This window comes from Streptomyces capparidis (assembly GCF_054782095.1).
Genome location: NZ_BAAGTD010000051.1, coordinates 1 through 57377, shown reverse-complemented (window position 1 = coordinate 57377; position 57377 = coordinate 1). Strand labels below are relative to the sequence as shown.

Below are 57377 nucleotides of genomic sequence, written 5' to 3'. Positions count from 1 at the left end.
CAGCGGGTGCGGCCCGCCGACTCCGAGGTGATGCGCCTGGTCTGCGACGCCTCCCGGCTGCGCGCCACCACCGGCTGGGCCCCGGCGCACACCCTGGAGGACGGGCTGGCGCACACCGTGGCGTTCTTCCGCGACCCCGCCAACCTGGCCCGCTACAAGACCGGCACCTACAACATCTGACCCGCCGGCACCGGGCCGGACCCGCCCGCCGGCCCGCCCACCGACCCCGCGGAGCCCCGCGCCACCCACCCCGCGCACCACCGCGGACCCACCGACGACTCACCCACGACCCGGGCGGGGCGCACCGCCCCGCCACCCACCGAGGGGGCCCCGAGCCATGCACGCCGTCATACTCGCCGGAGGCAAGGGCGTCCGGCTGCGCCCGTACACCACCACCCTGCCCAAGCCGCTGGTGCCCATCGGGGACCAGCACGCCATCCTCGACATCGTCCTGCGGCAGCTCGCCGCGTCCGGCTTCACCGGCTGCACCCTGGCCATCGGCCACCTCGGCCACATCATCCGCGCCTACGTCGGCGACGGCGCCCAGTGGGGGCTGCGGGTCGGCTACGTGTCCGAGGACAGCCCGCTGGGCACCATGGGCCCGCTGCTGACCATGCTCGACCGGCTGCCCGAGCACTTCCTGGTCATGAACGGCGACGTCCTCACCGACCTCGACTTCGGCGCCGTGCTGCGCCACCACCGCGGCGGCGGCGCCCCGCTGACCATCGCCACCTACCGCCGCCGGGTGCGCATCGACTTCGGGGTGCTGACCACCGACTCCGGGCAGGTCACCGGCTTCACCGAGAAGCCGGACCTGGACTACCGGGTCTCCATGGGCGTGTACGGGGTCTCCCGCGCCGCCCTGACCGGCTACCCGGCCGGGCTGCCGCTCGGGTTCGACGAGGTGGTGCTCGACCTGCTGGCCGCGGGGACGCCGCCGCGGGCCTACGAGTTCGACGGGTACTGGCTCGACATCGGCCGCCCCGACGACTACGACCGGGCCAACGCGGAGTTCACCACCCACCGCGGGCTGCTGCTGAGGGGGGCGTGAGGCGCCGATGCGCGTCCTGGTGCTGGGCGCGGGCGGCTTCCTCGGCTCCCACGCCGCCGCCCGCCTGCGCGAACTGCCGGGCACCGAGGTGCTGACGGGGGGCCGGGCCGCGGGCCGCGCCGACCTCGTCGCCGACCTGGGCACGGCCACCGCGGACGGGCTCGCCGCCGCCCTGCGGGCCCTGGCCCCCGACGCCGTGGTCAACTGCGCGGGCGCCGTCGGCGGCGGGCCGGTGGCCATGGCGGAGGCCAACGCCCGCGGACCCGCCGTGCTGTGCGAGGCCGTGCGCGCGGCGGTGCCCCGCGCCCGGGTGGTCCACCTCGGCTCGGCCGCCGAGTACGGGCCCCCCGACGGCGCGGAGCCGCTCGCCGAGACCGCGCCCGCCCGCCCCGTGACCGTCTACGGCGCGACCAAACTCGCCGGGACGGCCGCCGTCACCGCCTGCGGGCTCGACGCGGTGGTGCTGCGGGTGTTCAACCCCGTCGGGCCCGGCGCGCCCCCCGGCGGGCTGCCGGGGCGGCTGGCCGCCGGGCTGCTCGCCGCGGGCCGGGACGGCGCGGTGCGGGTCGGCGACCTGTCCGCGTACCGCGACTTCGTGGACGTGCGCGACGTGGCCCGGGCGGTGGCCCTCGCCGTCACCGCGACCGCGCCGCCCGCCGTGCTCAACGTGGCGGGCGGGCGGGCCGTCCTGGTGCGGGAGCTGGCCCGGGGGCTGGCCGCGGCGGCCGGGTTCCGCGGGCGGATCGAGGAGGACGGCGGCTGCGCCCTGCCCGCCCGCTCCGCCCCCGTCACCCGCGGCCACGCCGACATCACCGCGGCGGACCGCGCCCTGGGCTGGCGGCCGCGGATCGGGCTGCACCGCTCGCTCGCCGACCTGTGGCACGCGGCGTCCGGCACGGGGCCCGCCGGGCACCCTTCCGCGGGCGGCCGCCGATGAGCCTGCTGGTGCCGCTGTACGTCCACCCGGCCGCGGACCCGGCCGCGTGGCGGGCCGCGGCCGGGGCGGCGCGGCTGCTGCACGGGGTGGTGCTCAACGCCGCCGACGGGCCCGGCGCCGCCCCCGAGCCCGGGTACGCCGCCGCCGCGAAGCTGCTGCGCTCGGCCGGGGTGCGGGTGTACGGGTACGTGGACACCGCCTACGGGCGGCGCCCGGACCGCGAGGTGCTGGCCGACGTGCGGCGGCACCGCGACTGGTACGGCGCCCGGGCCGTCTTCTACGACCAGGCCGCCGCGGACCCGGGCCTGCTGCGCCGCTACCGCCGCCTGGTCCGCGCGGCCCGCGGCTGCGGCATGCGGGCGGTGGCGCTCAACCCGGGCACCCACCCCGACCCCGGGTACGCCGTGCTCGCCGACCTGGTGGTGACCTTCGAGGGGCCCTTCGCCGCCTACCGGACCGCGTCCGTCCCGCGGTGGACCGCCGAGCACCCGCCGGAGCGGTTCTGCCACCTGGTGCACCAGGTGCCCGCCGGGCTCGCCCACCTGGTGGGCCGGCTGGCCGCGGCGCGCGGGGCGCGGGTGCACTGCGCCGTCGGGCTGTCGGGCGCCAACCCCTGGCGGGGGGTGCCCGCCGCGCTGCGCGAGGGACAGCCCCCGCGTGACGGGTGGCCGCCGCGCGGCCCGGCGCCGGGGAGCTGACCCGGTGCCGGGCCGCCGGGCCTCACACCGCGATCCGGCCGCCCACGATCGTGCGGCGCACCGTGCCGTCCGGGCCGAGGGCCACCAGGTCGCCCCTGCGGCCCTGGGCGAGGGCGCCGCGGTCGGTGAGCCGGGCCGCTCGGGCCGGGGCCCCCGTCACCAGGTCCACCGCCTCGGGCAGCGGCAGGTCGGTGCCGAGCACCGCGGGCCACAGCGCCTCCGGGTAGTAGTCGCTGACCAGCAGGTCGAGCGCGGAGGCGGCCAGCGCCTGCGTGGCGCTCAGGCCCCCGTCGGCGGAGCCGCGCAGCAGCAGCCCGGGCGCGCCCATCGCCACCACCATCCCCGCGGGCCCGGCGGCGCGGGCGGCGTGGACCGTCGCCGGGAACGCGGCGATGGCCGCGCCCAGCGTGCCCGCGCGCACCACGGCCTCCGGGGAGTCCGGGTCGTGGCAGGCCAGCGGCACATGGGCGCGCCGCGCCGCCGCGGCCAGCCGCTCCAGCCGCTGCACGACCAGCACGGACTCCTCGTCCTCGGCCGCCAGGCACGGCCCGCCGTCCACACCCGGCCACACCACCCGGGACGGCCTCTTGCGCCGCTCGGCGGTCACCGGGCACTGGGCTGCCACCGACAGCACCGCCACCATCCCGCGCCGCAGCAGGTGCTCCGCCGCCGCCACCACCTCCTCGTCACCCGCCCCGACCCGCAGGTGCACCCGGTGCTGCACGCACGAGTCCGGCAGCGAGCGCAGCTCCTGGCCCAGCGCCTCCACGCTCGCCCGGTCGCGCAGCCCGCACCGCTCTCCCGTCAGGCTCAGCGCGGCGAACGCGGTCGTCACCCCCGCCGCGGCCAGCCGCTGGTCCAGGGCGCGGACGGCCAGCGGCAGCGGCATGCGGACCTCGGGTCGCGGCTCGGCGAGGTGCTCCACCGCGTCCCCGAGCAGGTCCACCGCGCCCGGCACCAGCAGGGAGCGGCTGCCGAGGTCGTGCGCCCCCGACAGCCGGCGCGGCAGCACCGCCTCGATCACTCCCTCGCCGTCCACCACCACCGTGCCGGGGCTCAGCACCCGGCCGGGCACCACCGCCGCGTCCGCCGTCCACATGGTGGTCACATCCTCACCGCCGTCTCCGTCGTCGCAGCTCGCCCGCCCCGTCCTTCGGTGACGCGCCGCCAGCGACCCGTCACACCGGCGACAGCCTAGGGACGCTCCAAGGGGCTCACGCCAGGTTCACCGTCACCACTTCATGCGCCCGGGCGTGCGCCCCCGCGCTCGACTTCCGCCCCGACACGCCCTGTTCACCTCCCCGTGCCTCGCCGTCCCGGGCGGCGGACCACGGTGGCGCGTACCGTGGCCGGCGCTCCTTCGCGCACCACCCGCACACCCGACCGACCCCGGAGGCAAGGCGTGGCCCTTCGCGAAACGACCCCAGCACCAGCGCCCGGAACCACCCCCGGGCCGGCTCCCGCGACGGCGGGCGCCGCCGCCCGCCGCGGACCCGCCCGCGCCGCCGCGGCCGGCCTGGCCGCCGTGCTCGTCACCGCCGCCGCGGTGCTCACCGCCCCCGCCGCCGCGGGCGCGGACACCCCGCGCCGCGCCGACGGCGCCGAGCCCGTCCGGGGCGCGCACCGTTCCGTCACCGTCGAGCGCGGCGGCAAGGACCGGGTGGTGCCGTTGTTCGCCACCCGCACCGGCGAGGCCGTGCTGACGGTCACCTCCCGGGCGCCCGGGGTGTCCTGGCAGACCGCGGGCAGCGAGTCCGCCGTGGTCTCCGCGTTCGTCGACGGCCGGCACGCCACCGACATCGTCATCCCTTCCGACCGCCCGGTGGAGCGCTCCTTCACCCTCGGCCGGCTGACGGCGGGCCCGCACCAACTGCGGCTGCGCTTCGCCGCCGACCGCTCCCCGGCCGGCGCCACCGAGGCGCTGCTGACCGGCCTGCGCGTGCGGGTCCACCCCGGGCGCACCGCACAGGGCCTGGTCCAGCGGCACGCCCCGATCATGTACGGGCGGGACCTGCCCGAGCTCGGCGGCCGGTTCCAGAGCGCCACCACCGACACGCCGCTGCTCGCCTACCACGAGGTGCTGCCCGCCGCCGCGCCCGGCCACAAGGTCCTCCAGTACACGGTGATCTGGAGCAACGAGGACGGCGGCACCAACTCGCCCGCGCTGATGGCCCGCTGGGGCCGCACCACCGACATCGAGTGGGCCTACCGGGTCGAGGTGGACGCCGAGGGCGACCGGGTGCCGGGGACCGCCGTGTACCAGGCGTCGGACCACCGGACGCTGCCGTTCACCGGCACCTACGAGGGCGACCGCCCGCGCCTGGAGACCTGCACCTCCAACAACAACATGTGCGACACCGTGGACAACCCGATGCGGTTCTCCCTCTCCCCGGACCAGACCCTGCCCGCCGGGCAGCCGCGCGAGCACCTGATGGACACCAACCCCTGGACATATCCCGTCATGGCGCAGGAGATGCTGCGCGAGGGCAGGGTCGAGTCCCCGCCGGACCCGGCCACGTTCGAGGTCGGCGACCAGCGCACCTACCTGTACATAGCGATCGCGCACACGGCCTCCCCCGCGGATCAGACGGGCAACATCGGCCTCGCCGTCGGTGTGCGGCTCAAGGGCCGCGACACGCTTTACACCTCCCACCACGGCGTGCCCGCCGGGTCGGTCACCCGGGACGGGACGGCCGCCACCACGGTCGAACTCCCCGTCGGCACCGGCCCGTCCGACATCGCCGAGATCGTCGCGCTGCGCTCGCCGGTCACCGAGACCGGGGCGAGCCTGAGCGTCACCCGCGTCACCCGGGCCTTCTTCCTCGGCGAGGACTACCTGCCGCAGGCGTCGTTCGCCGAGTGGACCGGCGAGCTGGTGCTCACTCCGGCGGTGCCCTCCGCCGTGGTGTGGGCCCCGCGGGCCGCCGCGCCCTGACCCCGCAGCCCGCACCCCGCTCCCGCGCCCCCGCCGGGCCCGCGCCCGGCGGGGGCGCCGCTCAGCCGCCGCGCACCGGCAGCGGCACGGCCACCGCGGTGTACCGGGTGGTGGGCTCCGGCGTGGTGGTGAACCGGGCGTTGGGCAGGTACAGCCGGTCGCCGAAGACGGCCACGGTCGTCGGTATGTCGAAGCGGGGGTCGGTGATGCGGGCCACGGCCTCGCCCCGGGTGCCGGCCCGGTCCAGCCGCAGCACGTCCACCGCGTTCTGCCGCTGCTGGACCACGTACAGGGTGCGGCCGAGCAGCAGCAGGCCGTCCCCGTTCGGCAGGGTCACCGGCCCCAGGTCCACCTGGCGGGCGTGGCCGGTGCGCGGGTCCACGCGGAACAGGCCGCCCGGCTGCACGACCAGCAGCGCGGTGCCGTCGGGGGTGCGCTCGACTCCGTTGGCGTTGTACTCGGCCTGCCGCTGCACCCACTGCCCGCCCAGCGGCAGCCGCACCACCTCGGCGGGCAGTTGCCCGCGGGGGCCGAGCGGCAGGCAGTACAGCACCGGGTTGAACGAGTCGGTGAACCAGGCCGCGTCCGGCGTCAGCACCACGTCGTTGACGAACGACTCCCCGGTGGCGCACCGGTAGGAGGCGAGCACCCGGCCGTCCCGGCCGTCCACCACCCGGGCGTCGCCGCCGCTGCCGCCCGCCACGAACAGCCGCCCCCGGCGGTCGGCCTTCAGCCCGACGGAAGGGGTGCCCGGCCCCTCGCTGATGATCCGCCCCTCGCCCGTGGCCAGGCAGGCGCGGTAGATGGCGCCGCTGCCCAGCGATCCGAACCAGGCGAACGGCGCGCTCCCCGTGGCGATGCCCTCCGGCCGGAAGCCGTCTGGCAGCGCGATGGTGTCCGGAAACCGCTGCCCGGGCCGCCCGGCCGCCGCGGCCGCCGCCGGCGCGGCGACCGGCGCGGTCAGCGCCGCGGTCAGGGCCGTTCCCGCGGCCAGCAGCCGACGCCGTGTGATGTGCCTCGTCATCCCAGTCGCCCCCGATGGTGAGTTCTCGTCACAACGGCACCAAGCACAGCAGAGCCCAGGGGAGAGGGCAACGGTCTGTGGATAACTCGGCGGCGCACGGTGACCGATTCGCCCGCTCGGACGGACGGCGGCGCACGGCGGCGGGGCGGCGGTGGACGGCGCGGTCCCGCGGCGTCCCCGGCGGAGGAGCGGGGGAGGAGCGGATTCGGCCGGGCGCACCCGCCCGGGTGGGAAATCCACGGGGAATGGGGAGCGCGCCCGGGGAAGGCGCCGCGCGCCGCGGACCGCGCCCGGCGGGCGGGCGGCGGAATCGATCTCCGAGGGGCGCGCGGCCGGTCGAGCCGCGTCCGCCAGGAGTGGGCGCGGCCGACGCGGGTGAATGCGGCCCGGGGTGTGCCGGTGGGGCGGCGGACGAGGAAGAGGGCGCGCCGCGGCCGGGCGGTGAAAACCACGGCCGCGCCGCCGGTCGCGGAAAAGCGGCGGCGATCCCGGTGCGTCCGAGCCCCCGGGGGGAATTGCGCCGGAAGCCATCCCGGCTGTACACCCGGAGCCGCGACGGCAATTGACGGCAAATCAGTGCGGTGGCATGCCCGGAGGACCCGCGGGCGAGCCGTCCACCTGCCCGGATCCCGGGCCCGGGGGACGGCGCGAGGGCGCGGGAACCGCGCGGACGACGGCGGATCGGCGCCGCCGCGGGAAGCCTGTCTCCGCGAATCCGCGCCGCGGCGGAAAGGTCGCCCCCGGGCGCCGGGGCCGGGCCGCGGGAAACCCGGCCGGGACCGCGGACACACCGCTCCCCGCATTCCGCCCCGGCCACCTAAGGCATGAATCCCCGTCAAAAAGTTGACGAACACCCGTCCATGAGCTGTCTCCGCACCCCACCCCACGTCGCGTTTCCCGACGACTTCCCCGTGACGGACGCCCGGTGCGGACCGTTTGGCTGGGCCAAGGGATAGCAGCAATTGTGCACAATAAGGCGAGATAAGGACCTAGAACCCCACGGTGGGGCGAACGCGGAAGGTTTCCCTCAACTCCCATGGCACCCAACAGCGTGGCCAACGGCCACGACCTCGGCATGGACCTCGGCACCGCGAACACCGTGGTCCACCTCAGCGGCCGGGGCATCGTCCTCAACGAGCCGTCCGTCGTCGCCGTGCACCACGGCACGGGCGGCGTGCTCGCGGTCGGTGCCGAGGCCAAACGGATGGTCGGCCGCACCCCCGGCCACATCGTCGCCTCGCGCCCCCTGCGGGACGGGGTGATCGCGGACTACGAGGTGGCCGAGCGCATGATGCGGTACTTCGTCGGAAAGGCCCGTGCCAGCCGCCTGTTCCGGCCGCGGGTCGTCGTCTGCGTGCCCATGGGCGCGACCGGGGTCGAGCGGCGCGCCGTCATCGAGGCCACCCGCGAGGCCGGGGCCCGCTCCGTGCACCTGATCGAGGAGCCGCTCGCCGCGGCCATCGGCGCGGGGCTGCCCGTGCACGAGGCAGCGGGCAGCATGGTCGTGGACATCGGCGGCGGCACCACGGACGTGGCGGTGATCTCCCTCGGCGGCATCGTCGTCGCCGAGTCGGTGCGGGTGGCGGGCGACAAGCTCGACGAGGCCATCGCGCAGGCGGTGCGCAGGGACCACGGGCTGCTGGTGGGGGAGCGCTCCGCCGAGGGGGTGAAGCTGGCGGTCGGCTCGGTGCGCGCCTACGAGACCGATGACTGGGACGGGCCGCTCGTGGACGTCCCCAGGAGCGTGCCGGTGCGCGGCCGCGATCAGGCCAGCGGACTGCCCAGGACGGTGGAGGTCAAGGCACTGGAGATCCAGGAGGCCATCGAGGACCTGATCGGCTCGATCATCCAGACGGTGAAGAAGGCCCTGGACCGGTGCCCGCCCGAGCTCGCCGGCGACCTGATGGAGCGCGGCATCGTCCTCACCGGCGGCGGCGCGCTGCTGCGCGGCCTGGATCGCAGGCTGAGCCAGGAGACCGGAATGCCGGTGCTGATCGCGGCGCAGCCGCTGCTGTGCGTGGCGCTCGGCTCGGGGATGTGCCTGAACGACATCGCGTCGATGGACCGGGCGGACACACGGGCGCGGACGTACTGAAGCCCCGCGCCACCCGCGCCCCCGCACGGCCCGGCGCCACCCGCACCGGCGCACCGGCGCCCGCCACCGGGCGCCCGCACACCCCCGCGCCCACACGTCCCACCCCGCACGCCCCCGTCACCGCCCGCCCGTCACCGCGCCACCGCCCGCTCCGGGTCCAGCAGGCCCGCCAGCAGGTCGCCGTGCCGCTCCGCCCTGGCCACCACCTGCTCCGGGGTGAACACCAGTTGCTCCGGGCGCGTGCACGAGGCGACCTCGTCCCAGCCGACCGGCGCGGACACGGCGGGCTCGGGGCGGGCCCGCAGCGTGTACGGGGCGGCGGTGGTCTTCGCCGAGGCGTTCTGGCTCCAGTCCACGAACACCTTGCCGGGCCGCAGCGCCTTCGCCATCCGGTGCACCACCAGATCCGGGTGCGCGGCCTCCAGGCGCCGGGCCAGATCCCTGGCGCGGTCCACCGCCGGAGCCGCGGGCCAGGCGTCCAGCGGGGCGTACAGGTGCAGCCCCTTGGCGCCGCTGGTCTTCGCCCACACCTCGATGCCCTCCTCGGCCAGCTCCTCCCGCAGCAGCAGGGCGACGCGGCAGCACTCCACCATCCCCACGCCGGGCCCCGGGTCGAGGTCCACCACCAGGCGGTCGTGCGTGTCCGGGTCGCCGTCGCACCACTGCGGCACGTGGATCTCCAGCGCCGCGAGGTTCGCCATCGCCATCAGCGACGGCAGGTCGTCCACCGAGACGTGCCGCCGCGGCCCCTCGCTCGCGGGCACCTCCACCGTGGGCACCCACGACGGCACCCCCTGCGGCGGCTGCTTGGTGTAGAACCGCTCGCCGTCCACCCCGTCGGGGAACCGCAGGAAGGACGCGGCCCGGTGCCGCACGTGCGGCAGCATCACCGGCGCGATCCGCGCGTAGTAGTGCAGCGCCTCCGCCTTGGTCGTGCCGGTGGCGGGCCACAGCACCTTGTCCAGGTTCGTCAGGACCAGGCGGCGGCCGTCCACGGTCGTCACGGTGCGTTGCGGCATGGGCCGTGGGTCCCCGGAAAGGTGCTGAATTATGCGGAATGCGGTGAAAACGGTTGATCGTGGGAGGCGGCCGGGGGAACGGCTCCGCCGACGAGGCGCCCCACCCCGGCGCCGGACCGCACGCGCTCCCCGCCGCCGCACCCGGCCGACGCCCGGCCGCACCCACCCGCCACCGGACTGCCCCCGCCCCCGCCCTCTCCCTCCCACCCTCTGGCCGAAAGGGTGACCGGCGCACGCCGACGTACGCCGGGCGTACGCTGAACGGGTGACGCGAGGTGGGGGCGCGGGACGGCGCGGGAACACGTCCCAGGGGCCCCACGGGCCCTCGGGGGCGCACACCGCGCCTCGATGAGCGAACGGGGCCTGCCAGAGCCGTCCGGGCCTCCCACCGCACCACCGGGTGCGCGGGGAGCGCGGCCCCCACCCGCGCGCGCCGCGGGGCGGGAGCGTGGACGACACCTTCGAGTGGGGCGCGGGACGGTCCCGGAGGACCGGCCCCGGCCCCGGAGGGCGGTCCGCCGATGCGCAGCATATGGAAGGGAACGATCTCCTTCGGCCTGGTCAGCGTCCCGGTCCAGCTCTTCTCCGCGACCCAGGAGCACCGGGTTCCCCTGCACCAGGTGCACGCCAGGGACGGGGCGCGGGTGCGGATGCGGCGGTTCTGCGAGGAGGAGGGCGAGGAGGTCCCCTACGAGGAGGTCGCCAAGGGCTACCAGTCCCCGGACGGGCGGACCGTGGTGCTCTCCGACGAGGACCTGGCCGAGCTGCCGCTGCCCAGCAAGCGGATGATCGACGTGCTGGCGTTCGTCGACGCCGACGCCATCGACCCCGTCATGCTGTCCACCAGCTACTACGTCGGCACCGCCGACCGCGCGGGCCTCAAGCCGTACGTGCTGCTGCGCGAGGCGCTGCGGGAGGCCGGGCAGCTCGCCGTCACCAAGGTCACCCTGCGCACCCGCGAGTCCCTCGCCGTGCTGCGGGCCCGCGACGACGTGCTGGTGCTCCAGACCATGCTGTGGCCCGACGAGGTGCGGCCCGCCACCGACGCCCTCCCGGACGAGGACGCCGGGGTGCGGCCGCAGGAGCTGAGGATGGCCCGCTCGCTGATGGACACCCTCAGCGAGGGCTTCGACATCGGCGAGCTGCGGGACGAGTACGAGAACGCGCTGCGCCGGGTGGTGGAGGCCCGCCTCCAGGGCGCGGAGCCGCCGCGCGAGGAGGAGGCGCGGCGCGGCGAGGAGAACGTCATCGACCTGATGTCCGCGCTGCGGGGCAGCGTCAAGGCCGCCCGGGAGGGCCGGGCCGGAAGGGCAGCGGCCGGCGGGGAGCCCGCGCCGGAGGAGGAGTCCGCCGCCGGGGGCGGAGGCGGCGGGGCCCGCGCGGGAGCCGGGCGCAGGACGGCGGGGAAGACCGCGGAGAAGGCCCCCGCCAAGGGCCGGAAGACGGCAGCCGCCAAGACCACCTCCGCCAAGACCACCTCCGCCAAGGGCGGCGCGTCGAAGTCCGCGGCGGGCCGCGGCGGCACCGCGGAGAAGCCCGCGAAGAAGACCGCCTCGCGCCGCAAGGCGTCCTGACGGGGTCCGCCGTGCCCGCCCGCGCCGCCCCCGTGGAGCCGCCCGTCCTGGCCCCGATGCTGGCCAGCACCGGCACGGCCCTGCCCAGGGACCAGGCCGCATGGGCGTTCGAGGTCAAGTGGGACGGCATGCGGGTGCTGGCGTACCTGCCGGGCGACGGGCGGCTGCGCCTGGTGTCCCGGCGCGGCACCGACGTCACCGCCCGCTACCCGGAGCTGGCCGGCCTGCCCCGCCTGCTGCCCGGCACCGGCGCCGTCCTGGACGGGGAGATCGTCGCCTTCGACGAGCGGGGCCGCCCCAGCTTCGCCCGCCTCCAGGAGCGCATGCCGCTGGAGAGCCCGGCGGCGATCCGGGCGGGCGCGCGCACCACCCCGGTGGCGCTGATGCTCTTCGACGTGCTGTGGGCCGGCGGTGAGCTCCTGACCGGCCTGCCGTACACCGCCCGGCAACTGCGGCTCGCCGCCCTGGAGCTGGAGGCGGAGCGGGTGAGCGTGCCACCCGCGTGGGAGGGCGAGGGGGAGACCGCGGCCCGGTGGACGGCCGAGATGGGGCTGGAGGGCGTCATGGCCAAGCGCCTGGCGTCCCCCTACCGCCCCGGCGCGCGCTCCCGCGACTGGGTGAAGATCAAGCACGGGCTCACCGCGGACGTGCGCGTCGGCGGCTGGGTCCCGGCCGGGCCGCGCGGCGCCGGGCTGAAGTCGGTGCTGGTCGGCGTGGACGAGCCGGGCGGCCTGCGGTACTGCGGCGCGGTGGGCTCCGGCTTCACCGTGGAGGGGCGCCGCCTGCTGGCCGAGACGCTGCGGGGCCTGGCCGCGCCCGGGCCGCCGTTCACCAACGCCCGGCAGGCCGGGGACCGGCCCGGGCCGCTGCGCTGGGCGCGTCCGGTGCTGGCCGCCGAGGTGGCGTTCACCGGCTGGACGGCGCAGGGACTGCTGCGGCAGCCGGTGTGGCGGGGGCTGCGGGAGGACTGAGGCACGGGCACGGCACGACGGGGCACACCGACGGGGGCACGACGCAGGCGAATGAGGAGCCGCGATGGACGACACCGACCCGGTGCGGGCGCTGGAGCGGATCGCGTTCCTGCTGGAGCGGGAGCAGGCCCCCACCTACCGGGTGCGGGCGTTCCGCGGGGCGGCGGCCGCCGTGGCCCGCCTGGACCGCGGCGAGCTGCTGCGCCGGCACCGCGCCCGCACCCTGACCGAGCTCGCCGGAGTGGGCCCGAAGACGGCGCAGGTCGTCCAGGAGTGCCTGGACGGCGAGGTCCCCGGTTACCTGACCGCCCTGGAGGAGCGGGCCCCGCGCGAGGACGCGGACCGGCCCGGCGCCGCCCTGCGCGCGGCGCTGCGCGGCGACTGCCACACCCACTCCGACTGGTCCGACGGCGGCGCCCCCATCGAGGTGATGGCGCACGCCGCCCGGGAGCTCGGGCACGAGTGGGCGGTGCTCACCGACCACTCGCCGCGGCTGACCGTCGCCCGCGGCCTGTCCCCGCAGCGGCTGCGCGCCCAACTGGAGCGGGTCGCCGAGGTCAACGCGGTCCTGGCGCCGTTCCGGCTGCTCACCGGCATCGAGTGCGACATCCTCGAGGACGGCGGCCTGGACCAGGAGCGGGAACTGCTGGACCGGCTCGACATCGTGGTCGCCTCGGTGCACTCCAAGCTGCGGATGGAGCCGCGGGCCATGACCCGGCGGATGGTCGCCGCCGTCCGCGACCCCCGAGTGGACGTGCTCGGCCACTGCACCGGGCGGCTGCTGACGGGGCGGGGCCGGCCCCAGTCGCAGTTCGACGCCGCCGAGGTCTTCGCGGCCTGCGCAGAGACGGGCACCGCCGTGGAGATCAACTGCCGCCCCGAGCGCTCCGACCCCCCGCGCCGCCTGATCCGCCTGGCCCTGGCCGCGGGCGCGGACTTCGCCGTCGACACCGACGCGCACGCCCCCGGGCAACTGGACTGGCAGTCCTCGGCTGCGCCCGCGCCGAGGAGTGCGGGGTGCCGCCGGAGCGGGTGGTCAACACCCGGCCCGCGGCGGAGCTGCTGGCGTGGAGCGCCGGGCGGCGCGAACGCGGGTGAACGGCGCCCACCCGGCCGCCCACCCGGCCGCCCTCCCCGCCGCCGCGCGGCCCTCCCGGGCGGAGCAGCCCGGCGGGCCGTGCCGGGTCCGCCCGCCGATACTGAACGTGTTGGACGGGGGCGGGCCGGGCAGAAGACGCCGCAGACGAGGCGGTCGGCCCGCGGCCGGCCCGCAGTCCACAGCACAGTGAGGGATGGCTCATGCAACGGTCCCGAATCCTCGTGGTAGGCGGCGGCTTCGCCGGCGTGGCGTGCGCCCGCCGCCTGGAGCGCAGGCTGAACCCGGAACAGGCCGAGATCAGCCTCGTCACGCCGTACAACTATCAGTTGTATCTGCCGCTGCTGCCGCACGTGTCGTCCGGGCTGGTCACCCCGCAGTCCGTGGCCGTTTCGCTGCGCCGGGTGCTGCGCTGGACGCAGATCGTCCCCGGCGGCGCGATCGGCGTGGACACCAAGGCGAAGATCTGCGTGGTCCGCAAGACCACGGGCGAGACCGCCGACCTGCCCTACGACCGGATCGTGCTGGCGCCGGGCAGCGTGACCCGCACCTTCGACATCCCCGGCCTCGAGGAGTACGCGCGGGGCATGAAGACGCTGGCGGAGGCCGCGTACGTGCGCGACCACGTCATCTCCCAGCTCGACCTGGCGTCGGCCACCCTCGACGAGGAGGAGCGCGCCTCCAGGCTCCAGTTCATCGTGGTGGGCGGCGGCTACGCGGGCACGGAGACGGCGGCCTGCCTGCAACGGCTGACCACCAACGCCTGCTGCAAGCGCTACCCGAGGCTCGACCCGAAGCTGATCAAGTGGCACATCGTGGACATCGCCCCCCGGCTGATGCCCGAGCTGGGGGAGCGGCTGGGCGAGAAGGCCCTGGAGATCATGAAACGCCGCGGGGTCGAGGTCTCCCTGGGCGTGTCGGTGTCCGAGGTCGGCCGCGACTTCGTGCGCCTCACCGACGACCGGGTCCTGCCGTGCCGCACCCTGATCTGGACGGCGGGCGTCGCCGCCAGCCCGCTGGTGGGCACCCTCGGCGCCGAGACCGTCAAGGGCCGGCTGGTCGTCACCCCCGAGCTGACCGTCCCGAACACCGACGGCGTGTTCGCGCTCGGGGACGCCGCGGCCGTCCCCGACCTGGTCAAGGGCGGCGGCGCGGTCTGCCCGCCCACCGCGCAGCACGCCCACCGGCAGGGGAAGGTCGCCGCCGACAACGTCGTCGCCTCGCTGCACGGCGAGACGCTGACCCCGTACCGGCACAAGGACCTCGGCCTGGTGGTGGACCTCGGCGGGGCCGACGCCGTCTCCAAGCCGCTCGGCGTGGAGCTCACCGGCGTCCCGGCGCAGGCCGTCGCCCGCGGCTACCACTGGATGGCGCTGCGCACCGGCGCCGCCAAGTTCCGCACCGCCGCGAACTGGCTGCTCAACTCGGTGGCCGGCGACGACTTCGTCCGGATGGGCTTCCTGGCCCGCACCCCGGCGCGGCTGCGCGACTTCGAGTACACGGACGCCTACATGACCCCGGAGCAGGTGCGCAAGCACACCGAGTCCCTGGTGGTCCGCGCCTGACCGCCCGCCCCCCGGTCACGCTCCCCCTTCCCCCCGCCCGGCCGGCCCCGGGGAAGGGGGAGTTCGCCGTCCGGCCGGAATCCGACCCCCGTCCCCACGGCCGCCCGGGGCTCGACCACGCCGCGAGAGGCCGGACGCTCCAATCGGTCCATCACACCGGCGAGACCGACGGGAGACCGAGGGTGGCACAGACGGACGACGGCACCGGGGAGCGGACACGGGACACGGGACCCGCGCGGATCAAGGACATGGGGCTGGCCTTCCGCACGGCCCGCGTGCTGCTCAGCGCGGTCGAACTCGGCGTGTTCACGGCGCTCTCCCAGGGCCCGCTGCACCTGGACGAGCTGCGCGGCCGGCTCGGGCTGCACGAGCGCGGCGCCCGGGACTTCCTGGACACCCTCGTCGCCCTCGGCCTGCTGGAGCGCGACGCGTCCGGGTACGCCAACACCCCCGAGACCGCCCGCTACCTCGATCGCGGCCGGCCCGACTACCAGGGCGGCCTGCTGGAGCTCGCCGGGACCCAGGCGTACCCGGTGTGGGGCCACCTCACCGAGGCCCTGCGCAGCGGCAGACCGCAGGCCGACCAGGGCCTGTACGAGGAGCTGCTCGCCGACCCCGGCCGGCTGCGCACCTTCCTGCGCGGCATGACCGGCCTGTCCACCCCGTCCGCCCGGGCGCTGGCCGAGCGCCTGCCCTGGTCGCGGTACCGCACGGTCGCCGACATCGGCCCGGCCCAGGGCGCCCTGCTGACCGAGCTCGCGCTGCGGCACGGCCACCTGACCGGCTACGGGTTCGACCTGCCCGGGGTGCGGCCGGTCTTCGAGGAGTACGTCGCCGAGCACGGCGTCGCCGACCGGGTGACCTTCGTGCCCGGGGACTTCTTCGAGGACCCGCTGCCCGGCGCCGACGTGATCGTGCTCGGGCACGTGCTGCACAACTGGGACCTGCCCGCCAAGCGGATGCTGCTGGAGAAGGCGTACCGGGCGCTGCCCGAGTCCGGCCTGCTCGTGGTGTACGAGACCCTGATCGACGACGACCGCAGGGCCAACGCCTTCGGGCTGCTCGGCAGCCTCAACATGCTCCTGCGCACCGAGGGCGGCTTCGACTTCACCGGCGCCGACTGCCGGGGCTGGATGGCCGAGGCGGGCTTCCGCGACAGCCGGGTGGAGCACCTGGCGGGGCCGGACCACATGGTGCTCGCCCACAAGTAGCCGACCCGCGCCCCGAGCCCCCGCCGCCCCGCCCGTCCCCCGTCCCCCGCCCCCGGACCCCCGCCTGCCCGCCGCCCCCGCCCGGGTGTGCCCGCACCGCTCGCGGGTACCCGCCCCACAGTCCCGCGGGGGTGCGGGCGACGGGTCCGTGGCCCCTGGCCGCGAGCGGAAGCGGAAGGCGAGGAGCGAACGTGGTCACCGACCACCACCCGACCGGCAGCACGCCCACCGACCTCAACGACGACGAGCTCGCCGCCCTCGACGCGTACTGGAGGGCGGCGAACTACCTGGCGGTGGGCCAGATCCACCTGATGGACAACCCCCTGCTCACCGAGCCCCTGCGCCCTGAGCACATCAAGCCCAGACTGCTCGGCCACTGGGGCACCACGCCCGGCCTGAACTTCGTCTACGCCCACCTCAACCGGGCCGTCAGGAACCGCGGCCTGGACATGATCCACGTCACCGGGCCCGGCCACGGCGGCCCCGCCGCGCTCGCCTGCTGCTGGCTGGACGGCGCGTACTCCGAGGTGTACCCGGACGTGCCCCGGGACGGCGAGGGCATGCGACGGCTGTTCCGGCAGTTCTCCTTCCCCGGCGGCGTGCCCAGCCATGTGGCGCCGGAGATCCCCGGCTCCATCCACGAGGGCGGTGAGCTCGGCTACGCGCTCGCCCACGCCTACGGGGCGGCGTTCGACAACCCCGGCCTCACCGTCGCCGCGATCGTCGGCGACGGCGAGGCCGAGACCGGGCCGCTGGCCACCGGCTGGCACTCGAACAAGTTCCTCGACCCGGTCCACGACGGCGCGGTGCTGCCGATCCTGCACCTGAACGGCTACAAGATCGCCAACCCGACGGTGCTCGCCCGCATCCCCGAGGAGGAGCTGGACCAGCTCCTGCGCGGCTACGGCTACGACCCGGTCCACGTCCGCGCCGAGTCCCCCGGCACGGGCGGCACCGCGGCCGTCCACCGCGCCTTCGCCTCCGCCCTGGACGACTGCCTGGACCGCATCGCCGGGCACCAGCGGGCCGCCCGCGAGCACGGCCTGCGCGAGCGCCCCCGCTGGCCGGTGATCGTGCTGCGCACCCCCAAGGGCTGGACCGGCCCCCGCGAGGTCGGCGGGGTGCCCGTGGAGGGCACCTGGCGCAGCCACCAGATCCCGCTGTCCGGGGTGCGCGACGACCCCGAGCAACTGCGGCGCCTGGAGGAGTGGATGCGCTCCTACCGGCCCGAGGAGCTGTTCGACGAGGCGGGCCGCCCCCGCCCCGCGCCGCTGCGCAACGTCCCCGAGGGCGAGCGCAGGCTCGGCGCCAACCCGCACGCCAACGGCGGGCGCCTCACCCGCGGCCTGCCGCTGCCCGACATCCGCGACCACGCCGTGGAGGTCGCCAAGCCCGGCGCGGGCAGCCACGCGCCCACCGCGGTCCTCGGCGAGTGGCTGCGCGAGCTGATGCACCGCACCGCGGACCGCCGCGACTTCCGCCTGTTCGGCCCGGACGAGACCGCCTCCAACCGCCTGGAGGCCGTCTACGAGGCCACCGGCAAGAACTGGCAGGAGCGCTTCGAGGACACCGACGAGAACCTCGCCCGCGACGGCCGGGTGGTGGAGATGCTCTCGGAGCACAACTGCCAGGGCTGGCTCGAGGGCTACCTGCTCACCGGGCGGCACGGCCTGTTCTCCAGCTACGAGGCGTTCGTCCACATCGTGACGTCCATGACCAACCAGCACGCCAAGTGGCTGAAGGTCGCCCGCGAGCTGCCGTGGCGGATGCCCCTGCCGTCCCTGAACTACCTGCTGACCTCCCACGTGTGGCGGCAGGACCACAACGGCTTCTCCCACCAGGACCCCGGCTTCATCGACCACGTGGTCAACAAGAGCCCGCACACCATCCGGGTGTGGCTGCCGCCGGACGCCAACAGCCTGCTCGCCGTCGCCGCCAGGGCCCTGGCCACCCGGGACCGGATCAACGTCATGATCGCGGGCAAGCACCCCTCGTTCGACTGGCTGGGCATCGACGACGCGGTCGCCCACGTGGAGCGCGGGGTCGGCGTGTGGGACTGGGCGGGCACCGACGACGGGCGCGACCCCGACGTGGTGCTCGCCGCCGCGGGGGACGTGCCCACCCAGGAGGTGCTGGCCGCCGCCTCGCTGCTGCGCGAGCACCTGCCGGACCTCGCGGTGCGGGTCGTCAACGTCGTGGACCTGATGCGCCTGACCCCGCCCGAGCTGCACCCCCACGGCCTGCCCGACCCGGCCTACGACGCGATCTTCACCGCGGACCGGCCGGTGGTGTTCGCCTACCACGGCTACCCGTGGCTCATCCACCGCCTGGCCTACCGCCGCCACGGCCACGCCGACCTGCACGTGCGCGGCTACACCGAGCAGGGCACCACCACGACCCCGTTCGACATGGTGGTGCGCAACGGCATGGACCGGTACCAACTGGTCATCGACGTGATCGACCGGGTGCCGGGGCTCGCGCGGCGGGCGATCGGGGTGCGCCAGCGCATGGCCGACACGCGCACCCGGCACCGCGCGTACATCCGCGAGCACGGCGAGGACCTGCCCGAGGTGCGGGACTGGACCTGGACCTGAGGACCGGACCCGGGGAGCGGTGCCGAAGGCTCTTGTCCCCGGGTCGCGGCGCCCTCCACACTGCGGTGGTGGGCGCCGCCCGCCGTCGGCCGGGCGGCGGGGGCGCGCGCCCCGCGTGGCGAGGGCGGTGGCTGTCGTGGAGAAGTCCGGTCTCGAACTGGCCAGGACGCTGGCGGCGATCGCCAAGGACCTCCAGGCGTCCGCGTCCCGGGGCTGGGAGGCCACCTTGCAGGGCATCGTGGACGCCGCGCTGGTCGCGGTGGAGGGCAGCGACGGCGCCGGGATCATGCTGCTGGGCCGCAGGGGGGTGCTGCGCAGCCCCGCGCACACCGGGGACCCGTCGCTCGCCTGCGACCGGATCCAGGTCGATCTCGGCGAGGGGCCGTGCGTCGAGGCGATGTGGGAGTCCCCGGTCGTCCGGATCGACGACATGGCCCGCGAGGAGCGCTGGCCGCGGTTCGCCCGGCGGGCCGCCGCGGCCGGGGTGCAGTCCATGCTGGCCTGCCGGCTGTCCACGCAGGCCGACCTGCTCGGCTCGCTCAACCTGCACGCCCGCCGCGCCAAGGCGTTCGACGACGACTCGGCGGGGATGGCGGAGGTGTTCGCGGCGCACGCCTCCATCGCGCTGGCCGACGCCCACCTGGCGGGCACCCTCCAGGCGGCGGTCGGCTCCCGGCAGGTGATCGGCGAGGCCACCGGCATCCTCATGGAGCGCTACCGGCTCACCTCACGGCAGGCGTTCACCATGCTGGTCGCGGCCTCGCAGCGGATGAACGTCAAGCTCCGCCTGGTCGCCGAGGACGTGGTGCGAACCGGCCGCGACCCCGGTGAGGGGCCGCGGCCGGGAAGGGACTAGCCGGTGCGGTCACTGGTCGAGCAACCCGCTGCGCAGTCTGCTCAGCGTCCTGGCGAGCAGGCGCGAGACATGCATCTGCGAGATGCCGAGCCGCTCCCCGATCTGCGCCTGGGTGAGCTCCTCGCCGAAGCGCATCTGGAGGATCACCCGGTCCCGCTCGTCCAGGTCGGCCAGCAGCGGGGCCAGGGACTGGAAGTCCTCCACCAGCTCCAGCGCCGGATCGGTCTCGCCGAGCCGCTCGGCCAGCGGGCTGGTGGACTCGTCCTCCTCGATCTGCGCGTCCAGGGAGGAGGCGTTGTAGGAGTTCGCCGCGATCAGGCCCTCCACCACCTCGTCCTCGGTGATGCCCAGCCGCTCGGCCAGCTCGCCGGCCGTGGGGGAGCGGTCCAGCTCCTGGGACAGCTCGTCGCGGGCCTTGGCCAGGTCGAGGCGCAGCTCCTGGAGCCGCCGCGGCACCCGCACGGCCCAGCTCGTGTCCCGGAAGAACCGCTTGATCTCGCCCACGATGTAGGGGACGGCGAAGGTCGGGAACTCCACCTCCCGGCTCAGCTCGAATCGGTCGATCGCCTTGATCAGGCCGATCGTGCCCACCTGGACGATGTCCTCCATCGACTCCGAGCGGGTACGGAACCGGGAGGCGGCGAACTTGACCAGGGAGAGGTTCAGCTCGATGAGCGTGTTGCGGACGTACTGGTATTCGTGGGTGCCCTCCTCCGACTCGGCGAGCCGGACGAAGAACACCTTCGACAGTGCCCGCGCGTCGGCCGGGGACACCTGCGACGGCTCCTCGATCAGCGGCAGGGCAGCGGTCGCCGCTCCGTCGGCGGGACGCGGCCCCTCCTGCGTGCGGTCCGAGTCCGTCCTCAGGTCCTGTGCACCCAGCAGATCGGCGTTCATCTCGCTCCCCTCTGTGCTTGACGCGTGGATGGTCCACGGTGGTTCGCGCGTGCCCCCCGGGTACCCGGTAATCACCGGACCATTCCTGTGGGATTTCGGCCACCTTGATCTGCGGGCGATACGGGCAGGTCACCGGTGCCGGAGCGATGACACCCGGCTCGCGCTGCGCTCGCGGATGTCCCGTTCCGGGGGCCCGCGCCCCGGCCGGTGTTGCCATTTCCGCGCCTCTCAACCTACGGTTTCGTAACCTACGTGTCCGTAGGTACCCCCCGTCGGGTCCCGTCCCCCGGCGGGCCTTCCCCCAGCACTGTGAGGAGCCGTTTGTGACCATCACCCCCTCCCTCCGCCCAGGTTCCACCGTGTGGACGGACGCCCGGTTGCTGCACGCGCTGGAGGAGGTGGTCGAGTCGGAGCTCAACCGCCATCTGAAGGTCGCCAAGGAGTGGATGCCCCACGAGTACGTGCCGTGGAGCGACGGGCGGAACTTCGACGGACTCATGGGCGGCGAGGCCTGGGCGCCCGAGCAGTCCAAGCTGACCGACGTCGGCCGGATCGCCCTGGTGGTCAACCTGCTCACCGAGGACAACCTGCCCAGCTACCACCACGAGATCGCCACCCTCTTCGGGCGCGACGGCGCCTGGGGCACCTGGGTGCACCGCTGGACGGCCGAAGAGGGCCGCCATGCCATCGTCATGCGGGACTACCTGCTCACCAGCCGCGCCGCCGACCCGGTGGCCCTGGAGCGGTTCCGGATGGAGCACATGTCCGCCGGGTTCGAGTCCGACAACCGGCACAGCATGCTGCACTCGGTGGCCTACGTGGCCTTCCAGGAGCTGGCCACCCGGGTCTCGCACCGCAACACCGGCCGCCACTCCGGCGACCCCGTCTGCGAGCAGATGCTGGCCCGCATCGCCACCGACGAGAACCTGCACATGGTCTTCTACCGCAACCTGCTGGCCGCGGCCCTGGAGCTCGCCCCCGACCAGGCCATGCGCGCCATCAGCGACGTGGTGACCGGCTTCCGCATGCCCGGGCACGGCATGCCCGGCTTCGAGCGGGCCGCCGCCCGCATGGCCATCGGCGACATCTACAACCTGCGCATCCACCACGACGACGTGCTCCAGCCGGTGCTGCGGCACCTGAAGGTGATGGAGACGGAAGGCCTGGGCCCCGAGGGCGCGCGCGCCCAGGAGGAGCTCGGCGTCTTCCTCGACGCCCTCGCCGAGCAGGCGGCCAGGTTCGACGAGCGCCGCGAGGCGCTGCTCGCCCGGCGCAGGGATCGTTCCCGGCCATAGTTCCGGACACCTTCCGGCCCAGGTTCCGGACGCGGCTCGGGACTCGGCTCCGGCCGCGGTTCCGCCCGCGGGCGGGCCCCCGTCCGGCGGTCCACGAGCGGCCCCCGATACCCTGAGGCGGTGTCGGACGCGAAGCTGTGGGCCATCAGCGACCTCCACGTGGCCTTTCCCGAGAACCGGCGGATCGTCGAGGACCTGCGGCCGCGGGCCGACGGCGACTGGCTGATCGTCGCCGGCGACGTCGGCGAGCTGATGGAGGACGTCGAGTGGGCGCTCGGCGTCCTCGCCCGCCGGTTCTCGCGCGTGGTGTGGGCGCCCGGGAACCACGAGCTGTGGACCCCGCGCAAGGACCCCGTGCAGTTGCGCGGGGAGGCGCGCTACCGGCACCTGGTGGAGATCTGCCGCCGCCTGGGCGTGGCGACGCCCGAGGACCCCTACCCGGTGTGGCGCGGCGCGGGCGGACCCGTCGTCGTGGCGCCGCTGTTCGTGCTCTACGACTACACCTTCCGCACCCCCACCGCCGCCACCAAGGAGGAGTCGCTCGCCCAGGCGCACGAGGCCGGGGTGGTGTGCAGCGACGAGTTCCTGCTGCACCCCGACCCCCACCCGTCGCGGGACGCCTGGTGCGCGGCGCGACTGCGGTACACCGAGCAGCGGCTGACCGAGGCCTGCGGCGACGGCACGCCCTCGGTGCTGGTCAACCACTTCCCGCTGGTCCGCGAGCCCACCAGGGTGCTGCGGTACCCGGAGTTCGCCCAGTGGTGCGGCACCGTGCACACCGCGGACTGGCACGTGCGCTTCCACGCCAGGGCGGTCGTCTACGGGCACCTGCACATCCCCCGGACCACCTGGTACGACGGGGTGCGCTTCGAGGAGGTGTCCGTCGGCTACCCGCGCGAGTGGCGCCGCCCGGTCCACCCCGAGGTCGGCCTGCGCCGCATCCTGCCCGCGCCCTGACCCCCCGGCGGCCGGGCCCTCCGTCAGCAGGCCGCCCCGCGGCCGGTCGCGGGACGGCCTGACGGGGCGTGCGGGGCCCGTGTGCGCCCGCAACGCCGCCTCCCGGCCACCCGGGGCCGTGACCGGTGGGACGCGGGCGCGGGCAAGTGGTCCGACCCCTCGGAGCGTGCGCAGGCGCGCTCGAGGATCGCACGAGTGCGCCGGTGCGTCGTGACGTAGCTCTCGTCCTGCTTGGGGTGAGGGGGTATCACCGGTAAAATCCGTCTAAAGCCCTGTTCTGTGGGGCGGCGTCAGCCGGGAGGTCGTGGCGGCCAGTATGAGCGGTTCCGTTTTGTCGGGCAGTGGAGATCTGGGCGAAGGTAGCCTTCGCTCGTAGTCTGTCGCCGATATGCCATTGGCACGGGCGGCTGGAATTCGCCCATACGAATCGGGAGACTCGATGGAACGGCCTAGCTGGGCCCCGAGCGGCATCGACCTGACACGCCCCAGTGTCGCGCGCATGTACGACTACTACCTCGGCGGCTCCCACAACTTCGAGGTGGACCGCGAGGCCGCGCGCAAGGCCCTCGAGGTGTGGCCGGAACTCCCGATGATCATGCGGGCCAACCGCGCGTTCATGCGCCGCGCCGTCCGCCACGCGGTCTCCCTCGGCGTCACCCAGTTCCTCGACCTGGGCTCCGGCATACCGACCTTCGGCAACGTCCACGAGGTCGCCAGGGCCGCCGACCCCGGCGCCCGGGTGGTCTACGTCGACCACGACCCGGTGGCGGTCGCCCACAGCGAGGCCATCGTCGCGGACGACCCGCTCACCGCCGTCGTCCAGGCCGACGTCCGCGAGCCCAAGGAGATCCTCGACGCCCCCCAGGTGCGCGGCCTGCTCGACCTCGACCGGCCGGTCGCCGTGCTGATGGTCGCCCTGCTGCACTTCGTGCAGGACGAGGACCGCCCGCGCGAGATCGTGGCCACGCTGCGCGACGCGCTCGCCCCCGGAAGCTGCCTGATTGTCACCCACGCCACCGACGAGGGCCAGTACCACCTGCCGGACGAGGACAAGGACGTCTACAAGCGCATGGGCAGCCCGCTGGTGATGCGCTCCAGGAAGGACGTCGAGGGGTTCTTCGACGGCTTCCGGATCGAGGAGCCCGGCGTGGTCTTCATGAGCCAGTGGCGGCCCGACACCGCCGACGAGCAGGACGACCCCCGCCGGGTCAGCGCGTACGCGGGGTTCGGGATCACATGGTGAGCCTCAGAGCGCCGCGGGCGGCGGCCGAGGCCGTCGCCGCCCCCGAGGAGCCGCCGGACGACGGGCTCCGGCGGTTCGCCGCCATCTGGTCCCGGGTCATCGACCCGTTCACCGCCACCTCGATGACGAGGGAGGAGCTCGAGGAGCACCTGCTGCCGCTGGCCGGCAGGCTCGCCGAGATCCTCGGGGTCGTCCCCTTCGACCCCCGCCCGGCCCGCGACGTGGGCCGCGCCATGGTGGCCGCGCACTGCACCGACCCCCAAGTGCTCGCGCAGAGCCTCACCGTCATCGACGCCTACCTGCTGCTGTACTCGCCGCCTTCCCCGGATCTGCCGCCCGACACCGCCCGCGCCCATCTCGCCCGCCTCCAGCACGCCTTCGCCGCCGGCTTCGCCGAGGCCCTGCGCGACCGCACCCTCGCCGAGCAGGAGGCCATAGCCCGCGCCTCGCTCGCCGCCCAGGCCCGGGCCGAGCGCGCCCTGGCCGCGAGCGAGGCCCGCTTCCGGGCCCTGTTCGAGGGCGCCGCCATGGGCATCGGCATCGGCGACCTCGAGGGCCGCATCCTCGACGTCAACGACGCCCTCGCGCGGATGTTCGGCACCACGCGGGAGGAGATGCGCACCCGGAACGTCAACGAGTTCGTGCACCCCGACGACGCGCCGCGGGTGTGGGAGCTCTACGAGCAGCTCGTCCGCGGCGAGCGCGACCACTACCAGTTCGAGAAGCCGTACTTCGTCCGGGACGGCTCCGCCATCTGGACCAATCTGACGGTGTCCCTGATCCGCGACGAGCGGGGCACCCCCCAGTACCAGGTGGCCGTCCTGGAGGACGTCACCGAGCGCAAGCTGCTGCACGACCGGCTGCGCCACCAGGCCACCCACGACCCGCTGACCGGGCTCGGCAACCGGGCGCTGTTCTTCGAGCGGCTCGCCGAGGCGTTCGAGAACGGGGCGCAGGACACCCGCATCGGCCTGTGCTACCTGGACCTGGACGGCTTCAAGGCGGTCAACGACAGCCTCGGCCACGACGTGGGCGACCGGCTGCTCGTCGCCGTCGCCGAGCGCTTCGCCGCCTGCGTCACCGGCCCCAACCAACTGGTGGCCCGGATGGGCGGCGACGAGTTCGTGGCCCTGGTCACCGACCCGGCCTGCGCCGAGGAGGTGGCCGACCTCGCCCGGCGGCTGCTCGCCTGCCTGGAGCGGCCCGTCGCCATCGACGGCAGGGAGCTGTCCGTCACCGTCAGCATCGGCCTGCTGGAGTGCGGCGTCACCGCGATGAAGGCCGCCCAGATGGTGCAGGCCGCCGACATCACCCTGTACCGGGCCAAGGCGCAGGGAGGCAACCGGCTCGCCGTGTTCGACGCGGAGACCAACGCCCGGGAGATGACCCGCTACAGCCTCACCACCCGGCTGCCCCTCGCCCTGGAGGAGGGCGAGTTCTTCCTGGAGTACCAGCCGCTGGTCGACCTGGAGGACGGGCGGGTGCACAGCGCCGAGGCCCTGGTGCGCTGGCGCCACCCGCAGCAGGGCGTCCTCGGCCCCGACCGGTTCGTGGAGCTCGCCGAGCAGACCGGGCTGATCGTGCCGCTCGGCTACTGGGTGCTGGAGCAGGCGTGCCGCCAGGCCCGCGCCTGGCAGCTCGAGTTCGCCGGCGAGGCGCCGCGGATCAACGTCAACCTGTCGGTGCGCCAGGCCCGCACCCCCGGCCTGGTGGGCGACGTGGCGCGGATCCTGAAGGAGACGGAGCTGGACGCCTCCAGGCTCCATCTGGAGATCACCGAGAGCGCCCTGATCGGCGCCGAGGACCAGGCGCTCGACGCCCTGCGGGAGCTGACCGACATGGGCATCGGGCTGGCCCTGGACGACTTCGGCACCGGCTACTCCAACCTCTCCTATCTGCGCCGCATCCCCGTGCACACCCTCAAGATCGACCGCTCGTTCATCAGCGGCCTGCGCCACCCCGACTCCCCGGAGCACCCCAGGGACGAGAAGATCGTGGCCGGGCTGGTCTCGCTCGCCCACACCCTGGACCTGGCGGTCACCGTGGAGGGCGTGGAGACCAAGCTCCAGGCCGACCGGGTGCGGGCGCTGGAGTGCGAGACCGCCCAGGGCTGGTTCTTCGCCCGCCCCGGGCCGCCGGAGAGCATCAGCGCCCTGTGCGCGCGGGGCGCGGAGGCGTGGGCGGGGTAGCGCTCAGGCCCGCGCGCCCCGCGGCGGCAGCAGGCCCGCCCAGGGGCGGGCCTGCTCCAACTGCGCCGAGACCCGCAGCACCGTCACCTCGTCGTGCAGGCGGCCCACCAACTGCACCGCCAGCGGCAGCCCTTCCCGGGACAGGCCGGCGGGCAGGGACGCGGCCGGGTTGCCGGCCAGGTTCCACAGCGCGGTGTACGCGATCGACGGCAGGCTGCGCAGCGACGCCCGGCGGGCGCTGGCGCCGTCCAGCGCGCCCAGGCGGCGCGGCAGCTCGGCGATGGTGGGGGTGAGCAGCAGGTCCATGGCGGCGAACATGCGGTTGACCTCGGCGGCCAGCCGCTCCAGCCGGCGCATCGCCCAGCCCGCCGTGCCCGGCGGCAGCCGCCGCGCCAGCGACAGGTTCTCCCGGGTGCGCCGCTCCAGCAGCGCCAGCGCGTCCGCCGGGCCGCCCGCCGCGGACGCGCACAGCTCGGTGGCGTCCGTGAGCATCGACGGCAGCGCCAGCCCCGTCCACAGCGTCAGGAACTCCGGGTAGCGGGGCCGCACCTCCCGCACGTCGTGCCCGAGGTCGGCGAGGGTGTCCGCGGTGGCCCGCAGCGCCGACTCCTGCTCGCGGTCCAGCCGGACGCCGGGGATGGTCGGCCGGGCCGCCACCCCGATCCGCAGCCGCCCGGGAGCGGTGCGCGCCGCCTCGGTGAACGGCACCTCGGGCGGCCGCGCCACCCACCGGTCGCCGGGGAGGTTGCCGCGCACGGCCTCGGCGAGCACGGCCGCGTCCGCGACGCTCCGGGTGAGCCCGCCGAACACGGCCATCGTGCCCCAGGTGCCCTGCCGCGGCGCGGTGCTGGTCCTGCCGCGCTGCGTCTTGAGGGTGTACAGCCCGCAGCAGGCCGCGGGGATGCGCAGCGACCCGCCGCCGTCGGTGCCGGTGGCCAGCGGCACCAGGCCCGCCGCGACCGCGGCCGCGCTGCCGCCGCTGGAGCCGCCCGCGGTGCGGCCGGGGTGCCAGGGGTTGCGGGTGTGGCCGCCGTGCGCCGTCTCGGTGAACGCCCACTGGCCGAACTCCGGCATCCTGGTCCTGCCGACCAGCACCGCGCCCGCCGCGCGCAGTCGCGCGACGAAGAAGGAGTCCTCGGTCGCGGGCGCGGGCCGCACCGCCGTGCCGAAGGCGGTGGGTTCGCCCGCCACGTCGGTGTCGTCCTTGACCGCGACCGGGATGCCGAGCAGCGGCCGCCGGTCGCCCTCCGCGCGCGCCTTGTCCGCGGCGTCGGCCTCGGTCAGCGCCCGCCGGGCGCTGACCGCGCGGAAGGCGTTGAGCTCCCGGTCCGCGGACTCCACCCGGCGCAGCGTCAGCTCCACCAGCTCGCGCGCCGACACCTCGCCGCGCTCCAGCATCCCGGTGAGCCCGGTCACGCCCGCGTACGCCGTCTCGCGCTCGTCCACGCCACTCCCAGCCGGTCAGCGGCCCACCCGGGCCCGAGTCCACGCCAGGACCCTACGGCCGGTGATCTCCCCGCGTCGAGACCACCCGCCGCGCGCCCGTGTCCGGGCCCTCACGGCCGCCCGGCGGAGGTACCGTCGGGTCGGGGCAATGACGCAGCGCGTTCGAGCGACTCCAGGGAGGCACCATGCACCACTCCGCCACGCTTCCGGCCGCGGCCGGGCTCGTCGTCCTGGCCCTCGCCGGGTGCGGGGGCGGCGGCGACGCGGAGCCGACGAGGACCGTCACCGCCACGGTCACCGCCGTGCCCTCCGACGAGCCCCCGCACGACGGGGCCGCGCCGCCGCGCCGCTCCCCGGTCACCCCCGCCGCGGGCGACGTGCGCAAGGTGGCGGGGGAGTGGGTCACCGACGCGCTGGGCGCGAAGGTGTACCGGGTGCGGTACACGGTGCGCAACAGCGGCTCCAAGCCCGCCGACTACGTGATCGCCTTCGAGATGCTCGACCGGAAGGGCGACCGGGTCGGCGAGGTGTACGACGACGTCACCGCGCTCGGGCCGGGCCAGAGCGTGCGGGCCACCGCCGAGCACCACCCCGAGCACGAGACCTCGGCCCGCAGCGCCCGCGCGGTGGACGTGAAGGTGCTGAAGGCGGAGCGGATGCGCGCCGACGAGTGAGCGGGCCCGGGACCGGCCCGCCCCGGGTCACAGCCGGTTCACGCCGGTGACCCGCACCACCGCGCGGCCCTCCTCGTCGGAGGCGGTCAGGTCCACCTCGGCGTCGATGCCCCAGTCGTGGTCCCCGGCCGGGTCGTCGAAGACCTGCCGGACCAGCCACGCGCCCGGCTGCTCCTCGATGTGCAGCAGCTTCGGGCCGCGCGCGTCCGGGCCCGTGCCCAGGTCGTCGTGCTCCTCCCAGTACGGGTCCATGGCCTGCTCCCACCGGGCCGCGTCCCAGTTGTCGTCCTGGCCGAGCTCGCCCAGCTCGCCGTACCGCTCCAGGGCGGCCAGCTCCACCCGGCGGAACATGGCGTTGCGGACCAGGACCCGGAAGGCCCGCTCGTTGGCGGTGACCGGCGCGGGACGGTCGTCCTCGACCCGGTCGGCCTCCTCGGCGGCCTTGGGGTTGGCCAACTGCTCCCACTCGTCGAGGAGGCTGGAGTCCACCTGGCGGACCAGCTCGCCCAGCCACTCGATGAGGTCCTTCAGGTCGTCGGTCTTGGCGTCCTCCGGGACGGTGTGCTGGAGGGTGCGGTAGGCGTCCGCGAGGTAGCGCAGCACCAGGCCCTCGGCGCGGGCCAGCTCGTAGTGGCCGGTGAACTCGGTGAACGTCATCGCCCGCTCGTACAGGTCGCGGGCCACCGACTTGGGGCTCAGCGGGTGGTCGCCCACCCACGGGTGGCCCTTGCGGTACGTGGTGTAGGCGTGGACGAGCAGCTCCTCCAGCGGCTTGGGGTAGCCGATGTCCGCCAGCCGCTCCATCCGCTCCTCGTACTCGACGCCGTCCGCCTTCATCGCGGCCACCGCCTCGCCGCGGGCCTTGTTCGCCTGCGCCGCCAGGATCGCCCGCGGGTCGTCCAGGGTGGACTCCACCACCGACAGCACGTCCAGCGCGTACGTCGGGGAGTCGCGGTCCAGCAGCTCGAACGCGGCGAGCGCGAACGTGGACAGCGGCTGGTTCAGCGCGAAGTCGGACTGGAGGTCCACGGTCAGGCGGACGATCCTGTCCTGCTCGTCCGGGGTGTCGAGCCGCTCCACCACCCCGCCCGCCAGCAGCGAGCGGTAGATCGCGATCGCCCGGCGGATGTGCCGCAACTGACTGCGCCGGTCCTCGTGGTTGTCCTCCAGCAGCCTGCGCATCGCCTCGAACGCGTTGCCCGGCCGGGCGATCACCGACAGCAGCATGGCGTGGCTCACCCGGAACCGCGAGGTCAGCGGCTCGGGGTCGGAGGCGATCAGCTTCTCGAAGGTGGCCTGCGACCAGTTGACGAAGCCCTCGGGCGCCTTCTTGCGGACCACCTTGCGCCGCTTCTTCGGGTCGTCGCCCGCCTTCGCCAGGGCCTTCTCGTTCTCCACCACGTGCTCGGGCGCCTGCGCCACCACCAGGCCCGAGGTGTCGAACCCGGCCCGGCCCGCGCGGCCCGCGATCTGGTGGAACTCCCGCGCCCGCAGCAGCCGCACCCGGGAGCCGTCGTACTTGCTCAGCGCGGTGAACAGCACCGTGCGGATCGGCACGTTCACCCCGACGCCGAGGGTGTCCGTGCCGCAGATCACCTTCAGCAGCCCGGCCTGCGCCAGCTTCTCCACCAGGCGCCGGTACTTGGGCAGCATCCCCGCGTGGTGCACCCCGATGCCGTGCCGGACGAACCGCGACAGGTTGCGGCCGAAGCGGGTGGTGAAGCGGAAGTTGCCGATCAGCTCGGCGATCGCGTCCTTCTCCGCCCGGGTGCACATGTTGATGCTCATCAGCGACTGGGCGCGCTCCATCGCCGACGCCTGGGTGAAGTGCACGATGTACACCGGCGCCTGATGCGTGTGCAGCAGCTCCTCCAGCGTCTCGTGCAGGGGAGTGCTGCGGTACTCGTAGGACAGCGGCACCGGGCGGGTCGCCGAGCGCACCACGGAGGTGGGCCGCCCGGTGCGCCGGGTCAGGTCCTGCTCGAACCGCTCCACGTCGCCGAGCGTCGCCGACATCAGCAGGAACTGGGCGTGCGGCAGCTCGAGCAGCGGGATCTGCCAGGCCCAGCCGCGGTCCGGCTCGGCGTAGAAGTGGAACTCGTCCATCACCACCTGGCCGACGTCCGCCCGGCCGCCGTCGCGCAGCGCGATGCTGGCCAGCACCTCGGCCGTGCAGCAGATCACCGGCGCGGTCGGGTTGACGCTGGCGTCGCCGGTCATCATGCCGACGTTCTCGGTGCCGAAGTGCGCGCACAGGTCGAAGAACTTCTCCGACACCAGCGCCTTGATCGGCGCCGTGTAGAAGGTGCGCCGCCCGTCGGCCAGCGCCGCGAAGTGCGCCCCGGCCGCCACCAGGCTCTTCCCGGAGCCCGTCGGTGTGGCGAGGATCACGTTCGACCCGGACACCACCTCGATCAGCGCCTCCTCCTGCGCGGGGTACAGGGTGATGCCCCGCTCCAGCGCCCACGAGGAGAACGCTTCGAAGAGGGCATCGGGATCGGGACTGGGCGGCAACTGGTCGATGAGGCTCACCCCCCCATACTGCCCGGTCGCCACCCCGGCCATCGACCGCGGTGCGCGCACCGGTAGCCTTCCGGCCGGGAACGGCCGTACGACCGGGGGGAAGGGCCGCGAAGCGATGATGGGGCCCGCGCACGCGCTGTCCGGCGCGGCCGCCTGGCCGGCCGCGGGCGCCGCCGCCCACGCGGCCGGGCACCCGATGCCGTGGCAGGTCCTGGTCATCGGCACGGTCGTCAGCGCGGGCGCCGCCCTCGCCCCCGACCTGGACCACAGGGCCGCCACCATCTCCCGCGCCTTCGGCCCGCTGTCCAAGGCCGCCTGCGCGGTGGTGGACCGGCTGTCCCTGGCCGTCTACCGCGCCACCCGGGGGCCCGGCGACCCGCGGCGCTCCGGCGGCCACCGCACCCTCACCCACACCGCGGTGTGGGCCGTGCTCTGCGGCGCCGCGACCTCGGCGCTGGCCGCGGCGGCCGGCCGGTGGGCGGTGCTCGCGGTGCTCTTCGTCCACCTGGTGCTGGCCGTGGAGGGGCTGCTGTGGCGGCAGGCCAGGGCGTCCAGCGACGTCCTGGTGTGGCTGCTGGGGGCGGCCGGGACGTACGTGGCGTCCGACGTGCTGGCGCAGGACGGCGCGGGCTGGCTGTTCACCGGCCCCGGGCAGGAGTACCTGTGGCTGGGCCTGCCGGTGACGCTGGGCGCCCTGGTGCACTGCGCGGGCGACGCGCTCACCGTCTCCGGCTGCCCCGTGCTGTGGCCCCTCCCCCTCGGCCGCAGGCGCTGGTACCCGGTGGGCCCGCCCCGGGCGCTGCGGTTCCGGGCGGGCGCCCGGGTGGAGGTGCGGGTGCTGATGCCGCTGTTCCTCGCCTGCGGCGGCGTGAGCGCGGTGTGGGCGGCGGGCCTGCTCGGCTGACCGGGCCGCCCGCCGCCCCGGCAGGCCCGCCCCGGCAGGGCCCGGCTCAGGACACCGGGCTGTTCCAGCTCCGCCACAGCGCCGCGTACGCGCCCCCCTCCGCCACCAGGTCGTCGTGCGAGCCGAGCTCCACGATGCGGCCGTCCTCCACCACGGCGATCACGTCCGCGTCGTGGGCGGTGTGCAGGCGGTGGGCGATCGCCACCACCGTGCGGCCGTCCAGCACCCGGGCCAGGGACCGCTCCAGGTGGCGGGCGGCGCGCGGGTCCATCAGGGAGGTGGCCTCGTCCAGCACCAGCGTGTGCGGGTCGGCCAGCACCAGGCGGGCCAGCGCCACCGCCTGCGCCTGCGCCGGGGTGAGCGCGTGGCCGCCCGAGCCCACCTCCGCGTCCAGGCCGCCGTCCAGCGCCCGCGCCCAGTCGTCGGCGTCCACCGCGCGCAGCGCCCGCCACAGCTCGTCGTCGTCCGCGTCCGGGCGGGCCAGCCGCAGGTTGTCGCGCAGGGTGCCGACGAACACGTGGTGCTCCTGGTTGACCAGCGCCACATGGCCGCGCACCCGCTCCGTCGGCATCACCGAGAGCGGCGCCCCGCCGAGGGTGACCCGGCCCGCCGTGGGCGCGTAGATCCCGGCGAGCAGCCGCCCCAGCGTGGACTTGCCCGCGCCCGAGGGACCGACCAGCGCCATCCGGGTGCCGGGCCGCACCGTCAGGCTCACCCCGTGCAGCACGTCGCTGCCCGCGGTGTAGCCGAACCGCACCCGCTCCGCGGACACGGTGCGCCCGCTCGGGGTGACCGCGTCGTCCCCGTCGTCCACCGGCACCTCGCGCACCCCGACCAGGCGGGCCACCGACACGTGGGCGATCTGCAACTCGTCGTACCAGCGCAGCATGGAGTTGACCGGGTCCGCCAGCATCTGCACGTACAGCGTGCCCGTGGTCAGCTCGCCCACGGAGATCCAGCCGCGCAGCACCATCCAGCCGCCGATGGTGAGCACCGCCGCCTGCGCCACCGCGTGCGTGGTGTTGACCACGGGGAACAGCACCGACCGCAGCGCGAGGGTGTACCGCTCCCAGTCCAGCCACCGCCCGATCAGCCGGTCGCCGGCCGCGACGCGGCGCGCGCCGAGCCGGTGGGCCTCGATGGTGTGCCCGGCGTCCACGGTCTCGGTGAGCGACGCGGACACCGCCGCGTACCCGGCGGCCTCCGAGCGGTACGCGGACGGCGCCCGCCGGAAGTACCAGCGCCCGCCGACCAGCAGCACCGGCGCCGCGAGCAGCGCGGCCAGCGCCAGCGGGGGAGCGGTGAAGGCGAGCGCGCCGAACAGCGCCGCCGCCCACACCAGGGCCACCGAGAGCTCCGGCACGGCCTCCCGCATCGCGGTGGACAGCCGGTCCACATCGGTGGTGATCCGCGACAGCAGGTCGCCGGTCCCGGCCCGCTCCAGCACGCCCGGCGGCAGCCGCACCGAGCGGACCAGGAAGTCCTCGCGCAGGTCGGCGAGCATCCGCTCGCCCAGCACCGCGCCGCGCACCCTGGTCATCCGGACGAACACCGCCTGCACCGCGAGCGCCGCCACGAACAGCGCGACGGTGCGCGCCACCGGCGGGTCGTCCTCCCCGGCCGCCAGGTCGTTGACCAGGCCGCCCAGCAGCCACGGGCCCACCATGGCGGCTCCCGCGGCCACCAGGTTGACGGCGACCAGCGCGGCGAACGCCCGGCGGTGACGGCGGGCCAGCTCGCGCACATAGGCCCGGACCGTCCGGGGCGCGGCCACCGGCAGCCGGTCGGCCTCCCGTGCCGTGTCCGGATCGTGGTCCGGTCGTTTCACGCGGACTCCTCCCATGCGTCCTGGTGGCGGACGACCACCGAGCGGTAGCGCCCGTTGTCGCGCAGCAGGTCCCGGTGGCGGCCCGCGGCCAGCGCCCGCCCCTCGGGGACGAACACCACCCGGTCGGCCAGGCCGAGCAGCAGCGGGCTGGAGGTGAACACCACGGTGGTGCGGCCCGCCCGCAGCCGGGCCAGGCCCTCGGCGACGCGCGCCTCGGTGTGCGCGTCCACCGCGCTGGTCGGCTCGTCCAGCACCAGTACCGGCGGGTCGGCCACCAGGGAGCGGGCCAGCGCCAGCCGCTGCCGCTGCCCGCCGGAAAGGGACCGGCCGCGCTCGGTGAGCCGGGCGTCCATCGGCGAGCCGCCGGGCTCGGGCAGCGTGCGGGCCAGGGCGTCCAGCACGTCGTCGCACCGGGCCGCAGCCAGTGCCCGCGCCACCGGCACCGCGCCGGACGACGGCACCTCCAGCAACTCCCGCAGCGTGCCCGACAGCAGCACCGGGTCCTTGTCCTGCACCAGCACCGCGGCGCGCGCCGCCGCCAGCGGCACCCCGTCCAGCGCCACCCCGCCCAGCAGCGCCGACGGCTCCTCGCCCGCCCCCGCCGCGTGCCCGCCGAGCCGCCGCGCCAGCACCCCGCCCGCGTCCGGGTCGCCGCACACCACGGCGGTGAACGCGCCCGCGGGGGCCAGCAGCCCGGACGCCGGGTCGTACAGGTCGCCGTCCACCGGCACGCCGCCGTCCCCGCCGCCGTCCCGTCCCTCGTCCGCGCCGTCGCGCCCGTCGTCCGCCTCCCGGCGCAGCCCCAGCACCCGCGCCGCGCGCTGCGCCGACACCCGCGAGAACGTCCACGCCATCGCGAACTCCTCGAACTGCCGCAGCGGCAGCAACAGGTAGGTGACGCAGCCGTAGGCCGTGACCAGCTCACCGACGGAGATCCGCCCCTCGGTCACCAGGCGCACCCCGTACCAGACCACGCCCACCAGGAACAGGCCCGGCAGCACCACCTGCACCGCGGCGATCAGCGCCCACATCCGGGCGCTGCGCACCGCCGCCGACCGCACCTCCTGCGACGCCGCCCGGTACCGGTCGAGGAACAGCTCCTCGCCGCCGATCCCGCGCAGCACCCGCAGCCCCGCCACCGTGTCCGCGGCCAGCTCGGTGGCCCGGCCGGACCGCTCCCGCTGCTCCTCGGCGCGGCGCTCCGCGGGCGGCAGCATCGGCAGCACCGCGAGGGTGAGCACCGGCACGGCCAGCGCCACGGCCAGGCCCAGCACCGGCTGGTACAGCAGCAGCCCGACGGTCAGCCCGAGACAGGCCAGCACCGCGGCGGCGAAGCGGGAGGCGCACTCCACGAACCAGCCGATCTTCTCCACGTCGCCGGTGCTGACCGTCACCACCTCGCCGGCCGCCACCCGGCGGGTGAGCTGGGAACCCAGCTCGGTGGCCTTGCGGAACAGCAACTGCTGCATCCGGCAGGCCGCCGACAGCCAGTTCGCCACCACCGTGCGGTGCGTCACGGTGTCCGCGGTGGTGATCACCACGCTCAGCGCCACCACCAGGCCGCCCGCGGCCAGCACCCGCCCCTGCGAGCGGTCCACGGCCGCCTGGACGCCGAAGCCCACCACGGCGGGCAGCGCGGCCAGCGCGGCGAGGTACACCGTCGCCCACACCACGGCGAGCGCCTGCCCCCGCCACTGGCGCAGCCACAGCCACAGCAGCAGACGCGGCCCGGAGCGGGTGTCGGGCGTCCCCGGTTCGGCGTGGGGCAGCGCGCGCAGCGACATGGCGTCCCCGGAGGGTCGGGCAGCCCGAAGCGCCCGGTTCACGGCCGGGGCGGGCGGCATGGCGGCAGGGGTGGAAGCGCTGCCAGCCTCGCCGCGCGCCCGCGGGCGCGTCAAAGGGTTTTCGGCGCCCGCCGGGGGCGGCGGGGGCGTCCCTCACCCGGCGAGCAGCACCACGTCCAGGACGCGTGGGCCGTGCACGCCCTCCACCCGCTTCAGCTCGATGTCGCTGGTCGCCGACGGGCCCGAGATCCAGGTGAGCGGGCGCGCCGGGTCCAGCCGGGGCAGCGCCAGCGGCACCGACGCCACCACCTGCTCCGGCCGCACCACGCAGACGTGGTGGTCCGGCACCAGGGTGAGCAGCCGCCGCCCCTGGCCGGGCCCGGCGTCCAGCACGATCGTGCCGGTCTCCGCGATCGCCACCGCGCAGCCGGTCACCACGCTGTCCACCCGGTCCAGCCGGTTCGCGGTGAGGGTGCCGTCGTCGGGCAGCGTCTCGACCCCGTCCGGCAGCGCGCTCAGCCACCCCGCCGGCAGCCCCCGCGGCACCGCGACGGACGCGGCCTTGCGCTCCGCCAGCAGGCCCGCCAGCAGCGCGGGCAGACCCTCGGCGGACGGCAGGCGGTGCACCACGGCCCGGTAGTCGGCCAGGTTCTCCGCCAGCAGCTCCGCCACCTCGGCGGGGGAGCCCTCGGTGTGCGCGGTCAGGTAGTCGCGGGGCACGGCCACGTCGCCGGGGTCCTCGCCGCGCGGCACGTCGGCCAGCGCCGCCCGGATCCGACGCAGGATCAGCTCCCTGCTGCCGCTCATCACCGCTCTCCTTCCTGGGTGCGCCGCCACCAGTCGCGGAAGGACTCCGCGGGCACCGGCGGGGTGTCGCGGGTGTCGGACCACGCCGCGCCGGGCCCCGGCAGCCGCTTGGGGTGCAGCCGCCGGGTGCGGGAGGCCGCGCGCTGCGCCAGCGCCAGCCGCCGCGGGTCGGTGAGCACCCAGCGCGCCGCCCGCATCGCGGTGCGCTCCGCCAGGTGCCCCTTGCCGTGCTCGGCCACCCGCTCGCGCAGGTGCACCAGCACCTCGGGGATGTCGATGGCGACCGGGCACACCTCGTAGCAGGCCCCGCACAGCGACGAGGCGTACGGCAGCGACGCGTCCAGCGCGGACGCGGTGCCGCGCAACTGCGGGGTGAGGATCGCGCCGATCGGGCCCGGGTACGCCGAGCCGTACGCGTGGCCGCCCGCCCGCTCGTACACCGGGCACACGTTCAGGCACGCCGAGCAGCGGATGCAGCGCAGCGCCTGGCGGCCGACCTCGTCGGCGAGGGTGGCGGTGCGGCCGTTGTCCAGCAGCACCAGGTGGAAGTCGCGCGGCCCGTCGCCGTCGGTGGTGCCGGTCCACATCGAGGTGTAGGGGTTCATCCGCTCGGCGGTGGACGAGCGCGGCAGCAGTTGGAGGAACACCTCCAGGTCCCGCCAGGTCGGCACGACCTTCTCGATGCCCACCACGGAGATCAGCGTCTCCGGCAGGGTCAGGCACATCCGGCCGTTGCCCTCGGACTCCACCACCACCAGGGTGCCGGTCTCGGCGACCACGAAGTTCGCGCCCGACACCGCGACCTTCGCGGACAGGAACTTCTCCCGCAGGTGCAGCCGGGCGGCCTCGGCGAGGTCGGCGGGGCGGTCGGTGAGGCCGTCGGGGGCGGCGCGGCCCCAGCGGGCCATGGAGCGGTTGAAGATCTCGCGGATCTCCGCCCGGTTGCGGTGGATCGCCGGGACCAGGATGTGCGAGGGCCGGTCGTCGCCGAGCTGCACGATCAGCTCCGCCAGGTCCGTCTCGTACGCGGTGATCCCGGCCCGCTCCAGCGCCTCGTTGAGCCCGATCTCCTGGGTGGCCATCGACTTGACCTTGATGACGTCGGTCTCGCCGGTGGCCCGCACCAGGTCGGTGACGATCCGGTTCGCCTCGGCGGCGTCGGCCGCCCAGTGCACCGTGCCGCCCGCCGCGGTGACGGCCTCCTCCACCTGCACCAGGTACCGGTCGAGGTGGCGCAGCGTGCGGTCCTTGATCGCCTTGCCGGCGGCGCGCAGTCGCTCCCAGTCGCCGAGCTCCCCGACGGCGGCGGCGCGCTTGGCGCGGATGGTGTGGGTGGCGTTGCGCAGGTTGTGGCGCAGTTGCGCGTCGCGGGTCGCGTCCTCCGCCGCCCTCGGGAACGAGGGCATGCCCAGGGGTACCGCCGTCATGCCAGGCTCCTCACGCCGCGCGACCAGCTCTCGCCGTGCGGGTCGTCCTCGGTACGGGCCAGGATCTCCGCCAGGTGCATCGTGCGCACCCCGGAGCGCTGCCGCCGCAGGGCGCCGCCCAGGTGCATCAGGCAGGAGTTGTCGGCGGCGCACAGCACCTCGGCCCCGGTGTCCACCGCGTGCCGGATCTTGTCCGAGCACATCGCGGCCGACACCGCCGGGTTCTTCAGGGCGAACGTCCCGCCGAACCCGCAGCACTCGTCGGCGCCCGGCAGCTCCACCAGGTCCAGGCCGCGCACCGCCCGCAGCAGCCGGGTCGGCCGGTCGCCGACCTTCAGCAGCCGCAGGCTGTGGCAGGTGGGGTGGTAGGTGACCCGGTGCGGGAAGTACGCGCCGACGTCCTCCACCCCGAGCACGTCCAGGAGGAACTCCGACAGCTCGTACACCTTCGGCACCACGGCCGCGACCCGTCCGGCGTCCACCCGCCCCTCGGACCGCTCGGCCACCCGCGGGTGGATGTCGCGCACCATCGCCGCGCACGAACCGGACGGGGCGACCACCGCGTCGTAGTCGGCGAAGGTCTCCGCGAAGTCGCGCACCAGCGGCTCGGCCTCGTGGCGGTACCCGGTGTTGTAGTGCATCTGGCCGCAGCAGGTCTGCCGCTGCGGGAAGGCCACGTCCACGCCGAGACGGCGCAGCAACGCGACCGCCGCCTGCCCGGTGCGTGGGTAGAGCGTGTCGTTGACGCAGGTCACGAAGAGAGCGGCGCGCATCACGCCTCCTGGCCGAATCGGTTCGTCCGCACGGCCGGAGACTATCCGCAGGCAGCGGCCCCTCCCAAGGGGGCAGGGACGCGGGACGGGGGCCCGAGGCCCCGGCCCGGCGGCCCCCCGGCCGCCGCCTCCCGTGCCGGGCCGGGCCCCCGCGCCGCCCGTCACGGCCCCAGCGCCACCTCCAGCACCGACGGCCCGGTCGGGCGGGGCGAGCCGCCCGCGGGCTCCACCGTCAGCGCGAGGCGCGCCGCGTCCGCGAGGCCCGTGACCACGGCCGGGTCCGTGCCGCCGCGCCCGTCCCCGGGCAGGAACCCGGCCGGTCGGGCCTGCCCGGAGCGCATCAGCCAGAGCTGGTACGTCCGGCCGGAGGGCAGCGCGGGCAGGCCGTGGGCGGCGATCAGCGCCGCGTCCAGCCGCTCGGACGCCACCACGGTGCCGCCCCCGCCGCCCGCCGCCCGGGCGGTGAACGCCCGCGCGTCCGGCGCGGTCAGCACCGCCGCGCGCCGGCGCTCCAGCGCGCGCGCCCGGTCCAGCTCCTGCTGGGTGCGCACCAGGCTCACGCTCAGCAGGGTCACCACCAGCACGCACGCCGCCACCAGGCCCCACGCCACCCGGTTGACCACCAGGCGGCCGAGCGGGGAGCGCCGGGTCCTGGCCGCGCGGGCCCGCACCCGGCGGGGCGCGAGGACCGCGGCGCGGGCCGGGGCCGGGGCGCGGTCCGGCCGCTCCTGCGGCACCACCGCCACCCGCGCGAACACCCGCTCGCGCAGCCCCGCCGGGGCGGGCCTGGCCACCGCGTCGGCGAGCCGGCCCACGCTCTCCCGCAGGTCGCGCACGTCCGCCGCGCACTCGGCGCACCCCGCGAGGTGCCGCTCGTAGCGGGCCAGCTCCCGCGGCGGCAGGGCGTCGAGCGCGTACGCCGCGGCCAGGTCGTGCTCGCAGGGGCTCACCGGGCACCCGCCAGGCAGTGGCGCAGCCGGGTCAGCCCGTCGCGCATCCGCGTCTTGACCGTGCCCAGCGGCAGCCGGAGCAGCCTGGCCACCTCCGGGTAGGAGTAGCCGTCGTAGTACGCCAGCGTCACCGACTGCCGCTGGAGTTCCGTCAGCCGCCCCAGGCAGCGCCGCACGCTCTCCTGCTCCAGCGCCGCCTCCACGCTCTCGGCCACCTCGTCGAACGGGCGGCCCGCCACCCGGCCCGCCCGCGACTCCCGCGTCCGCGCCGCCTGCGCCGAGCGCACCCGGTCCACGGCCCTGCGGTGCGCCAGGGTCAGGATCCATCCACGGGCGCTGCCCCGGGCCGCGTCGAACCTCGGCGCGGTGCGCCACACCTCCACCAGCACCTCCTGCGCCACCTCCTCCGACTGCGCCGGATCCCTCAGCACCCGCAGCGCCAGGCCGTACACCGGCCCCGACACCCGGGCGTACAACTCCTCGAACGCCTGTCCGTCCCCTTGGGCGACGCGCAGCATCACCTCGTCGAGCGATGTCCCGCTGTCCGTCACAGTCCCTCCCGTGTCCCGGCCCTCTCCCGCGAGTACGCACGCGGGCGCCCCGGGCCCTCACTCGGCCCCCCCGCGTCGCCGCCCCGCCGCGGCGCCCTCCCGCCGCGCCCGGGCCGGAAGTCCCGCCAATCCGCTCCCGCCCCCGCCCCGAACACCCCCGCGAGACGGCCGCCGGGGACCGCGGCGCCGGGCCACGGCGCCACCTCGGCGGCCGGCCGTCGAACACCGAGGCCCCACCCCACGTAAGAGGGATCATGACCATGACGACAGACCGCGGGACCGCAGCCGGACCCGGGCGCGACGGCGCGCAGGCGCGGGGCCGGGGCGCCAAGCGCCGGGCCGTGGGACTGCTGGCGGGCAGCGCCGCGCTGCTGACCGCGTCGGTGACCTGCGGCGGCCTCGCCGCGCTCGCGCCGGGCACCGCGGCGGCCTCCAGCCACCGCGAGGCGCCGCTGATCTCGGGGCAGCCCGCGTACGACAACACCGACCTGTACGCGTTCGTCAGCCCGGACAGGCCCGACACCACCACGCTGATCGCCAACTGGAACCCGTTCGAGGAGCCCGCGGGCGGCCCGAACTTCTTCCCGTTCGCCGAGGACGCCCGCCACCAGTTCCACATCGACGCCACGGGGGACGGCCGGTCGGAACTGATCTACCGCTTCACCTTCACCACGCACGTCCGCAACGGCGACACGTTCCTGTACAACACCGGCCCGGTCACCAGCCTGGACGACCCCGACCTGAACGTCCGCCAGACCTTCGACCTGGAACTGCTGCGCTTCGAGCACGGCAGGCACAAGGGCACCACCAAGCTCGCCGACGACGCCCCGGTCGCCCCGTCCGACGTCGGCAAGGCGTCCATGCCCCGGTACGCCGACCTGCGCGACCGGGCGGTGCGCGCCCTGCCCGACGGCTCCACCGTCTTCGCCGGGCAGGCCGACGACCCGTTCTTCCTCGACCTGCGCGTGTTCGACCTGCTGTACGGCGGCGACCTGTCCGAGACCGGCGACGACACCCTCGCGGGGTACAACGTCAACACCCTCGCCCTCCAGGTGCCCTCCGCCCTGCTCACCGCGGGCGGCGAGGACCCGGTGATCGGCGTGTGGACCACCACCCAGCGTCGAAGCTCCTACGGCGGCGACTGGACGCAGGTCTCCCGGCTGGGCATGCCGCTGGTCAACGAGGTCGTCATCCCGCGCAGGGCCAAGGACGGGTTCAACGCGTCGGCGCCCTGGGACGACGCCCAGTTCGCCGGCTTCGTGCTCGACCCCGAACTGCCGAAGCTGATCGAGCAGATCTACCAGATCAACGCGCCGGCGACGCCCCGCAAGGACCTCGAGCAGGTGTTCCTCACCGGCATCCCGGGCGTCAACCAGCCGGCCCGGGTGCGCCCGCACGAGGCGCTGCGGCTCAACACCTCCACCGGGCCGGTGGCCGCGCCCGAGCGGCTCGGCGCGCTCGACGGGGACAACTCCGGCTTCCCCAACGGCCGCCGGCTCACCGACGACGTCGTCGACATCTCCCTCCAGGTCGTCGAGGGCGAGCTGACCGGCGCCAAGAGCGACCTCGGCGACGCCGTGGACGCCAACGACCTCCCGTTCGGCAAGGAGTTCCCGTACCTCGCGCTGCCGCACTCCGGCTCCCGCGGCGCGGACGGCGGCGGGAGCGGCGCGGACACCCGGATCAACGCCGGCCGGGCGTCCGCCTCCGACAGCACCCTCACCGAGTCGCCGTGGATGCTCGCCTCCAGCGTCACCGGCGGCCTCGCCCTGCTGCTGGGCATCGCCGGGCTGCTGTGGCGCCGCAGGCGCGCCTGAGCCGGACCGGGCGCCGGCGCGCACCCGAGGGCGACGCACGCCGCGGGTGGCGCACACCCGAGGCGACGCACACCCGAGGCGACGCACACACGACGGCGCGGCCGTGTCCGGCGGCCGGGCCAGAAAGGCGGCATCCCACGATGAGGCGACCCGCGCACACCATCGCCACCGTCGCGGCCCTCGCGCTCGCGCTGACCCTGGGCGGACTGGCCGCCTCGGGCGACCCGCCGCCCGGCGACCGCCCCGCCGCAGCGTCCGCGCCCGCGGCCGCGGGCCCGCCGGGGGCCGGCGTCACCGGCCTGGAGGAGCACCTGCGCGCCAGGCCGCGCGACGCCGCGAGCTGGGCGGCCCTGGGCGTGGCGTACGTGGAGCGGGCCCGCACCGGCGGCGACCCGGGCGACTACCCCCGCGCCGAACGCGCCCTGCGCCGCTCCCTGGAGGAGCAGCCGCGGGACAACGACGCGGCACTCGCCGGGCAGGCCGCGCTCGCCGCCGCCCGGCACGACTTCACCGGCGCCCTGGCGCTCGCGCGGCGCGCCCTTGGCGTGAACCCGTGGAACGAGACCGCGTTGTGCGCCCGCGTGGACGCGCTGGTGGAGCTCGGCCGGTACGCGCAGGCGGACGCCGCCGTGCGCCAGGCCGACGCCAGGCGCCCCGGCCTGCCCGTGGCCACCCGCGCCGCCTACGTCCTGGAGCTGCGCGGCGACACCGGGCAGGCGCGCCGGGTGCTGGAGCGGGCCCTGGACGCCGCGACCTCCCGCGCCGACCGGGCCCACGTCGCCACCGCGCTCGGCGAACTCGCCCGCTCCCAGGGGCAGTACCCGCGGGCGCTGCGGCACTTCGCCACCGCGCTGCGCGCCGACCCCGCGCACCTGCCCGCGCTGGCCGGCCGGGGCCGCACCCTGGCCGCGCGCGGGCAGTTGCGGGAGGCCGCCGCCGAGCTGGAGCGGGTGGTGGCGCGTCAGCCGCTGCCCGGCCACCTGGCCGCGCTCGGCGAGGTCTACGACGCCCTCGGCCGGCGCCGCGAGGCCCGCGAGCAGTACGCCGTCACCGACGCGTGGACCGAGCTGGCCAGGGCGGGCGGCGTCGCCACCGACCTGGAGACCGCCCTGGTCGCCGCCGACCACGGCGACGCCGCGCAGGCACTGCGGGCCGCCGAGGCCGAGCGGCGGCGGCGCGGCGGGGTGCACACCGCGGACGCGCTCGCCTGGGCGCTGCACGTCAACGGCCGCAGCCGGGAGGCGCTGCCCCTGGCCCGCGAGGCCACCGGCGCCGGATACCGCAACGCCGCGTTCCTCTACCACCGCGGCATGATCGAGCGGGCCCTGGGCCGGGACGCGGACGCGCGCCGCCACCTCACGGCCGCCCTCGCCCTCGACCCCGGGTTCTCCCCGGTGGGCGCCCAACGGGCCAGGGCGGCCCTCGCCGGACCGGAGGGCCGCCGGTGAACCGCCCGCCCCGCCGCCGCCCCGCCGTCCCCGCCGCCGCCCGTCCCGCCGTCCGTCCCGCCGCGGGCGGCGCCGTCCTCGGTCTGCTGCTCGCCCTGGCCGCGCTGCTCACCGCGGCGCCCGCCGCCGCCCACCCGCTCGGCAACTTCACCGTCAGCCACCACGACGCCCTGGTGGTGGCCCCCGACCGGCTGCGCGTCCACCACGTGGAGGACCTCGCCGAGATCCCGGCGGCCCAGGCCGGGGCGGACATCGACACCGACGGGGACGGCACGCACACCGCGCGGGAGCTCGCCGCGTGGGCCGCCCCGCGGTGCGCCGCCGCCGCGGGGCGGGCCACCGTCCGGCGGGACGGCGCCGCGCTGCCCCTGACCGTGGACCGGGCGGGCGCCGAGCGCCGCCCCGGGCAGGCCGGCCTGCCCACGCTGCGGGTCGAGTGCCGCCTGTCCGCCGCGCTGCGCGACCTCACCGCGGGCACGGAGATCACCTTCACGAGCGCCGCCGGGACCGGGGCCGACGCGGCCTGGCGGGAGATCACCGCGCGCGGCGACCGCGTCACCCTGGAGCGGTCCGACGTCCCCGAGCGGTCCGCCTCGGCGGTGCTGACGTCCTATCCGGAGGACCTGCTGTCCTCGCCGCCCGACCGGCGCGGCGCGGCCCTGACCGTGCGCCCCGGCGGCGCCCCGCTCGCCGGGGACGGCGACGGCGAGGCGGCCGGGCCCGCCGGGGTGCTGCCGCGCGGGGCGGACCGGTTCACCGAGGCGTTCACCGGCCTGGTCGCCGGGCACCGGCTCACCCCGGCCTTCGCCGCGGTGGCGCTCGGCGTCGCGGTGGCGCTCGGCGCGATGCACGCGCTGGCGCCCGGCCACGGAAAGACCGTCATGGCGGCGGCCGCCGCGGGCCGGGGCCGGGGCTCGCGCCGCGACGTGCTGCGCCTCGGGGTCACCGTCACCGTCACCCACACGGCGGGCGTGCTGGTGCTCGGCGCCGTGGTCGTGGGCGGCTCCACCGCCGTCCCCGCCGCCCTGCCCTGGCTCGGCGCGGCCAGCGGCGCGCTGGTGGCGGCGGCCGGCGCGGGCCTGCTGCGGCGCGCGTGGCGCGACCGGGAGCGGGGGCACGGCCACACCCACGCCCACCATCACCACACCCACACCCACACCCACGACCCCGCGCCCGCCCCCCGCCGCCGCGGCGCCGTGCTCATGGGGTTCGCGGGCGGACTCGTCCCCAGCCCCTCGGCCGTCCTGGTGCTGGTGGGCGCGTGGGCGCTCGGCAAGGCGTGGTTCGGGGCGCTGCTCGTCCTCGCCTACGGCGCCGGGCTGGCGCTGACCCTCGTCGCCATCGGGCTGCTGGTGGTGCACGCCGGGCAGCGGCTCGCCCGCCTGGCCGCCGCGGCGCCGCGGCGCAAGGGCGGGCGGCTGCTGCACCGGATGCAGCACGCGGCACCCGTGGGCACGGCCGCGGCCGTACTGGTCCTCGGCTGCACCCTCGCGCTGCGCGGCATGTCCGCGGCCGTGGGCTGAGCCCGCGCCGGAGCCCTTCGGCACGGCGGTGCGAGGATGGGGCGAGCGTCCGCCGCCCGCCGGGGCGGCGTGAGGAGGGTCAACGGCCATGCGCACACCGGTTCCCGGGCGCGCCGCCGCGGCGACCGCCGCCGCGCTGCTCGCCGTGCTCGCCGCGGGCTGCGGGAGCGGCCGGGACGCGCCCGGCGCCGCCCCGGGCGGGACAAAGGCGGCGCGCGCCGAGTCCCCTTCCGCGCCGGCGCGCCACCTGCCCGGCGTCGGCGAGCGGATGCGCGAGCGGATCCCGGCCGCGTCCCGGCAGGTCGTCGCCGTCTACGGGGAGCGCGCGACATCGGCGGCGTCCACCGTCGTGCTGTACCGCGAGCGCGGCGGCAACTGGGTGCGCGAGCGGTCCTGGCCCGCGCACAACGGCCGGAAGGGCTGGACCGCCGAGCACCGCGAGGGCGACCGCAGGAGCCCCGTCGGCGTGTTCGGGCTCACCGACGCGGGCGGGGTGCTGCCCGACCCCGGCTCCGCGCTGCCCTACACCTCGTCCCCGGCGTTCACCCCGCCCGCCTGGTGGTCGCCGCGCACCCGCCACGACTTCGACCACGTCATCGCCATCGACTACAACCGGGTGCCCGGCACCTCCCCGCTCGACCCGGCCCGTCCGCTGGGCCGGGAGCGCGGCGGCGGCATCTGGCTGCACGTGGACCACGGTAGCGGCACGTCCGGGTGCGTGAGCGTGGCCGCCCCGGCCATGGACTACCTGCTGCGCACCCTCGACCCGAAGCTGCGGCCCGTGGTGGTGATGGGCGACCGGGCGAGCCTGGCCCGGTAGACGGACGCCTTGATTGACGGTCCGTCAACTCCGCGCCGCTCTGTCGGTGGCGGGCCGTACCGTGGAGGACGGAGCACCACGCGGCGCGAGGCACAGGGGAGGTGACGGCCGCACATGGACGACACGCGCCACCCCCGCGACCCCGCCGCCGGGCCGGCCGGCCACCGCGAGCGCCCCGACCCCGCCGCCGACCGCGCCCGGTTCGCCGGCGCCGAGCCCGCCCACCGCGCCCTGACCGCCCGCGCCGCCCGCCTGTACCGCCTGCTCGCCCTGCACCCCGCGCCGCCCGGCCGGTACGGCGCCGCCGAGTTCACCGTCCCCGTCGCCGCCGCCGCCCTCGGCACCGCCCCCGGCGACGCCGCCCGCCTCCTCGCGGAGCTGACCGCCGCCCGCCTCCTCACCCGCGACGCCGGCGGCGGCCGCTACCGCATGCACCGTCTGATACGCGAGCACGCCGCCGCCGCGGCCGCCCGCGAGGAGACCGCCGCGGCCCGCACCGCGGCCGTGCGGCGCATGCTGGAGGCGTATGCGCGACTCGCCGCCGCCGCGTCCGCGTCCCCGGACGACGCGCTGCTGCGCGAGGAGGCGGAGAACCTCACCGCCGCCGTGCGCGCGGCCGAGGAACTGGGCCTCGACGGCCTGGTGGTCCGCCTGTGCGACGCCCTGGGCCCCGCCTACGCCCGCGGCTGGTACCCGTGGGAGTGCGTGGACACCCATCTGCGGGGCGCGCCGGCGGCCCGGCGGTGCGGCGACCCGGCGGCGGAGGCGCGGATACGCGTGCGGCTCGGCGGCGCGCTGGCCGCCGTCGGGCGGCTGGACGAGGCCGAGGGCCACCTCCTCGCCGCGGCCCGGCTCGCCCGCGCCGACGGCACGCCCGAAGGGGAGGCCGCCGCGGTGCGGGGGCTCGCCGACCTCAGACGGCGGCAGGGGCGCCCCGAGGACGCCGCCGCGCTGCTCGCCGCCGCCGAGGAGTGCTCCCGCCGGGGGGAATCAGCCGGTCCCGCCGGTCGTTGACGCGAGGCGTGAGCGACCAGCGCCTCCCGCGCGTACGGGACACCGTCGTCGTCGGCGCCGGGCAGGCGGGCCTGCCCAGCGCCTACTTCCTGCGCCGCGCCGGATTCGAGCCGGAGCGCGACTTCGCCGTGCTCGACCACGCGCCCGGGCCCGGCGGCGCCTGGCAGTTCCGCTGGCCCTCGCTCACCCTCGGCGCGGCCCACCGCGTGCACGACCTGCCCGGGATGCCGCTGGTCGCGCCCGACGAGACCAGGCCCGCGGCCGATGTCGTCGCCGAGTACTTCGGCGCCTACGAGCGCGCCTTCGACCTGCGGGTGCGCCGCCCCGTGCACGTGCGGTCGGTCGAACCGGGCCCCGGCGGCCTGCTGCTGGTGCGCGTCCGGCGCGACGGCGGCGACGAGGTGCTGCCCACCCGCACCCTGATCAACGCCACCGGCACCTGGGACCGCCCGTTCTGGCCCCGCTACCCCGGCCAGGAGACCTTCCGCGGGCGCCAACTGCACAGCGCCGACTACCGCGGCCGGGAGGAGTTCGCGGGGCTGCGCGTCGTCGTGGTCGGCGGCGGCAACTCCGCGGCGCAGCAGCTCGCCGAGGTCTCCGAGGTGGCCGCCGCCACCACCTGGGTCACCCGGCGCCCCCCGGAGTTCCGCGAGGGCCCGTTCGGCGAGGAGTCGGGCCGCGAGGCCGTCGCCCGCGTGGCGGAGCGGGTCCGCCGCGGTCTGCCCCCGCTCAGCGTGGTCAGCGTCACCGGCCTGGCCGTCACCCCGGCGGTGGCGCGCGCCCGCGCCCGCGGGGCGATGCGGGCGAGGCCCGTCTTCGACCGGATCACCCCCGACGGCGTGGAGTGGGACGACGGCACCCGCGTCGCGGCGGACGTCATCCTGTGGGCGACCGGCTTCCGGGCCGCGCTGGGCCACCTCGCCCCGCTGGGCCTGCGCGAGCCGGGCGGCGGCATCCGGGTCGAGGGCACCAGGGCCGTCGCCGACCCGCGCGTCCACCTGGTCGGCTACGGCCCTTCGGCGAGCACCATCGGCGCCAACCGGGCGGGCCGCACCGCCGTCCGCGAGATCCGCGCCCTCCTCGACCGGGGTGCCGCCGCGGCGTGACCGGGCCGCGTGGGCCACCATGGACCCATGCCCGACACCTTCTCCTCCCGCACCCTGGACATCACCACCGGCGGCACCGAGACGGCGTACGACCTCACCCGCGAGGCCACCGCCTTCCTCCGCGAGGTCGCCGCGGGCCGCGACGGCCTGCTGAACGTCTTCGTCCCGCACGCCACCGCGGGCATCGCCGTCATGGAGACCGGCGCGGGCAGCGACGACGACCTCCTGGCCGCCCTGCGCGACCTCCTCCCGCCCGACGACCGCTGGCGCCACCGCCACGGCACCCCCGGCCACGGCCGCGACCACGTCCTCCCCGCCCTCGTCCCGCCCCACGCCACCCTCCCCGTCATCGCCGGGGAACTGGCCCTGGGCACCTGGCAGTCGATCGTCCTGGTGGACACGAACGTGGACAACCCGCGCCGCCAGGTGCGGCTGACCTTCCTGGGCTGACCCGCCCGGGGTGAACGCCGGTCAGGCGTCGGCGGGGATGCGGCCCTCGGAGAGGGCGGCGACGAGGCGGGCCCACTCGGGGTACTTCGCGGCCTTCGCCAGGTGCAGCGCCATGACCTTGCCGTTGAGTTCCGGGTCCGGGTCGTCCGACAGCCGCACCGGGGAGATCTTCTCCAGGTGCGGCATGAGCACGAAGTCGCCCGCGATGTGCACCGGGTCGTGCATGTACCGCTCGAGCGCCGCCAGGTCCGGGACGGCCGCCAGGTAGGTGTGCGTGTAGCCCTCCGACGGGTCGCCCAGGTCCTGGCCGACGGTGGAGAACGCCACCGAATCGACCGAGGCGGTGCGCCGCATCGCCGCCAGGGCCTCGGCCTTCTGCTCCTCGGTGGTGCCGTCCTTGAAGCTGAAGCGCAGGATGTTGACGATCATGGATGCCGCTCCCGGGTGAACTGGTGGGTTCAATTTCTCTGACTGATCTGTAATTTAACAGGTGAATCCGGCTCAGTGAACCCATGAGTTCAATGCGGGGTCCGGCGCGGGTGGTGGAGGCTCGCGTTCCGCCCGATGGCTGGTCAGCGGAATCCGAGGCTCCTACCCTGCGGGAATGGTCGAAGGATCACTGGCGGTCGCGGACGGATCCGGGGAGGGCGGCCCTCCGGCGCGTGCCCGCGTCGTCGCGCCGCCCGGCTGGAGCCGCTGGCTGGTGCCGCCCGCGGCGCTGTCGGTGCACCTGGCGATCGGCCAGGTGTACGCGTGGAGCGTGTTCAAGCCGCCGCTCGAGTCCTCGATGGACCTGTCCGGGACGGCCAGCGCGCTGCCGTTCCAACTGGGCATCGTCATGCTGGGCCTGTCCGCGGCGTTCGGCGGCACCCTCGTCGAGAGGCGCGGGCCGCGCTGGGCCATGCTCGTGTCGCTGGTGTGCTTCTCGGCCGGGTTCCTCGTCGCGTCGGCGGGCGCGGCCCTGGAGCAGTACTGGCTGGTGGTGTTCGGCTACGGCGTCGTCGGCGGCACGGGGCTCGGCATCGGCTACATCTCCCCGGTCTCCACGCTGATCAAGTGGTTCCCCGACCGGCCGGGCCTCGCCACCGGCACGGCCATCATGGGCTTCGGCGGCGGCGCGCTGATCGCCTCGCCGTGGTCCACCCGGATGCTGGACTCCTTCGGCCGCGACACCGGCGGCATCGCCACCACCTTCCTGGTCCACGGCCTGGTGTACGCGGTGTTCATGACGCTCGGCGCCCTGCTGGTGCGCGTGCCCCCGCCGGGCTGGCGCCCGGCGGGGTGGCGGCCCGAGGACGCCGCCGCGCGCCCCCTGGTCACCACCGCGAACGTCTCCGCCCGCAACGCGGTGCGCACCCCCCAGTTCTGGTGCCTGTGGGTGGTGCTGTGCATGAACGTCACCGCGGGCATCGGCATCCTGGAGAAGGCCGCGCCGATGATCACGGACTTCTTCGCCGACACGGACACCCCGGTGACCGGCGCCGCGGCGGCCGGGTTCGTCGCCCTGCTGTCGCTGGCCAACATGACCGGCCGCATCCTGTGGTCGTCCACCTCCGACCTGGTCGGCCGCAAGAACATGTACCGGGTCTACCTCGGGGCGGGCGCCCTGATGTACCTGGCGATCGCCCGGCTGGGGGACGACAGCAAGCCGCTGTTCGTGGGGTGCGCCATGGTGATCCTGTCGTTCTACGGCGGCGGCTTCGCGACCGTCCCCGCCTATCTGCGGGACCTGTTCGGCACCTACCAGGTCGGCGCGATCCACGGGCGGCTGCTGACGGCGTGGTCCACGGCGGGCGTGCTCGGCCCGCTGATCGTCAACCGGATCGCGGACGAGCGCGAGGAGGCCGGGCACAGCGGTCCCGGCCTGTACTCGGTCTCCCTCACCATCATGATCGCGCTGCTGGTCGTCGGCATCGTCGCCAACGAGCTGGTGCGCCCGGTGCACCCCAGGTTCCACGAACCGGTGGAGCGGGACGCGGGCGGCGCCCCCGCCGCGGAGGCCGCCCGGACGGCGCGCGGGACGGAGGCGGCGGAGGCGGCCGGGGCGGCGCCCACGGCCTGGCCCCCGCGCCGGATCGCGCTCGCGGTGTTCGCGTGGGCCTGGGTGACCCTGCCGTTCCTCTACGGCCTGACCGAACTGCTCCGCAAGGCGGCGAAGCTGTTCTGAGCCGCGGCGGGCGCGGCGCGGCGGCGCGGGGCCGCGGTCACGGCGAGGTGAGCGGCTCGGCCCGGTGGGCGCGGTGGAGCAGCTCGACGAAGTCCGGTGCCTCGGGCAGCGGCACGGAGGCGATCCGGCGCACCGCGACGCCCGGCGTCCAGGAGTTCATCACCACGGCCCCGGCCAGGCCGGGCAGGTCGTCGAGGGTGACGTCCCGGACGTGCTGGGGGACGCCGAGGCGGTCGAGCTGCCGGCGGACGATGCCCATCGTCGTCCCGGCCAGCACCTCCGCCGCCGGCCACACCACCGCGGTGCCGTCCCAGAACGCCAGGTTCCAGATCGTCGCCTCGCTGAGCCGGCCCCGGCGGTCGACGAAGGCGGCGTCGTCGAAGCCGTCCGCGACGGCCCGGCGCAGCAAGTACGTCTTGGCCACCTCGCCGACGTGCTTGACGGCCGGCAGCATCCGCTCGTGCCCAACCGCCGCCAGCGCCAGCGGGCCCCGCGGTCCCGACGCCGCGGGACCGGTGCGCACCAGCACCTCGAGTTCACCGTCGCGCGCGGTGAACTCACCCGCCCGCGAGTACACCGTGGCCGTCAGCGACATGTCGGCCGGGCCCGCGTCGAGCGCCGACCGCAGCAGGGACCGCACCCGGTCGTCGGGCAGCGCCCGGCCGAACAGCTCCACCGAGGCGTAGCGCAGCCGCTCCAGATGCAGGTCCAGGCCCCGCACCCGGCCCTCGCGCACCTGCATGGCGGTGAAGTGGGCGTGGCCCGCGAAGGCGAGCGGCGCCAGGTCCTCGGCGGTCGCCGCCCTGCCGTTGCGCTGAACGACGAAAGTGCTCATGCGTCACTCCAGGAGAATGGATCGAGCGAACGGGACGGCGGACCCGGCCACGCGGGGCCGCCGTGCGGCGGGCACACGCGCACCGGGGCGACCGGTGCGCGGAATGACCGCCCACGAGGCGACGTTAAGCCTTGACACCGGTAGGAAGGTCAACTGCGGACGGGGTTGGTTGCATGCTGATCGGGGAGTTGTCCCGGCGCACCGGGGTGGACGCGCGGCTGCTGCGCTACTACGAGGCGCAGGGTCTGATCGAGGCCGGCCGGGGCCGGAACGGCTACCGGCACTACGACGAGGACGCGGTGGTCACCGTGCGGCAGGTCCGCGCGCTGCTGGCCGCGGGGCTGACCACCGAGGTGATCCGCACGGTGCTGCCGTGCGTGCGCGGCGAGCGGCCGGAGTTCGAGTGGTGCGCGGAGCTGTGGGACATCCTCAACGGTGAGCTGGCGGCCATGGACCAGCGCATCGACGCCCTCCAGCGCAGCCGAGGCACCCTCGCCGACTTCCTGACGCCGCCCTGACCGGCCGCGGCCCCGGCCGCCGCGGGTCGCCCCGCGGCGGCCGGGGCCGCGTGAGTGCCGGTCCCGCGGGTCAGTAGTCCTTCGGGATCGCCGAGTTCACCGCCGCGCGGTGTTCGGCGAGGTTGGCCGCGGTGAGGCCGGGGGCCAGGTCGGGGGCGTAGTGGGCGACCACGTCGCGGAAGACGGCCAGGGTGGGCTCGTCCATCAGCGGGGTGCCGGGGTCGGCCACCGGCAGGGTCAGATAGCTGCGGACCCGGCCCAGGTCGTGGGCGTGCCGGCTCATGTCCACGGCGTAGTGGTTCACCATGAGCCGCAGCTCCGGGTCCGGGTGCGAGATCTCGTTGGCGAGTGTCTCGAACCCGAGGTTGAGGAAGTGGTCGGGCTCCTCCAGCAGCCTGCGGTGCCCGGCGGACCCCCGCCAGCCGGGGCGGTTCCAGTTGGCGTTCCCGGGGATCTCGTTCTTCGCGGGGAAGCCGCGGTACTCCGAGGACGGGAAGGTCTCCAGCAGCAGACCGCACAGCGCCCGGGTCTCGGCGAGCGTGTCGCGGGTGTCCTCGGGGACGCCGAAGACGTAGAGGATCTCCGGCACCAGGCCGTTCTCCTCCATGTGGTGGAACGCCGTGACCAGGTCCGAGCGCAGGGTGTCGGCGTGCTTGCGCATCGCGCGCAGCACCTCCACGGAGGCCGCGCCGTCCGCGCCGAAGCCGAACCGGTCGAAGCCCGCCCGCAGCACCAGGTCCCGCACCTGCTCCGAGCGCATCGCGGCGTTGTAGGAGTCGGCGCGGGTCAGCGCGTGCAGCCCGAGGTCCAGGTCCGGGTACCGCTCCCGCACCTCGACCAGGACCTCCAGGCGCCCGGTGAGCAGCGCCAGGTCGCCGCCGGGCAGCGCCTGCTGGAAGAAGTCGAGCGAGGTGCAGTACAGGTACAGGGAGGACAGGCCGAGCCGCCTGGCCAGCCGGCAGGCGCCCTCCAGATGGGCCCGGACATTGAAGAATCGTTCCCGCTGCTGTGTCTGCGCCCCGCAGAAGCTGCACCCGAACATGCAGCCCTGGCTGAACGGCAGGGTCAGCTCGTGCGTGAGGTAGGTGCGCAGGTCCTGTTCGGACAGCCGCCCCAACTGCCGCTCCAGGTCGATGTCCATCGCGCCGGGCAGCCCGGCCAGCGGCTGCCGCTCGGCCTTGCGGGCGCCGGGGAAGATCCGCGCGAACTCCTCGCCGGACAGCCGCTCGACGCCCTGCCCGCCGACGTGCACCCGCTCGGGCGGCACCCCGCGCTCACCGGTGAGCCAGCGGTGCACACGGGCGGCCGGGGCGATGTTCTGGGCGCCCATCGCGGCGATGCCGAAGGAGTCGTACTCCGCCAGGTCGTCGGCCTCGCGCAGGTCGTGGAGCTGGCAGTCGAACAGGGTGGCCTCCGCGAGACCCTGGCGTTCCAGCAGCTCGGCGGCGTACAGCGGGGCGACGGGCAGGAACGGCAGGCGGTCGGGGGTGAAGGGCCCGTCCCCGGCCAGGTAGTCGTCGTGGACGTACGGCGGGTGGATCATCAGGGTCCGCCCGGTGGGCAGCCCGGCGTCGCCGCGCCGGGCCGGATCGGGCAGAAGGACACTGCTGCGCGCGGACGCCATGCACACCCTCCAGAGGTGGGCCGGAAGACGGGGTCACGCCGTGCGGGCGGCTGCGACCCTGTCCGGTCTCGCGCCGCGGTGTCCACCGATGGTCCGGGCCCCCGGCCGGTCCCGTACAGGACACATTCGGCCATCGCCGCGGCGGGCCGCACGGGCGGGGGCCGCGCGGGGGAGCGGGGCGCCGCGCAGACGCCTCCGGCGCCCGCGGTGGTGTCCGCGAGCGCCGGAAGGAGGGGGAGGGCGGCGGGGCCGCCGGGTGTCACATGTTGATCATGTGTCCGGCCGCGCCGTGGATCGCGTCCTTGATCGCCTCGCTCAGCGTCGGGTGCGCGTGGACGTTGCGCGCCACCTCGTGCACCGTGAGGTCCCACTGCTGGGCCAGGGTGAGCTCGGGCAGCAGCTCGGTGACCTCGGGGCCGATCATGTGGGCGCCCAGCAGCTCACCGTGCTTGCCGTCGCTGATGATCTTCACGAAGCCGCCGGTCTCGCCGAAGCCGTGCGCCTTGCCGTTCGCCATGAACGGGAACTTCGCCACCTGCACGTCGAAGCCGCGCTCCCGGGCCTGCGCCTCGGTCCAGCCGAAGCTGGCGATCTGCGGCTGGCAGTAGGTGGCCCGCGGGATCATCACGTAGTCGAGCTCCATCGTCTCCGCGTCGGCGATGGTCTCGGCGGCGATGATGCCCATGGACTCGGCGGCGTGCGCCAGCATCAGCTTGGCGGTGACGTCGCCGATGGCGAAGATGTGCGGCACGCTGGTGCGGCACCGGCCGTCCACGTCGATGGCGCCGCGCTCGGTGAGCCGCACGCCGGTGTTCTCCAGGCCGTAGCCCTGGGTGCGCGGGGCGAAGCCGATGGCCTGGAGGACCTTGTCGGCCTCCAGCACCTGCTGCCCGCCGTCCTTGGAGGTGACGGTGACGCGCACCTTCTCGCCGGAGTCGTCGATGGTGTCGACCCGGGTGGAGGTGAGGACGTCGATGCCCAGGCGCCGGTAGCGCTTGGCCAGCTCGGCCGACACCTCCTCGTCCTCCAGCGGCACCATGCGGTCGAGGAACTCGACGATGGTGACCTTGACACCGTAGTTGTGGAGCACGTAGGCGAACTCGACGCCGATGGCGCCCGCGCCCGCGATGACGATGCTCTCCGGCAGCTTCTCGGAGAGGATCTGCTCCTCGAAGGTCACCACCCGCTCGCTCAGGGCGGTGCCGGGCAGCAGCCTGGCCGTGGCGCCCGCGGCGATGATGCAGTGGGCGAAGGTGACGGTCTCCGTGCTGCCGTCCTTGCGGGTCACCTGGAGGGTGTTGGCGTCCGTGAAGTGGCCGCGCCCCTCGAACGAGGTGATCTTGTTCTTCTTCATCAGGAACTGGACGCCCTTGGCCCGGCCGTCCGCGACCTTGCGGCTGCGCTGGAACGCGTCCCCGTAGTCGAAGCTCACCTGGCCGTCGACACGGATGCCGTAGGTCTTGGCTTCGTGCTTGAAGATGTGCGCCAGCTCCGCGTTGCGCAACAGCGCCTTGGACGGGATGCAGCCCACGTTCAGGCAGACCCCGCCCCAGTAGCGCTCTTCGACAATGGCTGTGCTCAGGCCAAGCTGAGCGGCCCGGATGGCGGCCACGTACCCACCGGGGCCCGCGCCGAGGACAACGACATCAAAGTGTGTACCCACGCGCTGAACCGTAGCAAAGCGCAGCTCCGCCCCCTTCCGACCGCCCCCCGCTCACCGCGGCGACCGGCCCCGCCCGGTCACCCGCCGACGATCCACCGGTGGGCCGCCCCGGCGTCGAACTCCCGGTGCCCGCCCCTGACCAGCAGCTCCGCCGTCGCGAACCCGGGGTCGTCCGCCAGCTCGGGCGAGTACGGCACCACCGCGCAGCGCATCCCCGCCCGGTGGGCCGCCAGCGCGCCCGGCGCGGAGTCCTCGAAGACCACGCACCGGGCCGGGTCCGCCCCCAGGGCCCGCGCCGCGTGGAGGAACACGTCCGGCGCGGGCTTGCCCCGCCCCACCTGCTCCGCGGACAGCCGCACCGGCAGCAGCGCGCCGAGCCCCGTGGCGTCCAGCACCGCGTCGATGGCCCGGGGGGAGGAGCCGGACGCCACGGCCATCGGGTGCCCGGCGGCGGCCAGGGCCTCCACCAGCTCCCGCATCGCCGGGAACACCTCCGTGGAGGTGCGGGCCAGCTCCAGGTAGTGGCGGTTCTTGAGCTCCAGCAGCTCCTCCACGGGGACGTCGAGGGCGTGCTCCGCGCGCAGCGCCTCGATGGTCTCCCGGGTGCCGATGCCCAGGAAGTCGGTGTGCCGCTCCCAGGTGTAGCCGTCGACGCCGTACTCCGCCAGCATGCGCCGGCCCGCCTCGAAGTAGTTCGGTTCGCTGTCCACGAGGGTGCCGTCGAGGTCGAAGATCACCGCGGGGAGGGGCCGGTCGCTCATGCCGCCCAGCATGCCAGGCCGCCGTGCCGGGGGAGGGCGCAGGTCAGCGCGCCCGCCCGGCGGACCGCCCCAGCGACTCCACCAGCGGCAGCGTCCGGTGGGCCACCCGCTCCCGCAGCGCCACCTCGGTGCGGGTGCGCACCACGCCCGGGGTGCGGATCAGCCGCTGGATCACGTCCTCCAGGTGGGTGTTGTCGCGGGCCGCCACCCGGGCCAGCAGGTCACCGCCGCCGGTGATGGAGAACGCCTCGATGATCTCGGGCAGCCCCGCCAGGTGCTCGGCCACGTGGTCCAGCTCGCCCTGGGTGGTCTCGATGTGCACGAACGCCTGGACGGGGTGGCCCAGCGCCGTCAGGGAGAGCCGGGGCCCGAACCCCGTGATCACCCCCTCCCGCTCCAGCCGGTCGATCCTGGCCTGGACGGTGCCCCGGGCCACTCCGAGCAGCCGGGCGTACTCGCGCACGCTGGTGCGCGGCTGCTCCATCAGCAGCCGCAGGATGCGGGCGTCAAGGGCGTCGACGGCCATGGGCCAACGGTCTCCTCGGCGGTGGGGTGGACGGCGCCCGACTGTACCAATGGCCCGACGGCGCGCGGGGGAGCCGGGCGGCCGGACCGGGAAGCGTCCGCCATCCGCCGCCCGGCGCACCCGCCCCCCGCCACCCGGCCCCTCGCGCGGCGCTCTGCCGGGGCGCGGCCCCGACTCGCCGTGCGCGGTGCCCGACTGCCCGACTGTCCGGCTCCCCGGCGACGGCCCTGCGGCGGCGCGATGACGCCGGGGCTTCCCACCGCAGCCACTTATTGCAAGTCAGTCGCAACTGCGATTGAGTATCAACAGTGAGGGCGCACTCCGGCGCGGCGACGGCATCCGGCCGCGCGGAGGTCGCCCGCTCCCGTTCGTGGAAGGTGGTCCGCTGTGAGCCCTGTCGTGCGTGTGCTGTCCGCTGACGAGTTCGTCTCCATGGCCGACGATCTCCGCGCGGTCTACACCGAGACCTTCTGCGCACCACCGTGGAACGAACCCGTGGCCAGAGCCGATGCCTATTCGGACCGTCTGCGGGCCGACGCCACCCGCCGGGGGTTCACGGCCGCCGTCGCCCTGGACGGCACCCGGGCGCTGGGCTTCGTCACCGCGTGGACGACACCCACCCCGTTCCCCGCCGACCGGCGCTACCCCGAGGCCGCCGCGGCCCTCGGACCGGAGCGCACGGAGGCGTGGCTGTGCGGTGGCAGGGAGGTGGACGAGCTCGCCGTCCGGCCCGGCGGGCAGGGCGCGGGACTCGGGGCCGCGCTCCTCGACGCCGTGGCCGCGGGCGCGCCCGAAGGCCGCTGCTGGCTCCTCACCTCCCTGCGCGCGCCCCGCGCGGTGGCCTTCTACGAGCGCCGGGGCTGGATCAGGGCCGGCCGTCCGGCGGCGGACGACCTGGTGGTCCTCCTCGGCCCCGGCCATCCGGCGCGCGCTCGTCTCGATCCGCCGCCTGCCCCCACCGCCTGACCGGCGCGGGCCCCGCCGGGGGCGGCCTTTCAGGGCGCTGAAACCGCCGTGAAACCGCGTTGAATGCGCCCGGCCGCAAGCTCTGCGGCATGACGACACCGACCTCACCCCCGCTCGCCATCGCGGCCACCGGGCTGCGGAAGTCCTACGGGGACAAGCCGGTCCTGGACGGCATCGACCTGGCGGTCCCGGCCGGCACCGTCCTCGCCCTCCTCGGCCCGAACGGCGCCGGCAAGACCACCACCGTCAAGATCCTCTCCACCCT

General features: G+C 75.6%; 48 protein-coding genes and 1 pseudogene (1 of these 49 running past the window's edge). 30 read left to right on the top strand and 19 right to left on the bottom strand.

Annotation, left to right across the window (positions count from 1 at the left end):
• The 4 genes from ACYVO2_RS30845 to ACYVO2_RS30830 all read left to right on the top strand — a co-directional run.
• Positions 1-180: the 3' end of an SDR family NAD(P)-dependent oxidoreductase gene (locus ACYVO2_RS30845; RefSeq protein WP_461011350.1), read on the top strand. Its footprint begins 822 nt before the window's first position; the window shows 180 of its 1002 coding nt (coding positions 823-1002); its start codon lies beyond the left edge, outside the window; its stop codon occupies positions 178-180.
• A 157-nt stretch (positions 181-337) separates the two neighbouring features.
• Positions 338-1051 (top strand): nucleotidyltransferase family protein, encoded by a 714-nt coding sequence (locus ACYVO2_RS30840; protein WP_461011349.1) that lies wholly within the window; start codon positions 338-340, stop codon positions 1049-1051.
• Between the two features lie 7 nt (positions 1052-1058).
• Complete coding sequence (locus ACYVO2_RS30835) at positions 1059-1988, top strand: NAD-dependent epimerase/dehydratase family protein (RefSeq protein WP_461011348.1); 930 nt, start codon at positions 1059-1061, stop codon at positions 1986-1988.
• Positions 1985-2686 carry a spherulation-specific family 4 protein gene (locus ACYVO2_RS30830; protein ID WP_461011347.1) on the top strand — a complete coding sequence of 234 codons (702 nt, stop codon included), beginning with the start codon at positions 1985-1987 and terminating at the stop codon, positions 2684-2686. Before ACYVO2_RS30835 ends, ACYVO2_RS30830 begins: the two co-directional genes overlap by 4 nt.
• 22 nt (positions 2687-2708) lie before the next feature.
• Here ACYVO2_RS30830 and ACYVO2_RS30825 read toward each other — a convergent pair whose 3' ends face one another.
• Positions 2709-3794 carry a hypothetical protein gene (locus ACYVO2_RS30825; protein ID WP_461011346.1) on the bottom strand — a complete coding sequence of 362 codons (1086 nt, stop codon included), beginning with the start codon at positions 3792-3794 and terminating at the stop codon, positions 2709-2711.
• A 294-nt stretch (positions 3795-4088) separates the two neighbouring features.
• Here ACYVO2_RS30825 and ACYVO2_RS30820 point away from each other — a divergent pair, with 294 nt between their 5' ends.
• The gene (locus ACYVO2_RS30820) at positions 4089-5621 is read left to right on the top strand and encodes a hypothetical protein (RefSeq protein ID WP_461011345.1); all 1533 of its coding nucleotides are present in this window, start codon (positions 4089-4091) and stop codon (positions 5619-5621) included.
• Positions 5622-5682: 61 nt separating this feature from the next.
• Here ACYVO2_RS30820 and ACYVO2_RS30815 read toward each other — a convergent pair whose 3' ends face one another.
• Positions 5683-6645 carry a lactonase family protein gene (locus tag ACYVO2_RS30815; protein ID WP_461011344.1) on the bottom strand — a complete coding sequence of 321 codons (963 nt, stop codon included), beginning with the start codon at positions 6643-6645 and terminating at the stop codon, positions 5683-5685.
• Between the two features lie 1036 nt (positions 6646-7681).
• Here ACYVO2_RS30815 and ACYVO2_RS30810 point away from each other — a divergent pair.
• Positions 7682-8740 carry a rod shape-determining protein gene (locus tag ACYVO2_RS30810; protein WP_461011343.1) on the top strand — a complete coding sequence of 353 codons (1059 nt, stop codon included), beginning with the start codon at positions 7682-7684 and terminating at the stop codon, positions 8738-8740.
• 131 nt (positions 8741-8871) lie between these two features.
• Here ACYVO2_RS30810 and ligD (ACYVO2_RS30805) read toward each other — a convergent pair whose 3' ends face one another.
• Positions 8872-9759, bottom strand: coding sequence for a non-homologous end-joining DNA ligase (gene ligD / locus ACYVO2_RS30805; RefSeq protein ID WP_461011342.1), 888 nt, complete (start codon positions 9757-9759; stop codon positions 8872-8874).
• 521 nt (positions 9760-10280) lie between these two features.
• On the opposite strand from ligD (ACYVO2_RS30805), the gene ku reads away from it, so the two are divergent.
• From ku to ACYVO2_RS30770, 7 genes and pseudogenes are all read left to right on the top strand, one after another.
• Positions 10281-11333, top strand: a complete 1053-nt coding sequence (gene ku / locus ACYVO2_RS30800; protein WP_461011341.1) for a non-homologous end joining protein Ku — start codon at positions 10281-10283, stop codon at positions 11331-11333.
• Positions 11334-11344: 11 nt separating this feature from the next.
• Positions 11345-12304: a non-homologous end-joining DNA ligase gene (gene ligD / locus ACYVO2_RS30795; protein WP_461011340.1), complete on the top strand. Its 960-nt coding sequence runs from the start codon at positions 11345-11347 to the stop codon at positions 12302-12304.
• 64 nt (positions 12305-12368) lie between these two features.
• Positions 12369-13402 (top strand): annotated as a pseudogene (locus tag ACYVO2_RS30790) (PHP domain-containing protein).
• Positions 13403-13603: 201 nt separating this feature from the next.
• Positions 13604-14965 carry an NAD(P)/FAD-dependent oxidoreductase gene (locus ACYVO2_RS30785; protein WP_461011339.1) on the top strand — a complete coding sequence of 454 codons (1362 nt, stop codon included), beginning with the start codon at positions 13604-13606 and terminating at the stop codon, positions 14963-14965.
• A 182-nt stretch (positions 14966-15147) separates the two neighbouring features.
• On the top strand, positions 15148-16176 hold the full coding sequence (locus tag ACYVO2_RS30780) for a methyltransferase (protein ID WP_461011338.1): 1029 nt from the start codon (positions 15148-15150) through the stop codon (positions 16174-16176).
• Between the two features lie 191 nt (positions 16177-16367).
• Positions 16368-18770, top strand: coding sequence for a phosphoketolase family protein (locus tag ACYVO2_RS30775; RefSeq protein ID WP_461011337.1), 2403 nt, complete (start codon positions 16368-16370; stop codon positions 18768-18770).
• A gap of 136 nt (positions 18771-18906) precedes the next feature.
• A complete protein-coding gene (locus ACYVO2_RS30770; RefSeq protein WP_461011336.1) occupies positions 18907-19626 on the top strand; it encodes a GAF and ANTAR domain-containing protein in 720 nt (239 codons plus the stop codon).
• A 9-nt stretch (positions 19627-19635) separates the two neighbouring features.
• On the opposite strand, the gene ACYVO2_RS30765 is transcribed toward ACYVO2_RS30770, so the two are convergent.
• Positions 19636-20523: an RNA polymerase sigma factor SigF gene (locus ACYVO2_RS30765; RefSeq protein ID WP_461011335.1), complete on the bottom strand. Its 888-nt coding sequence runs from the start codon at positions 20521-20523 to the stop codon at positions 19636-19638.
• Positions 20524-20846: 323 nt separating this feature from the next.
• On the opposite strand from ACYVO2_RS30765, the gene ACYVO2_RS30760 reads away from it, so the two are divergent.
• From ACYVO2_RS30760 to ACYVO2_RS30745, 4 genes are all read left to right on the top strand, one after another.
• Entirely contained in the window at positions 20847-21818 is a 972-nt protein-coding gene (locus ACYVO2_RS30760) for an acyl-ACP desaturase (protein WP_461011334.1), read from the top strand.
• Between the two features lie 120 nt (positions 21819-21938).
• Positions 21939-22775, top strand: coding sequence for a metallophosphoesterase family protein (locus tag ACYVO2_RS30755; protein WP_461011333.1), 837 nt, complete (start codon positions 21939-21941; stop codon positions 22773-22775).
• Between the two features lie 439 nt (positions 22776-23214).
• Complete coding sequence (locus tag ACYVO2_RS30750) at positions 23215-24018, top strand: SAM-dependent methyltransferase (RefSeq protein ID WP_461011332.1); 804 nt, start codon at positions 23215-23217, stop codon at positions 24016-24018.
• Positions 24012-26207, top strand: a complete 2196-nt coding sequence (locus ACYVO2_RS30745) for a putative bifunctional diguanylate cyclase/phosphodiesterase (protein WP_461011331.1) — start codon at positions 24012-24014, stop codon at positions 26205-26207. Before ACYVO2_RS30750 ends, ACYVO2_RS30745 begins: the two co-directional genes overlap by 7 nt.
• Positions 26208-26210: 3 nt before the next feature.
• On the opposite strand, the gene ACYVO2_RS30740 is transcribed toward ACYVO2_RS30745, so the two are convergent.
• Positions 26211-27653 (bottom strand): amidase family protein, encoded by a 1443-nt coding sequence (locus ACYVO2_RS30740; protein WP_461011330.1) that lies wholly within the window; start codon positions 27651-27653, stop codon positions 26211-26213.
• A gap of 185 nt (positions 27654-27838) precedes the next feature.
• On the opposite strand from ACYVO2_RS30740, the gene ACYVO2_RS30735 reads away from it, so the two are divergent.
• The gene (locus ACYVO2_RS30735) at positions 27839-28327 is read left to right on the top strand and encodes an FxLYD domain-containing protein (protein WP_461011329.1); all 489 of its coding nucleotides are present in this window, start codon (positions 27839-27841) and stop codon (positions 28325-28327) included.
• 27 nt (positions 28328-28354) lie between these two features.
• Here ACYVO2_RS30735 and ACYVO2_RS30730 read toward each other — a convergent pair whose 3' ends face one another.
• Positions 28355-30859, bottom strand: a complete 2505-nt coding sequence (locus ACYVO2_RS30730) for a DEAD/DEAH box helicase (protein WP_461011328.1) — start codon at positions 30857-30859, stop codon at positions 28355-28357.
• A gap of 106 nt (positions 30860-30965) precedes the next feature.
• Between ACYVO2_RS30730 and ACYVO2_RS30725 the strand changes: the two genes are divergently transcribed.
• Entirely contained in the window at positions 30966-31754 is a 789-nt protein-coding gene (locus ACYVO2_RS30725; RefSeq protein WP_461011327.1) for a metal-dependent hydrolase, read from the top strand.
• A 46-nt stretch (positions 31755-31800) separates the two neighbouring features.
• Here the strand turns inward: ACYVO2_RS30725 and ACYVO2_RS30720 are convergent, their stop codons facing one another.
• The 7 genes from ACYVO2_RS30720 to sigK all read right to left on the bottom strand — a co-directional run bounded on the left by ACYVO2_RS30720 (position 31801) and on the right by sigK (position 39874).
• Positions 31801-33597: an ABC transporter ATP-binding protein gene (locus ACYVO2_RS30720; protein ID WP_461011326.1), complete on the bottom strand. Its 1797-nt coding sequence runs from the start codon at positions 33595-33597 to the stop codon at positions 31801-31803.
• Positions 33579-35366, bottom strand: coding sequence for an ABC transporter transmembrane domain-containing protein (locus ACYVO2_RS30715; protein WP_461011325.1), 1788 nt, complete (start codon positions 35364-35366; stop codon positions 33579-33581). The genes ACYVO2_RS30720 and ACYVO2_RS30715 overlap by 19 nt, the downstream gene beginning before the upstream one ends.
• 153 nt (positions 35367-35519) lie before the next feature.
• Positions 35520-36173, bottom strand: a complete 654-nt coding sequence (locus ACYVO2_RS30710) for a LutC/YkgG family protein (RefSeq protein WP_461011324.1) — start codon at positions 36171-36173, stop codon at positions 35520-35522.
• On the bottom strand, positions 36173-37600 hold the full coding sequence (locus ACYVO2_RS30705; protein WP_461011323.1) for a lactate utilization protein B: 1428 nt from the start codon (positions 37598-37600) through the stop codon (positions 36173-36175). The genes ACYVO2_RS30710 and ACYVO2_RS30705 overlap by 1 nt, the downstream gene beginning before the upstream one ends.
• Positions 37597-38373, bottom strand: a complete 777-nt coding sequence (locus ACYVO2_RS30700) for a (Fe-S)-binding protein (RefSeq protein ID WP_461011322.1) — start codon at positions 38371-38373, stop codon at positions 37597-37599. The genes ACYVO2_RS30705 and ACYVO2_RS30700 overlap by 4 nt, the downstream gene beginning before the upstream one ends.
• Positions 38374-38534: 161 nt before the next feature.
• Positions 38535-39323 carry an anti-sigma factor gene (locus ACYVO2_RS30695; RefSeq protein ID WP_461011321.1) on the bottom strand — a complete coding sequence of 263 codons (789 nt, stop codon included), beginning with the start codon at positions 39321-39323 and terminating at the stop codon, positions 38535-38537.
• Entirely contained in the window at positions 39320-39874 is a 555-nt protein-coding gene (sigK, locus tag ACYVO2_RS30690) for an ECF RNA polymerase sigma factor SigK (RefSeq protein WP_461011320.1), read from the bottom strand. The genes ACYVO2_RS30695 and sigK overlap by 4 nt, the downstream gene beginning before the upstream one ends.
• 260 nt (positions 39875-40134) lie before the next feature.
• On the opposite strand from sigK, the gene ACYVO2_RS30685 reads away from it, so the two are divergent.
• The 7 genes from ACYVO2_RS30685 to ACYVO2_RS30655 all read left to right on the top strand — a co-directional run bounded on the left by ACYVO2_RS30685 (position 40135) and on the right by ACYVO2_RS30655 (position 48052).
• Entirely contained in the window at positions 40135-41691 is a 1557-nt protein-coding gene (locus ACYVO2_RS30685; RefSeq protein WP_461011353.1) for a DUF4331 domain-containing protein, read from the top strand.
• A gap of 140 nt (positions 41692-41831) precedes the next feature.
• Positions 41832-43139, top strand: coding sequence for a tetratricopeptide repeat protein (locus ACYVO2_RS30680; RefSeq protein ID WP_461011319.1), 1308 nt, complete (start codon positions 41832-41834; stop codon positions 43137-43139).
• Positions 43136-44662: an urease accessory protein UreH domain-containing protein gene (locus ACYVO2_RS30675; protein ID WP_461011318.1), complete on the top strand. Its 1527-nt coding sequence runs from the start codon at positions 43136-43138 to the stop codon at positions 44660-44662. The genes ACYVO2_RS30680 and ACYVO2_RS30675 overlap by 4 nt, the downstream gene beginning before the upstream one ends.
• 88 nt (positions 44663-44750) lie before the next feature.
• Complete coding sequence (locus ACYVO2_RS30670; protein WP_461011317.1) at positions 44751-45482, top strand: L,D-transpeptidase family protein; 732 nt, start codon at positions 44751-44753, stop codon at positions 45480-45482.
• Positions 45483-45596: 114 nt separating this feature from the next.
• Positions 45597-46496, top strand: a complete 900-nt coding sequence (locus ACYVO2_RS30665; protein WP_461011316.1) for a tetratricopeptide repeat protein — start codon at positions 45597-45599, stop codon at positions 46494-46496.
• Between the two features lie 8 nt (positions 46497-46504).
• Positions 46505-47602, top strand: coding sequence for an NAD(P)-binding domain-containing protein (locus ACYVO2_RS30660; RefSeq protein WP_461011315.1), 1098 nt, complete (start codon positions 46505-46507; stop codon positions 47600-47602).
• Between the two features lie 27 nt (positions 47603-47629).
• Entirely contained in the window at positions 47630-48052 is a 423-nt protein-coding gene (locus ACYVO2_RS30655) for a YjbQ family protein (protein ID WP_461011314.1), read from the top strand.
• A 21-nt stretch (positions 48053-48073) separates the two neighbouring features.
• On the opposite strand, the gene ACYVO2_RS30650 is transcribed toward ACYVO2_RS30655, so the two are convergent.
• The gene (locus ACYVO2_RS30650; RefSeq protein ID WP_461011313.1) at positions 48074-48481 is read right to left on the bottom strand and encodes a Dabb family protein; all 408 of its coding nucleotides are present in this window, start codon (positions 48479-48481) and stop codon (positions 48074-48076) included.
• 175 nt (positions 48482-48656) lie between these two features.
• Here ACYVO2_RS30650 and ACYVO2_RS30645 point away from each other — a divergent pair, with 175 nt between their 5' ends.
• Positions 48657-50219, top strand: a complete 1563-nt coding sequence (locus ACYVO2_RS30645) for an L-lactate MFS transporter (protein ID WP_461011312.1) — start codon at positions 48657-48659, stop codon at positions 50217-50219.
• A gap of 37 nt (positions 50220-50256) precedes the next feature.
• Here ACYVO2_RS30645 and ACYVO2_RS30640 read toward each other — a convergent pair whose 3' ends face one another.
• Positions 50257-51054, bottom strand: coding sequence for an aminotransferase class IV family protein (locus ACYVO2_RS30640; RefSeq protein ID WP_461011311.1), 798 nt, complete (start codon positions 51052-51054; stop codon positions 50257-50259).
• Positions 51055-51227: 173 nt separating this feature from the next.
• Here ACYVO2_RS30640 and ACYVO2_RS30635 point away from each other — a divergent pair, with 173 nt between their 5' ends.
• A complete protein-coding gene (locus ACYVO2_RS30635; RefSeq protein WP_461011310.1) occupies positions 51228-51572 on the top strand; it encodes a MerR family transcriptional regulator in 345 nt (114 codons plus the stop codon).
• 70 nt (positions 51573-51642) lie between these two features.
• On the opposite strand, the gene ACYVO2_RS30630 is transcribed toward ACYVO2_RS30635, so the two are convergent.
• From ACYVO2_RS30630 to ACYVO2_RS30615, 4 genes are all read right to left on the bottom strand, one after another.
• Positions 51643-53196 carry a radical SAM protein gene (locus tag ACYVO2_RS30630; RefSeq protein WP_461011309.1) on the bottom strand — a complete coding sequence of 518 codons (1554 nt, stop codon included), beginning with the start codon at positions 53194-53196 and terminating at the stop codon, positions 51643-51645.
• Positions 53197-53455: 259 nt separating this feature from the next.
• The gene (gene lpdA / locus ACYVO2_RS30625; protein WP_461011308.1) at positions 53456-54859 is read right to left on the bottom strand and encodes a dihydrolipoyl dehydrogenase; all 1404 of its coding nucleotides are present in this window, start codon (positions 54857-54859) and stop codon (positions 53456-53458) included.
• A 77-nt stretch (positions 54860-54936) separates the two neighbouring features.
• A complete protein-coding gene (locus ACYVO2_RS30620) occupies positions 54937-55620 on the bottom strand; it encodes an HAD family hydrolase (RefSeq protein ID WP_461011307.1) in 684 nt (227 codons plus the stop codon).
• Between the two features lie 43 nt (positions 55621-55663).
• Positions 55664-56146, bottom strand: coding sequence for an Lrp/AsnC family transcriptional regulator (locus ACYVO2_RS30615; RefSeq protein WP_461011306.1), 483 nt, complete (start codon positions 56144-56146; stop codon positions 55664-55666).
• Positions 56147-56578: 432 nt separating this feature from the next.
• Here ACYVO2_RS30615 and ACYVO2_RS30610 point away from each other — a divergent pair, with 432 nt between their 5' ends.
• Positions 56579-57112 carry a GNAT family N-acetyltransferase gene (locus ACYVO2_RS30610; protein ID WP_461011352.1) on the top strand — a complete coding sequence of 178 codons (534 nt, stop codon included), beginning with the start codon at positions 56579-56581 and terminating at the stop codon, positions 57110-57112.
• 89 nt (positions 57113-57201) lie between these two features.
• A partial coding sequence (locus ACYVO2_RS30605) for an ATP-binding cassette domain-containing protein (protein ID WP_461011351.1) occupies positions 57202-57377 on the top strand: 176 nt, incomplete at its 3' end.

Coding starts and splice junctions, on each gene's coding strand:
- ACYVO2_RS30840 (WP_461011349.1), top strand. CDS start 338: ATGCACGCCGTCATACTCGCCGGAGGCAAGGGCGTCCGGCTGCGCCCG.
- ACYVO2_RS30835 (WP_461011348.1), top strand. CDS start 1,059: ATGCGCGTCCTGGTGCTGGGCGCGGGCGGCTTCCTCGGCTCCCACGCC.
- ACYVO2_RS30830 (WP_461011347.1), top strand. CDS start 1,985: ATGAGCCTGCTGGTGCCGCTGTACGTCCACCCGGCCGCGGACCCGGCC.
- ACYVO2_RS30815 (WP_461011344.1), bottom strand. CDS start 6,645: ATGACGAGGCACATCACACGGCGTCGGCTGCTGGCCGCGGGAACGGCC.
- ACYVO2_RS30810 (WP_461011343.1), top strand. CDS start 7,682: ATGGCACCCAACAGCGTGGCCAACGGCCACGACCTCGGCATGGACCTC.
- ligD (WP_461011342.1), bottom strand. CDS start 9,759: ATGCCGCAACGCACCGTGACGACCGTGGACGGCCGCCGCCTGGTCCTG.
- ku (WP_461011341.1), top strand. CDS start 10,281: ATGCGCAGCATATGGAAGGGAACGATCTCCTTCGGCCTGGTCAGCGTC.
- ACYVO2_RS30785 (WP_461011339.1), top strand. CDS start 13,604: ATGCAACGGTCCCGAATCCTCGTGGTAGGCGGCGGCTTCGCCGGCGTG.
- ACYVO2_RS30765 (WP_461011335.1), bottom strand. CDS start 20,523: ATGAACGCCGATCTGCTGGGTGCACAGGACCTGAGGACGGACTCGGAC.
- ACYVO2_RS30750 (WP_461011332.1), top strand. CDS start 23,215: ATGGAACGGCCTAGCTGGGCCCCGAGCGGCATCGACCTGACACGCCCC.
- ACYVO2_RS30745 (WP_461011331.1), top strand. CDS start 24,012: ATGGTGAGCCTCAGAGCGCCGCGGGCGGCGGCCGAGGCCGTCGCCGCC.
- ACYVO2_RS30735 (WP_461011329.1), top strand. CDS start 27,839: ATGCACCACTCCGCCACGCTTCCGGCCGCGGCCGGGCTCGTCGTCCTG.
- ACYVO2_RS30725 (WP_461011327.1), top strand. CDS start 30,966: ATGATGGGGCCCGCGCACGCGCTGTCCGGCGCGGCCGCCTGGCCGGCC.
- ACYVO2_RS30720 (WP_461011326.1), bottom strand. CDS start 33,597: ATGGGAGGAGTCCGCGTGAAACGACCGGACCACGATCCGGACACGGCA.
- ACYVO2_RS30715 (WP_461011325.1), bottom strand. CDS start 35,366: ATGTCGCTGCGCGCGCTGCCCCACGCCGAACCGGGGACGCCCGACACC.
- ACYVO2_RS30710 (WP_461011324.1), bottom strand. CDS start 36,173: ATGAGCGGCAGCAGGGAGCTGATCCTGCGTCGGATCCGGGCGGCGCTG.
- ACYVO2_RS30705 (WP_461011323.1), bottom strand. CDS start 37,600: ATGACGGCGGTACCCCTGGGCATGCCCTCGTTCCCGAGGGCGGCGGAG.
- ACYVO2_RS30700 (WP_461011322.1), bottom strand. CDS start 38,373: ATGCGCGCCGCTCTCTTCGTGACCTGCGTCAACGACACGCTCTACCCA.
- ACYVO2_RS30685 (WP_461011353.1), top strand. CDS start 40,135: ATGACGACAGACCGCGGGACCGCAGCCGGACCCGGGCGCGACGGCGCG.
- ACYVO2_RS30680 (WP_461011319.1), top strand. CDS start 41,832: ATGAGGCGACCCGCGCACACCATCGCCACCGTCGCGGCCCTCGCGCTC.
- ACYVO2_RS30670 (WP_461011317.1), top strand. CDS start 44,751: ATGCGCACACCGGTTCCCGGGCGCGCCGCCGCGGCGACCGCCGCCGCG.
- ACYVO2_RS30665 (WP_461011316.1), top strand. CDS start 45,597: ATGGACGACACGCGCCACCCCCGCGACCCCGCCGCCGGGCCGGCCGGC.
- ACYVO2_RS30655 (WP_461011314.1), top strand. CDS start 47,630: ATGCCCGACACCTTCTCCTCCCGCACCCTGGACATCACCACCGGCGGC.
- ACYVO2_RS30650 (WP_461011313.1), bottom strand. CDS start 48,481: ATGATCGTCAACATCCTGCGCTTCAGCTTCAAGGACGGCACCACCGAG.
- ACYVO2_RS30645 (WP_461011312.1), top strand. CDS start 48,657: ATGGTCGAAGGATCACTGGCGGTCGCGGACGGATCCGGGGAGGGCGGC.
- ACYVO2_RS30640 (WP_461011311.1), bottom strand. CDS start 51,054: ATGAGCACTTTCGTCGTTCAGCGCAACGGCAGGGCGGCGACCGCCGAG.
- ACYVO2_RS30635 (WP_461011310.1), top strand. CDS start 51,228: ATGCTGATCGGGGAGTTGTCCCGGCGCACCGGGGTGGACGCGCGGCTG.
- ACYVO2_RS30630 (WP_461011309.1), bottom strand. CDS start 53,196: ATGGCGTCCGCGCGCAGCAGTGTCCTTCTGCCCGATCCGGCCCGGCGC.
- ACYVO2_RS30620 (WP_461011307.1), bottom strand. CDS start 55,620: ATGAGCGACCGGCCCCTCCCCGCGGTGATCTTCGACCTCGACGGCACC.
- ACYVO2_RS30615 (WP_461011306.1), bottom strand. CDS start 56,146: ATGGCCGTCGACGCCCTTGACGCCCGCATCCTGCGGCTGCTGATGGAG.
- ACYVO2_RS30610 (WP_461011352.1), top strand. CDS start 56,579: ATGGCCGACGATCTCCGCGCGGTCTACACCGAGACCTTCTGCGCACCA.